The organism is Actinopolymorpha sp. B17G11 (assembly GCF_040196095.1).
Classification (GTDB): Bacteria; Actinomycetota; Actinomycetes; order Propionibacteriales; family Actinopolymorphaceae; genus Thermasporomyces.
Window position 1 is genome coordinate 57,672 of record NZ_JBEFTW010000017.1, and the last position, 55,900, is coordinate 113,571.

The 55,900-nt window shown below is 68.9% G+C and carries 58 protein-coding genes and 1 pseudogene (2 of these 59 only partly in view); 26 read left to right on the forward strand and 33 right to left on the reverse strand.

The features are described from left to right. A protein-coding gene (locus ABN028_RS18385) for a hypothetical protein (protein ID WP_349329797.1) crosses the window boundary here: on the forward strand, positions 1–416 show its 3' portion. The gene continues 190 nt to the left of window position 1, outside the view; 416 of the gene's 606 nt are visible here — the last part of the coding sequence; the start codon falls outside the window, past its left edge; its stop codon occupies positions 414–416. A gap of 165 nt (positions 417–581) precedes the next feature. Here ABN028_RS18385 and ABN028_RS18390 read toward each other — a convergent pair whose 3' ends face one another. After that, positions 582–1,217 carry a class I SAM-dependent methyltransferase gene (locus ABN028_RS18390; RefSeq protein ID WP_349329798.1) on the reverse strand — a complete coding sequence of 212 codons (636 nt, stop codon included), beginning with the start codon at positions 1,215–1,217 and terminating at the stop codon, positions 582–584. A 109-nt stretch (positions 1,218–1,326) separates the two neighbouring features. Between ABN028_RS18390 and ABN028_RS18395 the strand changes: the two genes are divergently transcribed. Next, positions 1,327–1,788 (forward strand): MarR family winged helix-turn-helix transcriptional regulator, encoded by a 462-nt coding sequence (locus tag ABN028_RS18395; RefSeq protein WP_349329799.1) that lies wholly within the window; start codon positions 1,327–1,329, stop codon positions 1,786–1,788. Between the two features lie 77 nt (positions 1,789–1,865). On the opposite strand, the gene ABN028_RS18400 is transcribed toward ABN028_RS18395, so the two are convergent. The 7 genes from ABN028_RS18400 to ABN028_RS18430 all read right to left on the reverse strand — a co-directional run bounded on the left by ABN028_RS18400 (position 1,866) and on the right by ABN028_RS18430 (position 10,829). After that, complete coding sequence (locus ABN028_RS18400) at positions 1,866–3,836, reverse strand: ABC transporter substrate-binding protein (RefSeq protein WP_349697404.1); 1,971 nt, start codon at positions 3,834–3,836, stop codon at positions 1,866–1,868. 134 nt (positions 3,837–3,970) lie between these two features. Continuing rightward, positions 3,971–5,593 carry an FAD-dependent oxidoreductase gene (locus ABN028_RS18405; RefSeq protein WP_349697405.1) on the reverse strand — a complete coding sequence of 541 codons (1,623 nt, stop codon included), beginning with the start codon at positions 5,591–5,593 and terminating at the stop codon, positions 3,971–3,973. 34 nt (positions 5,594–5,627) lie between these two features. Beyond that, complete coding sequence (locus tag ABN028_RS18410) at positions 5,628–6,746, reverse strand: LacI family DNA-binding transcriptional regulator (protein ID WP_349329803.1); 1,119 nt, start codon at positions 6,744–6,746, stop codon at positions 5,628–5,630. A gap of 247 nt (positions 6,747–6,993) precedes the next feature. Then, positions 6,994–7,812 (reverse strand): class I SAM-dependent methyltransferase, encoded by an 819-nt coding sequence (locus ABN028_RS18415; protein ID WP_349329804.1) that lies wholly within the window; start codon positions 7,810–7,812, stop codon positions 6,994–6,996. Positions 7,813–7,954: 142 nt separating this feature from the next. After that, on the reverse strand, positions 7,955–9,568 hold the full coding sequence (locus tag ABN028_RS18420; protein ID WP_349697406.1) for an ABC transporter permease: 1,614 nt from the start codon (positions 9,566–9,568) through the stop codon (positions 7,955–7,957). Next, entirely contained in the window at positions 9,565–10,485 is a 921-nt protein-coding gene (locus ABN028_RS18425; RefSeq protein WP_349329806.1) for an ABC transporter ATP-binding protein, read from the reverse strand. Before ABN028_RS18425 ends, ABN028_RS18420 begins: the two co-directional genes overlap by 4 nt. A gap of 164 nt (positions 10,486–10,649) precedes the next feature. Continuing rightward, on the reverse strand, positions 10,650–10,829 hold the full coding sequence (locus tag ABN028_RS18430; protein WP_349697407.1) for a hypothetical protein: 180 nt from the start codon (positions 10,827–10,829) through the stop codon (positions 10,650–10,652). Between the two features lie 174 nt (positions 10,830–11,003). Between ABN028_RS18430 and ABN028_RS18435 the strand changes: the two genes are divergently transcribed. After that, complete coding sequence (locus ABN028_RS18435) at positions 11,004–11,507, forward strand: GbsR/MarR family transcriptional regulator (protein WP_349697408.1); 504 nt, start codon at positions 11,004–11,006, stop codon at positions 11,505–11,507. Positions 11,508–11,603: 96 nt separating this feature from the next. Here the strand turns inward: ABN028_RS18435 and ABN028_RS18440 are convergent, their stop codons facing one another. From ABN028_RS18440 to ABN028_RS18450, 3 genes are all read right to left on the reverse strand, one after another. Further along, positions 11,604–11,909, reverse strand: a complete 306-nt coding sequence (locus ABN028_RS18440) for an MGMT family protein (RefSeq protein WP_349329809.1) — start codon at positions 11,907–11,909, stop codon at positions 11,604–11,606. A gap of 32 nt (positions 11,910–11,941) precedes the next feature. Next, a complete protein-coding gene (moeZ, locus tag ABN028_RS18445) occupies positions 11,942–13,114 on the reverse strand; it encodes an adenylyltransferase/sulfurtransferase MoeZ (RefSeq protein ID WP_349329810.1) in 1,173 nt (390 codons plus the stop codon). A gap of 440 nt (positions 13,115–13,554) precedes the next feature. Then, positions 13,555–13,719: a hypothetical protein gene (locus ABN028_RS18450; RefSeq protein WP_349697409.1), complete on the reverse strand. Its 165-nt coding sequence runs from the start codon at positions 13,717–13,719 to the stop codon at positions 13,555–13,557. A gap of 29 nt (positions 13,720–13,748) precedes the next feature. Here ABN028_RS18450 and ABN028_RS18455 point away from each other — a divergent pair, with 29 nt between their 5' ends. Continuing rightward, positions 13,749–14,921, forward strand: coding sequence for a DUF418 domain-containing protein (locus tag ABN028_RS18455; protein ID WP_349697410.1), 1,173 nt, complete (start codon positions 13,749–13,751; stop codon positions 14,919–14,921). Here ABN028_RS18455 and ABN028_RS18460 read toward each other — a convergent pair. The 3 genes from ABN028_RS18460 to ABN028_RS18470 all read right to left on the reverse strand — a co-directional run bounded on the left by ABN028_RS18460 (position 14,878) and on the right by ABN028_RS18470 (position 16,622). Continuing rightward, on the reverse strand, positions 14,878–15,339 hold the full coding sequence (locus ABN028_RS18460) for a YbaB/EbfC family nucleoid-associated protein (RefSeq protein WP_349329813.1): 462 nt from the start codon (positions 15,337–15,339) through the stop codon (positions 14,878–14,880). The genes ABN028_RS18455 and ABN028_RS18460 overlap by 44 nt on opposite strands. 72 nt (positions 15,340–15,411) lie before the next feature. Continuing rightward, positions 15,412–16,323, reverse strand: coding sequence for a hypothetical protein (locus tag ABN028_RS18465; protein ID WP_349329814.1), 912 nt, complete (start codon positions 16,321–16,323; stop codon positions 15,412–15,414). Further along, a complete protein-coding gene (locus tag ABN028_RS18470) occupies positions 16,320–16,622 on the reverse strand; it encodes a hypothetical protein (protein ID WP_349329815.1) in 303 nt (100 codons plus the stop codon). Before ABN028_RS18470 ends, ABN028_RS18465 begins: the two co-directional genes overlap by 4 nt. Before the next feature lie 155 nt (positions 16,623–16,777). Between ABN028_RS18470 and ABN028_RS18475 the strand changes: the two genes are divergently transcribed. Beyond that, complete coding sequence (locus ABN028_RS18475) at positions 16,778–17,509, forward strand: hypothetical protein (protein WP_349697411.1); 732 nt, start codon at positions 16,778–16,780, stop codon at positions 17,507–17,509. A gap of 121 nt (positions 17,510–17,630) precedes the next feature. On the opposite strand, the gene ABN028_RS18480 is transcribed toward ABN028_RS18475, so the two are convergent. Beyond that, the gene (locus ABN028_RS18480; RefSeq protein WP_349329817.1) at positions 17,631–18,572 is read right to left on the reverse strand and encodes an aldo/keto reductase; all 942 of its coding nucleotides are present in this window, start codon (positions 18,570–18,572) and stop codon (positions 17,631–17,633) included. A gap of 343 nt (positions 18,573–18,915) precedes the next feature. Here ABN028_RS18480 and ABN028_RS18485 point away from each other — a divergent pair, with 343 nt between their 5' ends. The 6 genes from ABN028_RS18485 (at position 18,916) to ABN028_RS18510 (ending at position 24,332) form a co-directional block, all read left to right on the forward strand. Next, entirely contained in the window at positions 18,916–21,201 is a 2,286-nt protein-coding gene (locus ABN028_RS18485; RefSeq protein ID WP_349697412.1) for an immune inhibitor A domain-containing protein, read from the forward strand. Positions 21,202–21,525: 324 nt separating this feature from the next. After that, positions 21,526–22,446: a non-homologous end-joining DNA ligase gene (gene ligD / locus ABN028_RS18490; RefSeq protein ID WP_349329819.1), complete on the forward strand. Its 921-nt coding sequence runs from the start codon at positions 21,526–21,528 to the stop codon at positions 22,444–22,446. 148 nt (positions 22,447–22,594) lie between these two features. Further along, the gene (locus ABN028_RS18495) at positions 22,595–22,762 is read left to right on the forward strand and encodes a hypothetical protein (RefSeq protein ID WP_349329820.1); all 168 of its coding nucleotides are present in this window, start codon (positions 22,595–22,597) and stop codon (positions 22,760–22,762) included. A 110-nt stretch (positions 22,763–22,872) separates the two neighbouring features. Further along, positions 22,873–23,484 carry a TetR/AcrR family transcriptional regulator gene (locus ABN028_RS18500; RefSeq protein ID WP_349329821.1) on the forward strand — a complete coding sequence of 204 codons (612 nt, stop codon included), beginning with the start codon at positions 22,873–22,875 and terminating at the stop codon, positions 23,482–23,484. A gap of 121 nt (positions 23,485–23,605) precedes the next feature. Beyond that, complete coding sequence (locus tag ABN028_RS18505; protein ID WP_349329822.1) at positions 23,606–23,833, forward strand: DUF3107 domain-containing protein; 228 nt, start codon at positions 23,606–23,608, stop codon at positions 23,831–23,833. 223 nt (positions 23,834–24,056) lie between these two features. Further along, the gene (locus tag ABN028_RS18510; protein ID WP_349697413.1) at positions 24,057–24,332 is read left to right on the forward strand and encodes a GlsB/YeaQ/YmgE family stress response membrane protein; all 276 of its coding nucleotides are present in this window, start codon (positions 24,057–24,059) and stop codon (positions 24,330–24,332) included. A gap of 22 nt (positions 24,333–24,354) precedes the next feature. Here the strand turns inward: ABN028_RS18510 and ABN028_RS18515 are convergent, their stop codons facing one another. Next, positions 24,355–25,098, reverse strand: a complete 744-nt coding sequence (locus tag ABN028_RS18515; protein WP_349329824.1) for a ferritin-like fold-containing protein — start codon at positions 25,096–25,098, stop codon at positions 24,355–24,357. 201 nt (positions 25,099–25,299) lie between these two features. Between ABN028_RS18515 and ABN028_RS18520 the strand changes: the two genes are divergently transcribed. Next, a complete protein-coding gene (locus tag ABN028_RS18520) occupies positions 25,300–27,108 on the forward strand; it encodes a DEAD/DEAH box helicase (RefSeq protein ID WP_502879190.1) in 1,809 nt (602 codons plus the stop codon). Between the two features lie 156 nt (positions 27,109–27,264). Here the strand turns inward: ABN028_RS18520 and ABN028_RS18525 are convergent, their stop codons facing one another. Further along, positions 27,265–27,963: a L,D-transpeptidase gene (locus tag ABN028_RS18525; protein ID WP_349697414.1), complete on the reverse strand. Its 699-nt coding sequence runs from the start codon at positions 27,961–27,963 to the stop codon at positions 27,265–27,267. A 420-nt stretch (positions 27,964–28,383) separates the two neighbouring features. Here ABN028_RS18525 and ABN028_RS18530 point away from each other — a divergent pair, with 420 nt between their 5' ends. Beyond that, entirely contained in the window at positions 28,384–29,100 is a 717-nt protein-coding gene (locus tag ABN028_RS18530) for a helix-turn-helix transcriptional regulator (RefSeq protein WP_349689980.1), read from the forward strand. On the opposite strand, the gene ABN028_RS18535 is transcribed toward ABN028_RS18530, so the two are convergent. From ABN028_RS18535 to ABN028_RS18550, 4 genes are all read right to left on the reverse strand, one after another. Continuing rightward, positions 29,069–29,323: a hypothetical protein gene (locus ABN028_RS18535; RefSeq protein WP_349697415.1), complete on the reverse strand. Its 255-nt coding sequence runs from the start codon at positions 29,321–29,323 to the stop codon at positions 29,069–29,071. The genes ABN028_RS18530 and ABN028_RS18535 overlap by 32 nt on opposite strands. 127 nt (positions 29,324–29,450) lie before the next feature. Beyond that, a complete protein-coding gene (locus ABN028_RS18540; protein ID WP_349697416.1) occupies positions 29,451–30,416 on the reverse strand; it encodes a RecB family exonuclease in 966 nt (321 codons plus the stop codon). A gap of 226 nt (positions 30,417–30,642) precedes the next feature. Continuing rightward, on the reverse strand, positions 30,643–31,521 hold the full coding sequence (locus ABN028_RS18545) for a PHP domain-containing protein (protein WP_349697417.1): 879 nt from the start codon (positions 31,519–31,521) through the stop codon (positions 30,643–30,645). Between the two features lie 62 nt (positions 31,522–31,583). Then, positions 31,584–32,435 carry a DUF6758 family protein gene (locus tag ABN028_RS18550; protein WP_349329830.1) on the reverse strand — a complete coding sequence of 284 codons (852 nt, stop codon included), beginning with the start codon at positions 32,433–32,435 and terminating at the stop codon, positions 31,584–31,586. Here ABN028_RS18550 and ABN028_RS18555 point away from each other — a divergent pair. Both ABN028_RS18555 and ABN028_RS18560 read left to right on the forward strand, forming a co-directional pair. After that, a complete protein-coding gene (locus ABN028_RS18555; protein WP_349329831.1) occupies positions 32,347–33,225 on the forward strand; it encodes an alpha/beta hydrolase in 879 nt (292 codons plus the stop codon). The two genes, ABN028_RS18550 and ABN028_RS18555, sit on opposite strands and share 89 nt — an antisense overlap. Positions 33,226–33,316: 91 nt before the next feature. Then, positions 33,317–34,222 (forward strand): annotated as a pseudogene (locus tag ABN028_RS18560) (helix-turn-helix transcriptional regulator); the annotation flags it as partial. 72 nt (positions 34,223–34,294) lie between these two features. Here the strand turns inward: ABN028_RS18560 and ABN028_RS18565 are convergent. Together ABN028_RS18565 and ABN028_RS18570 are read right to left on the reverse strand one after the other, a co-directional pair. Beyond that, on the reverse strand, positions 34,295–34,870 hold the full coding sequence (locus ABN028_RS18565; RefSeq protein WP_349329833.1) for a histidine phosphatase family protein: 576 nt from the start codon (positions 34,868–34,870) through the stop codon (positions 34,295–34,297). Positions 34,871–34,904: 34 nt separating this feature from the next. Then, a complete protein-coding gene (locus ABN028_RS18570) occupies positions 34,905–35,387 on the reverse strand; it encodes a YflT domain-containing protein (protein ID WP_349689973.1) in 483 nt (160 codons plus the stop codon). Between the two features lie 644 nt (positions 35,388–36,031). Between ABN028_RS18570 and ABN028_RS18575 the strand changes: the two genes are divergently transcribed. The 4 genes from ABN028_RS18575 (at position 36,032) to ABN028_RS18590 (ending at position 40,236) form a co-directional block, all read left to right on the forward strand. Continuing rightward, positions 36,032–37,138, forward strand: coding sequence for a magnesium and cobalt transport protein CorA (locus ABN028_RS18575; RefSeq protein ID WP_349697418.1), 1,107 nt, complete (start codon positions 36,032–36,034; stop codon positions 37,136–37,138). 289 nt (positions 37,139–37,427) lie between these two features. Then, on the forward strand, positions 37,428–38,174 hold the full coding sequence (locus tag ABN028_RS18580; RefSeq protein WP_349697419.1) for a PadR family transcriptional regulator: 747 nt from the start codon (positions 37,428–37,430) through the stop codon (positions 38,172–38,174). 218 nt (positions 38,175–38,392) lie between these two features. After that, positions 38,393–39,451 carry an ATP-binding cassette domain-containing protein gene (locus ABN028_RS18585; protein WP_349329837.1) on the forward strand — a complete coding sequence of 353 codons (1,059 nt, stop codon included), beginning with the start codon at positions 38,393–38,395 and terminating at the stop codon, positions 39,449–39,451. After that, on the forward strand, positions 39,448–40,236 hold the full coding sequence (locus ABN028_RS18590; RefSeq protein WP_349329838.1) for an ABC transporter permease: 789 nt from the start codon (positions 39,448–39,450) through the stop codon (positions 40,234–40,236). Before ABN028_RS18585 ends, ABN028_RS18590 begins: the two co-directional genes overlap by 4 nt. A gap of 67 nt (positions 40,237–40,303) precedes the next feature. Here the strand turns inward: ABN028_RS18590 and ABN028_RS18595 are convergent, their stop codons facing one another. Beyond that, complete coding sequence (locus ABN028_RS18595; RefSeq protein WP_349697420.1) at positions 40,304–41,326, reverse strand: hypothetical protein; 1,023 nt, start codon at positions 41,324–41,326, stop codon at positions 40,304–40,306. Positions 41,327–41,372: 46 nt separating this feature from the next. Between ABN028_RS18595 and ABN028_RS18600 the strand changes: the two genes are divergently transcribed. From ABN028_RS18600 to ABN028_RS18615, 4 genes are all read left to right on the forward strand, one after another. Then, positions 41,373–41,948 (forward strand): hypothetical protein, encoded by a 576-nt coding sequence (locus ABN028_RS18600; RefSeq protein ID WP_349697421.1) that lies wholly within the window; start codon positions 41,373–41,375, stop codon positions 41,946–41,948. A gap of 128 nt (positions 41,949–42,076) precedes the next feature. Then, positions 42,077–43,333, forward strand: coding sequence for a magnesium transporter MgtE N-terminal domain-containing protein (locus ABN028_RS18605; RefSeq protein ID WP_349329841.1), 1,257 nt, complete (start codon positions 42,077–42,079; stop codon positions 43,331–43,333). After that, positions 43,323–43,871 carry a DUF1003 domain-containing protein gene (locus ABN028_RS18610; protein WP_349697422.1) on the forward strand — a complete coding sequence of 183 codons (549 nt, stop codon included), beginning with the start codon at positions 43,323–43,325 and terminating at the stop codon, positions 43,869–43,871. Before ABN028_RS18605 ends, ABN028_RS18610 begins: the two co-directional genes overlap by 11 nt. A 9-nt stretch (positions 43,872–43,880) precedes the next feature. Next, complete coding sequence (locus ABN028_RS18615; RefSeq protein ID WP_349329843.1) at positions 43,881–45,032, forward strand: Mrp/NBP35 family ATP-binding protein; 1,152 nt, start codon at positions 43,881–43,883, stop codon at positions 45,030–45,032. 162 nt (positions 45,033–45,194) lie between these two features. On the opposite strand, the gene ABN028_RS18620 is transcribed toward ABN028_RS18615, so the two are convergent. The 5 genes from ABN028_RS18620 to sigE form a co-directional block, all read right to left on the reverse strand. Then, a complete protein-coding gene (locus ABN028_RS18620) occupies positions 45,195–45,746 on the reverse strand; it encodes a sec-independent translocase (protein ID WP_349329844.1) in 552 nt (183 codons plus the stop codon). Positions 45,747–45,855: 109 nt separating this feature from the next. Continuing rightward, entirely contained in the window at positions 45,856–47,250 is a 1,395-nt protein-coding gene (locus ABN028_RS18625) for a S1C family serine protease (protein WP_349697423.1), read from the reverse strand. 61 nt (positions 47,251–47,311) lie between these two features. Further along, complete coding sequence (locus ABN028_RS18630) at positions 47,312–48,742, reverse strand: sigma-E factor regulatory protein RseB domain-containing protein (RefSeq protein ID WP_349697424.1); 1,431 nt, start codon at positions 48,740–48,742, stop codon at positions 47,312–47,314. A 23-nt stretch (positions 48,743–48,765) separates the two neighbouring features. Further along, positions 48,766–49,551, reverse strand: a complete 786-nt coding sequence (locus tag ABN028_RS18635; RefSeq protein ID WP_349697425.1) for a zf-HC2 domain-containing protein — start codon at positions 49,549–49,551, stop codon at positions 48,766–48,768. Continuing rightward, complete coding sequence (gene sigE, locus ABN028_RS18640) at positions 49,548–50,270, reverse strand: RNA polymerase sigma factor SigE (protein ID WP_502877600.1); 723 nt, start codon at positions 50,268–50,270, stop codon at positions 49,548–49,550. The genes ABN028_RS18635 and sigE overlap by 4 nt, the downstream gene beginning before the upstream one ends. A 333-nt stretch (positions 50,271–50,603) precedes the next feature. Here sigE and ABN028_RS18645 point away from each other — a divergent pair, with 333 nt between their 5' ends. Beyond that, positions 50,604–51,239 carry an O-methyltransferase gene (locus tag ABN028_RS18645; protein ID WP_349329849.1) on the forward strand — a complete coding sequence of 212 codons (636 nt, stop codon included), beginning with the start codon at positions 50,604–50,606 and terminating at the stop codon, positions 51,237–51,239. Positions 51,240–51,391: 152 nt separating this feature from the next. Here ABN028_RS18645 and glgC read toward each other — a convergent pair whose 3' ends face one another. Continuing rightward, a complete protein-coding gene (gene glgC, locus ABN028_RS18650; RefSeq protein ID WP_349329850.1) occupies positions 51,392–52,615 on the reverse strand; it encodes a glucose-1-phosphate adenylyltransferase in 1,224 nt (407 codons plus the stop codon). 207 nt (positions 52,616–52,822) lie between these two features. Between glgC and ABN028_RS18655 the strand changes: the two genes are divergently transcribed. Beyond that, complete coding sequence (locus ABN028_RS18655) at positions 52,823–53,362, forward strand: GNAT family N-acetyltransferase (RefSeq protein WP_349697426.1); 540 nt, start codon at positions 52,823–52,825, stop codon at positions 53,360–53,362. A gap of 218 nt (positions 53,363–53,580) precedes the next feature. On the opposite strand, the gene ABN028_RS18660 is transcribed toward ABN028_RS18655, so the two are convergent. The 3 genes from ABN028_RS18660 to ABN028_RS18670 all read right to left on the reverse strand — a co-directional run bounded on the left by ABN028_RS18660 (position 53,581) and on the right by ABN028_RS18670 (position 55,557). After that, positions 53,581–53,976, reverse strand: a complete 396-nt coding sequence (locus tag ABN028_RS18660) for an MmcQ/YjbR family DNA-binding protein (RefSeq protein WP_349329852.1) — start codon at positions 53,974–53,976, stop codon at positions 53,581–53,583. 189 nt (positions 53,977–54,165) lie between these two features. Then, on the reverse strand, positions 54,166–54,522 hold the full coding sequence (locus ABN028_RS18665) for a VOC family protein (RefSeq protein ID WP_349329853.1): 357 nt from the start codon (positions 54,520–54,522) through the stop codon (positions 54,166–54,168). Between the two features lie 102 nt (positions 54,523–54,624). After that, entirely contained in the window at positions 54,625–55,557 is a 933-nt protein-coding gene (locus tag ABN028_RS18670) for a phosphotransferase family protein (protein WP_349697427.1), read from the reverse strand. Between the two features lie 238 nt (positions 55,558–55,795). On the opposite strand from ABN028_RS18670, the gene ABN028_RS18675 reads away from it, so the two are divergent. Next, positions 55,796–55,900 carry the start of an HNH endonuclease signature motif containing protein gene (locus tag ABN028_RS18675; RefSeq protein WP_349329856.1) on the forward strand. It continues 1,290 nt past the right edge of the window, so 105 of the gene's 1,395 nt are visible here — the first part of the coding sequence; its start codon is at positions 55,796–55,798; its stop codon lies beyond the right edge, outside the window.

Genomic DNA, 55,900 nt, shown 5'->3' on the forward strand with positions numbered 1-55,900 from the left:
ACTCGTCACGGGGCGATATTGTCGGGTGCAGCGCAGAAACCGATTCTGATGCATCGGGGTATGACGCACTCACGGTGCAGCTCAGCCGATCCGCGCCAATTGGTTCCAGGGCAGCGGAGGAAGTCGCCTCTCGGGGCATCGACGAAAGCTGCCAAGAGCTAGCCAAAACGAAGATGCCGCCGGGCGGCGCGAAGGTGCCGATGCCGGGTCTCGACACGGTAGGTGATAGGCGTTGCGCCTGGGCCGCCTACGGCGCATCCGAGAAGACAGGGAACCTGGAGATATACGCCGTGCGAGGGCCGGACATCCTGCATATCCGATACGACCCGTCCCAGACCGATGACACGACACCTCAGCGGCTGCTCGTGGCCTTCGCGCGCGACGTCCTTGCAAAGACCGATCCGGCCGGTCAGTAACCCTCCGACCTCCGGGCAGTACTCAACGACGCCGCCCTGGCGCATGAAGGCCACTGGCGTACGCACGATGCCGCCAACCAGCGCTGGATCGCGACCACGGCGGACCGGCGCAACTCCCCGGGCGTATCAGTCGGGAGGCGGCAGTCGCGGCCACGGTCGACACACTCACGGCGTAACCGGACTACTGCCCTTCATCGCGTCACCGGCGACCATGACGTGCCGGGTGCATCGCCGGAAGAACGGAATGCCGGTACGCATCGCGGTCTGCGTACTCGAACCGTCGTGGAAGAGGGACCGTTCACGCGCGCTGGACACCACCAGGTCGAACGGCGCGTGTGTGAAGTCGTAGAGGTAGAGCCTTCCGCCGGGACGCAGGACCCTGGCGAGCTCCGGCACCGCCACTTCCGGGTCGTCCCAGTGGTGCAGGCTGAAGGACGAGACGATCAGGTCGAAGGAGTCGTCCGGAAACTCGAGGCCGGTCACATCGCCGACCCGGGCGACGGCCCGGTCGCCGTAGTCCTGGAGATTGCGGTTGGCCGCCGTCACCATGTCGGCGGACAGGTCGATCCCGGTCAGCTCCACATCGGCGCGCCGCTTCGCGATCTCGACCAGGAGGACTCCGGGACCGGTGCCGACGTCGAGCACCGCGCCACCGTTCGGCATGGCGTCGGTGACGTCGTCGGCGATCCGGCGGTAGAGCCGCCGCAGCAACCGTCTGGCCACGACGTCGTAGATTCGGCTGTTCCGTCCATGGAACATCGCCGGCGTGTTCCCAGGATGGACGTGGCGGTGCGCCCGCATGGCGGCTCCTCTGAGTTGTGCGGTACAACTATAGAATCACGGTACGCCCAATAGTTGTAGAGAGCAACTCTTACCGTGCCAGGCTCCGCATCGAGGAGGTGGCCCGCCCATGACCGACGACGCATCGGTACGCCTCCACGAAGCCCTGATGGAGCTGATCCAGGTCGCCGGCCTGCTTCAGCCGGACCAGACGTTGCCGGGTGAGTCGGTGTCCATGTCTCAGGCGTTCGCCCTGCACGAACTCGACGTCGCCGCGCCTTTGTCCCAACGTGATCTCGTCGAACGCCTCCGACTCGAGAAGAGCACCGTCAGCCGGATGGTCGCCGACCTCGAACGCAAGGCACTCCTCGTGCGCGAACGCGATCCCGACAACCGCCGTCTCTACCGGCTCCGGCTCACCGACCAGGGGCGAGCGGTCCACGCGCGCATGGGCCGCCACTTTCACCAGCACTACGTCCGGTGGGTCGCCGCGATGAGCCCGGCAGAGCGGGACGCCCTGCTGACCGGACTTCCTGCACTGGTCCGCGCGATCCGGCAGGACCTCACGGCCGACGACGACGCTCACGCCTGACCGTTGGGCTCATCCCGCCTGCATCATCGTGCGGGTCGACGAACCCGACCTTGCGCGAGCCCCGCGGATGTGCCGCCTCAGGCGTCGAGGAAGTACTGCTCCGGATTCGTTACACCCGGGTACGGAAAGTTGGCGGCGAAGAACGTCTCGGCCACCATGTTCCGGAAGTCGTTCTTCACCACGCCGTATCCAGGTAAGGCCGTCGAGATGCCGATCATGTAGAACTCCCCCTTGGTGATGGCGAGGATCTCCTTCATCAGCGCCGCCCGCTGGTCCGCCGACGCCTCGGTCAACATCTCGTCGTACAACGCGAACTGCCGTCGCGTCGGCGCCGGAGGCCGCATGCCCGCCTCGCCTTTCGAGTGGTACCACTGTGCCCAACCCTCGGCGTATCCCGTGGTGTTTCCCCCGAGCGGTAGGTAGTACGCAGGCGTCCGCATGACGTCGAGGCCACCGTCACCGTCCCACACGGTGGCGTCGATCGCGTTGCTGGAAAGGCGTTCGTTGAACAACGTCAGGTCCTCGGGCTTGACGTTCGCCTCGATACCGACCTCTCGCCAGTGGCTGCGGACCATCTCCAGACTGTCGGCCAGGTGAGGCTTTCCGGCGCCGCTGCCGACCTGCACCGTGAACCTGATCGGCTCACCGTCCGGCCCGAGGCGCACGCCGTCGCCGTTGCGTTCGGCGAAGCCCGCCTTGTCGAGGTGCCGATTCGCCAGGTCGACGTCGTACTCGGTGTACTGCTTCGCCATCTCCTCGTCGTAGAACTCGCTCTCCGCCGTGGGCGCCACCTGCCACGGCTCACCCTGCCGCGCGTGCACGGCGCGGATGATCTCGTCGCGGTTGATGGCGTGCGAAAGTCCGATCCGAAAGTCCCTGCTCCCGAAGATCTTCCGCTTCACCGGATCGGGACAGGTGAGGTTCAGCATGATGGTCATCGTGTTGAGCTTGTCCGGTACGAGATCGAAGAAGCGGTATCCGGCGGACTCGCGGTCGCGCGCCAGTACCGGTTTGTTCTCCGTCGTCGTCACGTGCCGGTCGATCATGTCGATCTCGCCCTTGAGGACCTTGAGCAGCAGCACCTGCGCATCGCTCACGAGGTCGAACACCACCCCGTCGAGATACGGCAACTGGTTGCCTTCGTCGTCGGTCTTCCAGTAGTACGGGTTGCGGTCGAAGGTGATCCGGGTTCCCTTGCCCAGTGGGCCTTTCGGCAACCAGGCGTGCAGCCGCGGGACGTCGGGCGCCTGCCAGAGCCCACCGAAGGCGTCGCCTTCGGCCTGGACGAGGGCGAGCCAACTGTCGTAGCCCTTGGCCCTCGCGTCCGCGTCGGCGGTCGGGTTGTACTTCTTGTGGTACTTCTGGAAATAGTGTCGCGGAATCCGGGTCAGGGCGTTCGAGGTCTCCGAGGCCAGGCGGTCGAGAAAGAGCCCGTTGGTCTCGGCGAATACGAACGCGACCGTCCGCTCGTCCACCTTTTCCACCTGCGCCGGCTTGTCGCCCGAGACGAACAGCGGCGGCGGCTCCGGACTGATCTCCTTGTCCAGAAGGACATCCTCATACGCGAAGACGATGTCGTCGACGGTGAAGGGCTTCCCGTCGGACCATTTCATGCCCTCACGAAGCCGGAACTCGAAACGTGTGCCGTCCTCGTTGCTGGTGAACGACTCCGCGACATTGGGGATCACCTTCTTCCACGACAGATCCCACCGGACGAGATTTTCGTACGCCAGCGTGTAGCCCAGCCGGAAGGCGTCTCCCGGACCGATGAGGGCGTTGCGCCACTGGCCGCCGTAGGCGCCGATCCGCTCGACCGGCGCGACGACGAGTGGCTTGTCCGGCAGCCGCTCGCGCAGCGGCGGAAGCTTGCCCTGCTTGACGAGTTCGGCAAGCGAAGGAGCCTCTCCGGTGTTCTTGGCAGACGGCGGAGCCCCCTGATCCTCGCTTCCTGGGTCGAAGGAGAAGAAGCTGCATCCTGGTAGCGCGGCCGCGATCGAGAGCATGCCGCTGGTCATGAGTACCTGTCGTCGATCCATCCGTCGCGTCATCGCGGCGTCTCCCTCGCACAGCTCGGGACGAGTAGTGGGTAGGTGAGTCTGTGGTGCGGTGGTGCGGTCGGGCGGTTCCGGCTCGTTCAGCGGTTCGTCCTGAGCGACGGCACGCTGGCGGCCGACAGCGGGGTTCAGTAGCCGTGGACGTCGGGCCAGGCGATCTCGACACCGTGCTGCGCCAACACCCGCTGGTAGTCGGCCAGCCGTGTGTCGTCCCCGCGGACCTGGTGCGGTGTGACCCGATGCGTCAGGCAGTACGCGGCGAGCAGGCCGGCGGACTCGCCGATGTTCCACTCCGGCGGGTGCAACCGGTAGCAGCCGTTGGTGATGTGCGTCGTCCCGATGTTCTTGTTGGCGGGCAGCAGGTTGGTGACCCGCACGGGCAACAGCGCACCGAGCGGAATCTGGAACGGGCACGAGCCCACGTCGATGTAGTTGTCGCCGCCGGTCGACGGGTGCAGGTCGATCCGGTACGACCCGATGCCCACCGAGTCGGCGTACCGCTTGGCGCCCTGTTCACCACGCACGGCGAGGGAGACGTCCTGCTCGACGACGGTGTACTCCGCGACGATCCGGCGCGACTCCCGGATGTACGGCGCCATGGCCAGGCCATCGTGCGTCCCCATCACGTCCGGTCGCAGCCGCAGGCCCGGCAGCCCGGTCCCGCCGTCGAGCCGCGGCATCTCCGTCTGCAGCCAGTAGACGAACGATCGGCTCATCTCCCGGGCACCCTCGAGGTGACGGGCCGCCTCCGCCTCGTCGACCAGACCGTCCACCGGGAACACCGACCCGCGTTCGTAGTCGATCATCGGCCAGTTGACCAGGCAGATGTCGCTCGCGAACGCACCCGGCTCGAACTGGTGCCGGGCCAGGATCCGCCGGAACGTCCACAGGTCCTGGTCGCCGCGCCGTCCCTTGCCGGTCCCTGCGAGCGACGGATCGTCCTCTGGGTGCGGGATGACCGTGCGGTGCATCGGTTCCAGGGTCCGCGGGTTGGGGGCGACGAGCTCGAACATCCGGCCCGGCCAGTACGGCGGCTGGTAGTCCCGCCAGAACGCGTAGTTGTCGGGCTTGTCGATCGTGTGGTCAGCTCCCGCCTCGTGGTCGAGGGCGAAGCACCACGAGACCGCCTGCATGTTGGCGGGCTGGCGTTCGCTGGGCGCGCTCGGCTCCCCGGTGTCGGCCTGGGACTCGAAGCCGGTCACGTACTCCGTACCCGTCAGCGGCAGCAGGTCGCCGGTCTCGGTGGCGTCGAGGATGTACGGCGCGGTCACCACGACGTCCTCGCCCGAGGTGGCGTCGCGCAACGTGACGCTCGTGACCTGAGAGCCGTCAGCGGTGGCCGCGACCGGGCGGTGGTGCAGGCGTACGTCGAGGCGGCCGGCGCTACGCGCGGGGGCCAGCATCGCCTCGAGGACGGCATGGTCCACACGAGGCTCCGCGCAGATCCGGCTGACCCGACCGTCGCCTGGATTGAGGTGGCGAGCCGCCCGGGCGGTCGACGTGAGCGGATACCACTGGCGGTAGTAGTCGCGGATGCCGTCGCGGAGCTGGCGGTAGCTCGCAGTACACCCGAACTGCTCGATCCACGGGTGCTCGTCGGGAGGCACGCCCTGGGAGGTGAGCTGGCCACCGACCCAGGAGGTCTCCTCCGACAGCAGCACGCGGTGCCCCGCACGGCTGGCGGCGAGCGCGGCCGCGACACCGCCAAGTCCCCCACCGATCACGGCGATGTCGCTCTCGATCTGCCTCATGGCTTGACCCCTCTCGTAGTGCCGGACTGCTGGCTCACTTGCGGCTCGGGCGCGGCCTCGGTGGCGAACTCGGGCGGGGACTCGGTGGCGGACCTGTGGTGGTGCCGGCCGCGAAGTCGCAGGGAAGGACGAGGCGCCGCCCATCCGCACCATCCGCACCGGCGGCGCCCATCTCGGGCGAGTCGCTGAGCATCGCGCCGAGCATGCGTACGGCCGCGGCTCCCATTTCCAGCCGCGGGACGCGGAGTCCGCTCACGTCGGCGTCCGGTCGGAGCGGCGACGGGTCGACGAGCGTGACGAGCGAGAAGTCGTCGGGCGCGTGAAGTCCGACGGAGCTGGTGAGTTCGAGAAGCCGGCGCAGGATCGAGTCGTCCTCGGTGAGGAAGGCCGTGGCTCCGAGAGCACGCAGCCCATGCAGGTCGTCCACGCGAAGCGACCGCGCCGGGCTGACGTACAGCCGCGGATCGGGGTCGAGACCGTGCGCCGCAAGCGCCTGCCGGTAGCCCTCTTCCCGGTCCAGGACGTGCTCCGCGTCGAGCCCGGATCCGAGATACGCGATCGCATGGTGCCCCAGTGCGGCCAGCCGGCCGACCGCCTCGGCCGTGGGTGTGGTGTAGTCCGCGGCGACGTAGGCGACGTCACGTCCGGGAACGTCGCGCCGGCCGATGACGACGAAGGGGAAGTCCTCGCCCGCGAGCCGGTCGAGCTCGGAGCGGTCACGCTCGTAGCCGAGCAGGACACACCCGTCGGCCATCCGGAGCCGGTTGAAGTTGTCGCGATAGATGCGTCGGCGACCGTCAGGTCCGGCAGCACTCGTGAAGAGGATGAGGTCATACCCCTCCGCCTCGGCGGCGCGCTCGACCCCGACGAGGAACGGGTGGTAGAAGTCGGCGCTCTCCGCAGGAAAGACGGATTCGAACGTGAAGACGCCGAGTAGCCGGTTGCGCCCGCCCGCAAGGCTGCGGGCGGCGGGATTGCCGGCGTAGCCGAGCTCGGCCGCGGCGGCCAGTACGCGCTCCCGGGTCTCGGGCCGGATCGCGGCACCCCGTCCGGTCCGGCCGTTCAGGACCATCGAGACCGTGGCCTGCGAGACGCCGGCGGCGCGCGCGATGTCGCTCTGCCGGCGCCGTGGCGCGCCTCGGTCGTCCGCCACTGTCGAGCCTCCGCTTATGCGCATCAGCGTTCCTGCGTACAAGTACTTTTGCGCATAAGTACGGCGAGGGGAACCGGTCGCGGTCAAACAGTCCAGCCCCGGCCAACACCGTGCACCACCAGAAGCCGTGCACCACCAGAAGCCGTGCACCACCAGAAGCCGTGCACCACCAGAAGCCGTGCACCACCAGAAGCCGTGCACCACCAGAAGGCCGCGCAGAGATTGCAGGATCGGGGTTTGCGAAACCTCAGAAGCGGTAGGTCAGGATCAGCCCGAGGTCCCTCAGCACCCTGACGTGCCGCATCAGCCTGACGAGTGCCCGTGCGGGCAATGGCGCCCTCGTGAGCTCGGGCAGGCTCATGAAGTCCTGGGAGCCGACGAAGGACAGGCCCGGCACCCACCGCTCCAGTTCACGTGGGTCGTCGATTCCCCACCCGCCGGTCCTTGCGCCGGTCGCCTTGATCGCTCGCACATGTCCGCCGAACCGCGCGGCAAGGGAGTTCCACGAGTCGAAGACCAGATGCCCATGGGGAAAGCGTTCGACGATGCGCTGGACGAGCCGGATGAAGTCGTCCTTGTCGAGATACTGCATGAGCCCCTCGGCCACCACCAGAACCGCCTGATCGGCCGGGACCTCCTCCAGCCAGCCTTCGGCCGTCACCGAGGATCCGATCAGGTGATAGTGGTCGCGGTCGGGCACGAGCACACGGCGGAGCTCGACCACCTCGGGAAAGTCCACGTCGTACCACTCGAGGCGGGCGTCCGGGTCGAGCCGGAACGCCCGCGTGTCGAGCCCGCATGCCAGGTGCAGCACAGTCACACGGTCCTCGGTCGCGAGGGCTTGTGCCGCCACCCGGTCGACGTACTTGACCCGGACCGCGATGCTCATCGCGTCGTTGCGTGTCACGTTCAGCTTGCTGAAGTCGTAGTCGACCCGCCCGACGATCTCGTCGGCGAGCCGGTCCCCCAGGATCGGGTCCGCCGCGCGCGCATCGAGTGCACGGCCGTACAGCGTGGCGAGCATCGTCTCCGGCGCCCCGCTCAGTTCCACCTTGTGGCCCGCCATCGCACACTCTCCTCATCCGTTGTCGCCGGCGTACGAACGAAAGCGCCATCCCGCCGACCTGTCAGAGGTATCTCGCCATGGAGGACGAGATACCTCTGACAACTCACGCTCTCCCGGGCCGACGAGCGGCGCGCCGCCGGCGTCAGGTGATCGGGACGTCGCGCCGGCGGAAGCCGACCAGCCCGACCGCCACCAGCACGACCACGACACCTGCCAGCCACACGAAGGGTTCCGCCGTCACGTCACCCCCAGGCAGCTTGGGGAGGTGCGTGAACGGCGAGGCGTCGAGCAGCACCTGGTCGAGCTGCAGGAGCGCCCCCACCCAGCCCAGGAACAGGCACAGGCCGAACGCGGCCCAACTCGCGGCCGCGATCCTGGGCAGCAGGCCGAACAACGCGACGGCGACGGCTGCCAGCGTCCAGACCGCCGGCAACTGCACCATCGCGCCGGCGAACACCCGCGGCAGTTGACCACCGACATCGTCGGCGTTCAACCCGTGCACGAAGCCGGCGGCCAGTCCCGCCGCCGCGAGTGCGACAGTCGGCCCCAGGAGAGCGAAGACCAGATGGCTCGCCATCCACCTGACCCGGCCGACCGCCGTTCCGAGAACGGGTTCCAGCCGCAGGCTGGTCTCCTCCGCCCGCATCCGCAGGGTCGCCTGGATCGCGTAGGCCGAGGCGATCAGGCCGATGATGCCCAGCATCGCTGCGAGGGTCGCGTCGACGATGCCGGCCGAGCCGCCCATGCGGGCGAAGATCTCCTCCATCTCCCGGTTGCCCTTGAGCATGTCGCGGACGCCCCACGCCACGCCGCCGTAGACGAGGCCGAGCACCGTCAGCCCAGCTGTCCAGCTCACCAGTAGTCCGCGCTGCAGCCGCCAGGCGAGCCCGAGCGTGCCGCGCAGGCGCGGCGAAGCCGAGGCCGGACCGAGCCGCGGCGGAAGAACGCCGGCACCCACGTCCCGGCGGGCCGAGAGCAGGAACGCCGCAGTCACCAGGCCCAGCACGAGCACTCCGGCTGGAACGAGGATCCACCACCGCTCGTCGCCGTACGACCGGATCTGGTGCGCCCAGCCGATCGGCGAGAGACCGGACAGCCAGGAGGCGCCGTTGCCCTCACCGCCGATGTCGCCGGCCAGGCGCAGGACGAACGCCGCTCCGAGAACAGTCAGCGCGAGTCCTCTGGCAGCACCGGCCCCCTCGGTGAGCTGGGCGGCGACACCGCCGACGGCCGCGAACACCCAGCCGGCGAGCGCGAAGCTCAGACCGAAGGCGAACGACCCCGCCACCGGCAGGTCCTGGCCGATCATGCCGAGGGCGATCACCAGTGCCAGCACGAGGTTGGCGCCCAGCACGACGATCAGGGCCGCCGCGAGGTTGGCCTGTCGGCCGATCACGGTGGCGCCGAGCAGGTCCCGCCGCCCCGCCTCCTCCTCGGTTCGAGTGTGCCGGATCACCGTGAGCGCGCAGATCAGCGCGAGGATCACCGGGAACATCCCCATCCGTTGGGCGATCACCCCGCCGAGGCTCACGTCGTACAACGGCCCGTACAACGCGAGGAAGGCTGGATTGGTCCCGCTGGTGTCGGCGTACTGCTGGAGCTCGGCCTGCGTCGACACGAGCTCCCGAGTCGCCGCCACTCCGCTCACCGGGACCAGTGCCAGGACGAAGACCCAAAGCGGCAGCAGGACCCTGTCCCGCCGCAGGATCAGGCGGATCAGTCCGCCCGTCCCGACGAGGTTCTGGCCGACGGTCATCGGGTCACCTCCGACACCTGCGCGCCGTTCAGCTCGTCCTGGTAGTGGCGGAGGAACAGTGCTTCGAGGGTGGGCGGCTGGCTGGTGAGGCTGCGTACCCCCACGGCGGTGAGCTGGCGGAGCACGGCGTCGAGCTGCGCGGTGTCGACCTCGAACCGCACCCTCGTGCCGTCGACCTCCAGGTCGTGGACGCCGGCGAGGTCGCCGAGCCCGTTGGGCGTGCCCGCGAGGTCGGCGGCGATCGACGTACGAGTGAGGTGGCGCAGCTCGGACAGCGTGCCCGTCTCGACCGCGCGTCCCTGCCGGATGATCGTCACCCGGTCACACAGCGCCTCGACCTCGGCGAGGATGTGGCTGGACAGCAGGACGGTCCGGCCCCGCCGCTTCTCCTCCTCGATGCACTGCTGGAAGACCTCCTCCATCAGTGGGTCGAGGCCGGAGGTGGGCTCGTCCAACATGAGGAGCTCGACGTCGGAGGCGAGCGCCGCGACCAGCCCGACCTTCTGCCGGTTGCCTTTGGAGTACGTACGCCCCTTCTTGCGCGGGTCGAGGTCGAACCGCTCGAGCAGTTCACCCCGTCGCTTCTTGTCGAGCCCTCCGCGCAGCCGGCCGAGGAGGTCGATCACCTCGCCGCCGGTGAGGTTGGGCCAGAGGGTGACGTCGCCCGGCACGTACGCGAGGCGCCGGTGCAGCCTGGTCGCGTCCCGCCAGGGATCGCCGCCGAGCAGTTCGGCGCGGCCCGCGTCGGCCTGGAGCAGACCGAGCAGGACCCGGATGGTCGTGGTCTTGCCGGCGCCGTTGGGGCCGAGGAAGCCGTGAACCTCGCCGGTGCGTACGTTCAGCTCGAGGTCGTCGAGAGCGCGGGTACGGCCGAAGTTCTTGCACAGGCCGGACACCGCGATGGCCATGTCAGTCATCGAAGTCCTTGTTCGTGGTGGGCGCTTGTGGCGCGCGGAATGGCATCGGAAACAGCAGGCATGCCGAGCAGACTTCCTGCACGACAGGGGACGAGGACCACCTCTGCCGGGTGATCCGGGACTCCGCGACGGGAGTCCTCAGGGCGGCTCAGCCGAGCCGCGACTCACCGGGCCTGGTGTCGGGGCGGATCCGAGTCCGCCTTGCGCGCGGCCATCTCCGATGACCGCATCCGCCCGTCGACGCCGCACGTGGCATGGGCGGCGTCGTCCCGGATCGGATGCCGGACATGCGTGAGGGCATCGACAAACCACCGCTCTCGTGCGGCGACCTGGACTGCGCTCATCACGCCTCTCTCCATCACGTACCCGCGCCGGCCCTCGAGGATCTCTCGGGTGGACAATTCCGGACGCGAGCATCTTGAAGCTACACTAGATTCACAACTTCGTGAAGCTTGTTACGTCGGTGATCTCAGCTCGCGAACACGGTCAGACCAGCGGTCGGGTCCCCGGAGGTGGCGGTGACAGGAAAACACCCGAAACGGGACGAGGATGCCGTACGCCGCTTCGTCGAGCACCTGGCGATGACCCTGGCCGACATGGGCGTACCCCGCATGCCAGGCCGGGTGCTCGCGGCGATGATGGCCGCTGACGAACACTCCTTGACAGCCGCAGAACTCGCCGAACGCCTCGATGTGAGCCCGGCGGCGATCTCTGGCGCCGTCCGCTACCTCCTGCACCTCGGGTTGGCCGTTCGGGAACCGGTGCGTGGGACGCGTACGCACCACTACCGGCTGCCGAGCGATGTGTGGTACGAGTCCAGCATCAGCCGGAGAGGGATGGTCAAGACCGTCGCCGACCTGTCCGACGAGGGTGTCAAGGCACTCGGCGGTCCGGACACGCCGTCAGGGCGCCGGGTCGCGGAGATGGGGGCCTTCTACCGCTTCATCGAGTCGGAGATGGACAGCCTCTTCGAGAGGTGGCAGGCCGCCAAGGCCACCACACGCGACACCGCGTCCTCGTGACGGCGGCCAGCGCGGCACCAGATTCGCATGAGGGGACCCCTGCGCCAACAGGTACGCCAGACAAGGGACCCCTCACGCAATGCCAGGGCACCACGGTCAGGGCGAGCCGTCCCAGCGGGCGTTGGCCATGTCGACGCGATCGCTCCGCGGTCCACGAAACGGCGTACCTTCCGAACGCAACCGGCGTACCGACTCGCCGACGTGGCAGTCGGCGGGCCGGCCGTCGGCGCGGACCACCCGCCACCACGGCACGCCACCGCCGTAGTGCGACATCACCCAGCCGACCTGCCGCGGTCCGCCGGAACCGACGTACTCCGCGATGTCGCCGTACGCCATGACCCGGCCGGCCGGGATCCGCTCCACGACCGACAGCACCTGCTCGACGTACTCGTCGTCGCGCACGCCGCGCCCTGCCCCCTTCGTAGGAACGTGACTCAGTACGATGGCTTGTCCGGCTCGATCTGGTTGACCCACGCGGAGATCCCACCGGCGACGTGTACCGCGTCGGAGAAGCCCGCACCCTTCGCGGCCGCGAGCGCCTCGGCCGAACGCCCGCCGACCTTGCAGTGAAGGACGACCTGCTTGTCCTTCGGCAGCTTCTCGAACGCCTCGCCGGTCAGGAACTCGCCCTTGGGGATGAGCACGGCACCGTCGATGTTGACGATCTCGTACTCGTTGCGCTCACGGACGTCGACCAGCACGAAGTCGCGCTCACCTCGCGCCCGGGCGTCGAGCCAGTCCTTGAGTGTGCGTACGTCGATCGTGGAATCCACCGCAGCCTCCGCCGCCTCGTCTGAGATCACACCGCAGAACGCTTCGTAGTCAATCAGCTCGGTGACCGGCGCCGTCTCCGGATCGCGGTTGACCTTGAGCTCGCGCCAGGCCATCTCGAGCGCGTCGAAGATCAGCAGCCGGCCGACCAGCGGCTCGCCGATGCCGGTGATGAGCTTGATGGCTTCGTTGACCATGACCGAGCCGATCGATGCGCAGAGGACCCCGAGCACGCCGCCCTCGGCGCAGGACGGGACCATCCCCGGCGGCGGGGGCTCTGGGTAGAGGTCGCGGTAGTGCGGGCCATGCTCCGCCCAGAACACGCTGACCTGGCCCTCGAAGCGGAAGATCGAGCCCCAGACGTACGGCTTGGAAAGGATCACGGCCGCGTCGTTGACGAGGTAGCGGGTGGCGAAGTTGTCGGTGCCGTCGAGGATGAGGTCGTAGCCGGCGAAGATGTCGAGGGCGTTGTCGGAGTCAAGGCGTACCTCGTGCAGGTTGACCTTGACGAAGGGGTTGATCTCGGCGATCGACTCCTTCGCCGACACCGCCTTGGACTTGCCCACGTCGCTCTGGCCGTGGATCACCTGACGCTGGAGGTTCGACTCGTCCACGGTGTCGAAGTCGACGATGCCGAGTGTGCCCACACCGGCCGCCGCGAGGTACAGCAGGGCCGGGCTGCCGAGGCCGCCGGCGCCGATGACGAGGACCTTCGCGTTCTTCAGCCGCTTCTGACCGTCCATGCCGACGTCGGGGATGATGATGTGCCGCGAGTATCGGCGTACCTCGTCGACGCTGAGGTCGGAAGCGGGGGCTACGAGCGGCGGCAGGGACACGACTGTCTCCTCGGGTGGTCGGGATCCTCTTCTGGCACCAACCTGCGCGTGCTCCCCCATGTTCCCGCACGCGGGTTCTCCCACTGTTCCCGCATGCGGTTCCCGAACCGGAGGGCGCCGTCGGGGGTCGGAGCCCCGCACCTCGTCCCGTGGGCGTCCGGGACCCCGGCGAATGACCACGCTGGGCATGCGTTCGGTAGCCGGGACTGCTGTCGATGCCTGGTCGAGTACCTCAGGCATGCTCAGCGTGGTCATTTGCCGGGTTCGTCCAGGAGGCCCGCGTCGTGGCATCCCCGGGCCTTCGGCGGGGCGTGGGCGCAGTCGGTACTTTCGGCTGACCGTCGTACGCCGAAACTCGACCAAGGTCGAGCCGGCCGGTCCCGTTGACCGATATGCCGTCGATCGGAATTTCTGCGGTCAGGAGCATGCCCGAGCCCGCGTCAGCGCCACCGCCCAGCTCCGCGCCACCGCCCGCCTCCGCGCCACCGCCCGCCTCCCGCGCCACCGCCCGCCTCCCGCGCCACCGCCCGGCTCCGCGCCACCGCCAGCCTCCGCGCCACCGCCAGCACCTGACCCACCACTGCCCGCGTCTGATGCGCGTCCACCGGCCGTGCCTGAAGGGCCCCCGTCGTCCGTGCCGGCGAAGGCGGCGACGACCGTCGCCCGTGGCGGCGTCCGTCCCCACGAACGGGCGCTCGCGCCCGACCTCGCACGCGGCCTCATGCTGCTCATGATCGTGATGTCCAACACGGGCTTCTATCTGTGGGCGGCTCCCCACGGCCCCTCGGGATGGCACCCGGTGGACGGGACGCTCGCGGACCGCGTCGCCCAGTTCCTGATGATCACGATGCTGGACCTGCGGATCTATCCGCTGTTCGCGTTCCTGTTCGGCTACGGGATGATGCAGCTCTTCCTGCGCCAGACCGTGGCCGGCACGTCCGAGCGGGCGGCCGTGGCGCTGCTGCGCAGACGGAGCCTGCTGTTGATCGTGTTCGGCTTCGTCCATGCCGCCCTGCTGATGGCCGGCGACATCATCGGTTCGTACGGCGTGATGAGCCTCCTGCTGGGCTGGCTGTTCCTGCGCCGCCGGGACCGCACGCTGCTGGTGTGGAGCGCGATCGCCGGGCTCGTCATGGTGGTGGTGACGGTCCCGCGGATCTGGGCGCTCGTCACCGGGGATCTCGCTCAGCCTGGCGTGCCCCCCACGGAGCCTGCCACCGAGGTGTACGCATCGGGCGAGGAGGACCTGCTCGCCGCGGCCGGTACTCGGCTCACCACCTGGGTGTTCGTCACGCTCGGCGGCGGGCTGTTGTCGTTCGGAGGTATGAGCCTCGTCCTGCTCGCGTTCTGGGCGGCGCGGCGGCGCATCCTGGAAGAACCACTGACGCTGGTCCGGGACGGCACGGGTCTCGCCGGTGGACTCGGATACATCGCGGCCATCGCCCTGGTCGCGCACGAGCTGTCCGTCCGCCGTCGGCGGCCGCGTGCCGTTGTCGCGGTGGCGGCCGTCGGCAGCCGGTCACTGTCCTGCTACCTGACCCACTCGCTGATCTTCTCGCCGCTGCTCGCCGCGTGGGGCCTCGGACTCGGCGCGGTGATGGAGAGCGCGACCAGGGCGGGCTTCGCCTGCTGCGTCTGGCTGGTCACCGTCGTCGGGGCGTACGCCCTGGAGCGGTCCGGCCGGCGCGGACCCGCGGAGTGGCTCCTGCGCCGACTCCTCTACGGCGCGAACCGAGCAACCGCGCAATGCGGGACTCCGCGACTCACTCGCCAGCGAGCTTGCGCATCTGCTCGAGGACGCTGGTGAGCTCGCCGTCCATCCGCATCGTGTCGCCCATCATCTCGTCGAGTGACTGCTGCAACTCGGCAACCTGCTCGCCGATCTCCTCCGGGTCCGGCCGGCCGTCCCCACCGAAGGTCTCGTCGAGGACTACCTGAATCTGCCCCTGCGCATCGGCCCGCGCGGCATTCACCAGTCGCAGGATCTCCGCGGCCAGGTCCTCCGAGGGCATGCGCATCACCCGAGGATCCAGCTTCAGCTCTTCGACACCGGTCGCTTCGTTGAACGACACGGAGATCCGCTCGTCCTCACTCGTCGCCGAGCCCGTCACCTCGCCGATCCGGCGCTGCAGCTCCTCCGCCTTCGCCAACTGCTCGCGTTGCGTGGCCATGATCTCTTCCGGACTCCGCAGCAGATCCCTGAGATCGAAGCTCTCCGATGTCATGCACTTGCCCCTCTACGCCCATAGCCGAGAACGCGAAGCCAGCCCCTGCCACGAGGGCGTGTATCCCGCTCGTCAGACACCGCTGAAGTTGCTGAGTCCCTTGAGGCCGGCCCGCTTGTACTTCTCGAGCATGTTGCCGACGATGTCCACCGCGGAGTCGCCGAGGTTCTGCCAGCCACCGCCCTCGATCTCACCGATCTTGTAACCGTCCACGGCAGCGGCGTTCAGTCCCATGACACCGACGAGACCCGCATGGGCCCAGCCCACCTTGATCATGATCTCGTCCATCACCCGGATGATGGTCTGCACGGTCTTGATCAACGGCCTGCCGAAGTTGCGGATGGTCATCGCCGCACCCTGGCCGAAGGGGATGGCCATCAGGATCCAGAACGTGATCGCCATCGCGGCGAGGGCCACCATGATCGCCATGGCGATCGTGAGCTGGAGGAATCGCAGCATCGCGACGACCCCGGTCATCGCCGCCGTAACGTAGCCGAGCTGGGCGGTGGCGAGAATGCCGGCGCGGTGGACGGTGAGGAGTCTTGCGAACTCTTCCTGGTCCGCTGCCTTCCAGTTCTGCTCGGTGATGCTGTCGCCGTGCTGCTGCAGTTCGTCGTAGAGCTGGCTGCCCAACTTGGCGGACTCGTGGATCATCGAGCACGCCTCCATCATCTTGGCGGTGTCGGTGCGGATGAGGGCCAAGCGCATCGGCACGCTGGTGAGGGAGTCGCTCGGCATCCAGTCGCTGACGATGCTCTCCGCCTTGCCGAAGCGGATCACCCGAGTCGTCCGCGTCGCACGCTTCGAGACCTGGCCGGAGATCCTTTGCAGGGCGCCCAGGAGAATCCCACTCTTGGCCGCCGAGACGGGCAGCAGCAACTCGGGGAACGCCGAGCAGGCGGCGAGCGAGGAGTAGAAGGCGATCTCGCCGAATTCCTTGCCGGGACCCACCGCACCGGCCATCGAGTCATACGAGTTGCTCATCCGCCATCCCTGATCGTGGAGTTCACTTCGGTCGCTTCCCAGTTCCTGGACGTCTTCTGGGCAGCATCATTGATCTCGGCCGAGATCTCCTGCTTGATCTGGAACGACTGCTCGACGTATTCAGAGCCGAAGAAGAACGACGCGACGACGAACATCCCTCCGCCCTGGCCGGCCGCCATCATGGCGTCCTGGGCGTCGGCCGCCAGCCGGCTCGCCTGCGGCATGGTGTCGTTGGCCGACCGTTCGATTCGCTTACCCAACTGGCTGACGTAGTCCCAGTCCACTGCCCTCGGTCCCATGGGAGCAGCGTACGGGCACAGGACACTGCCGCGGGACGTGGTCGGTCCCCGTCTGTGGATAACTCGACGAACGCCACCACCGCCACGTCCGACGCGCTCATCAGAGGGCTCCGTCAGGTCACGCGCAACGGCGACCGGTCCTTTAGTGTGAACATGTGGACTACACGATTCTGCAGACGGCCGCGGACACCGACAGCGTGATCGACGCTCTCACCACGCTCGCGCCGGGCTGGTCGGATCGCACCGGCATCGAACACGCGCAGGGCTGGACGACGGTGCCAATGGAACCGCGTACTGCCAGCCAGTTCGCACCACTGCTCGCCAACCTGCTCGGGCGCGGCGTACTGGTCTGGACGGTCGACGCCGAGCACTGCCGGGTGTCCCTCCACCGGGCAAACGGCTCGGTGGTCGACGCGGTCGATCGCCCGGACCAGGTGGACGAAGTCGCGAGGGCGTTCCACGAGAGTCATCTCCTCGTTTCCACTGAGGGTGAGAAGGACAAGACCGCGCTCGCCGCGGCCGCCTCCGATCCGGCGCGGTCCCCGAACGACCGGCACCAGGCCTTCTCCGAGCTGCTCGGCGTACCGCATGTGGCGCCGACCCGGCCGCCTGCCCCGAACCCCACCGCGCCGTCGCTGACGAGCGCCAGCGCACCTCTGGGCACGGATCAGTTCCGGCGGCGTGAACGGATCAGGAGCACGCGGAGTTGGCTCCACCTCTTCTCGGGCCTGGGCGGTGTCGCCATCGTTCTGCTGGTGATTCAGGGACCGTGGCTGCTCATTCCCGTGTTCCTGGTCGTCATCGGCGTGCTGCAGGTGATCCGGTTCTGGATCGGCCGGTCCCTGCCTCCGGGTGACGCCAAGAGTCGCCCGGTCACGCTGGGATGAGGGACCCTGGCACAAGTCCGGTTGGATGAGGGGACCTCTGCGTCAACTCCACGTTGGATGAGGGACCCCTGCGCCAATAGGTTCGCGGCAGGGGACCCCTCATGCAAAAGGGACTCGAGCCTCAGCGGCCGGGCGGCGGGACGATCGCGTCGATCTCGGCCAGCTCCGCGGCCGTCGGCTCCCATTCACCGGCGGCGGCGTTGGCCTTGACCTGCTCGGCCGACATCGCCCCCGCGATCACCGAACCGCAGCCCGGCTGGGCGGCAAGCGCGCCGAATGCGATCTCCAGCAGCGACCGCCCTTCGTGTTCGGCGCCCCATGCGATCAGCGCCTCCACCCGGTCGAGCTTGTCATCGGTGACGTAGCCCTCGCGTGCGGCCAGGCGGGAGTTCGACGGCACCGGCTGCCCGCGTCGGACCTTGCCGGTCAGCAGACCGTTGGCGAGCGGAAAGTACGGAAGCACGCCGACGCCGTAGTGCCGAGTCGCCGGGACCACCTCGGCCTCGGCACCGCGTTCGAGCAGGGACCAGTGGTTCTGCGCCGAGACGAACGGTGCCACGCCCAGCTCCCGCGCCACGTGCGCCGCTTCGGCGATCTGCCAGCCGCGGAAGTTGGAGTGCCCGGCGTACCGGATCTTCCCTTCCTTCACCAGCTCGTCGAGTGCCGACAGCGTCTCCGCGATCGGGGTGTGCCAGTCGGGTACGTGGATCTGGTACAGGTCGATGTAGTCCGTACGCAGCCGGCGCAGCGACTCCTCGACCGCCCGCCGGATGTACGCCCGGCCGCCCCGCGCCCCGGCAGCCGCGCCGTAGCCCATGTCACCGCCGAACTTCGTCGCAAGCACCACCTGGTCACGGCGTCCGGTGAGCACCTGCCCGAGCAGGTCCTCCGAGCCGCCCTTGCCGTAGACGTCGGCGGTGTCGAAGAGGGTGATGCCGGCCTCGAGGGCCGCGTCGACGACCTCCTGTGTGCCGTCGAGGTCGAGCCGGCCGCCGAAGTTGTTGCAGCCGAGTCCGACGACCGATACCTGCAGTCCTGAATTTCCCAAGGGTCGATAGCGCATGTCCAGAGAGCCTACGGCCCACCTGACCAGCGACGTCGCCGGTGACCCGACCGGTCGCGGACCACCCGGGCACTGCCGGCGGCCACACCGCCCCGGACCGCTCATCTCGGCGCATCACGTGCAAAAGCTTCCACAACCGCCGCCAAACCGTCATGATGTGTCAGCTTTCTCGGATCACCAATTTCCATGTGAGTCATCGGCTTCCCACATGAGTCACGGGCCGGCCCTTCGCGTACGCAACCTGCGTCGCTCCCGGCCAACGGGGGCCACGACTCGCTCTGGCTTCGGACCCCGGTCCCGCTGTCCGGGCGCGCGGACGGCAGGACCGCCTGGAAGGAGTGCAGTGAGAGTTCGCCGATCCACCGCGGTCGCGACAGCCGCCACCGCAGCAGTCGCCGCCCTCGCCACGCTGGCCGCCACCGCGGCCGGTATCCCCGCGGTCGCCTCGCCGCCCGCGGGAGACCCGGCGCCCGCCCGTCAGCACGCGCCGGACGACCTGCCCAACCCGTACGCAGAGAAGCTCCGCGAAACCCGCAAGGCCGCGATCGAGAAGGTCTTGCGCGGCGAGGCGAAGGTCGAACGTCGCGGCCACTCCGACGTCGTACGCATGGCCAAGGGCGACTACGCCCAGGTCAGCATGGAGAAGACCGACAAGATCTTCACCATCCTCACGGCGTTCGGCGACCAGACCGATCCGCGCACGGGGGGCTCCCCTGGCCCGGTGGCCAACGAGATCGCCGAGCCCGACCGCCGGCGTGACAACACCACCTCGTGGGCGGCCGACTTCAGCCGCGACTACTACCTCGACCTCTTCTTCGGTCAGGACGGCGAGTCGATGTCGACCTTCTACCGCGCGCAGTCGCAGGGCCGCTACACCGTGGCCGGCGACGTGAGCGACTGGGTGCAGCTTCCGTACAACGAAGCGCGGTACGGCAGCAACGAGATCGCCCAGTCCGACGGCTACTGGAACTACGTCAAGGACACCGCGAAGGCGTGGTACGACGCCGAGGTCGCCGCTGGCAAGTCGGCTGCCGAGATCAAGGAGTACCTCGCGCAGTTCGACACGTGGGACCGCTACGACTTCGACGGTGACGGCAACTTCGACGAGGCCGACGGCTACGTCGACCACTTCCAGGCGGTCCACGCGGGCGAGGGTGAGGAGGCCGGCGGCGGCGCACAGGGCGGCGACGCGATCTGGTCGCACCGCTGGTACGCGTTCCAGGGCCTCAACGACGGCCCCGACGGAAACCCGCGCGGCGGCGTCCCGATCGGCGACACCGGCATGTGGATCGGCGACTACACCACCGAGCCGGAGAACGGCGGCCTCGGCGTCTTCGCCCACGAGTTCGGCCACGACCTCGGTCTGCCCGACCTCTACGACACCGCCGGCGGTGACAACAGCACCGGATTCTGGTCGCTGATGTCGTCCGGCTCGTGGCTCAACAAGGGCAAGGACGACATCGGCACCTCGCCCGGCTACATGGGCGCCTGGGAGAAGCTGCAACTCGGCTGGCTCGACTACGACGTCGTCTCACCCGACCGCGCGTCGACCACGGTGCTCGGCCCGGCCGCCCTGTCCACGGACAAACCGCAGGCGCTGGTGGTACCCCTGCCCAAGGAGTCGGTCACCACCGACTACAACGACCCGTTCTCCGGGTCCTTCGAGTGGTGGGGAGGCAGTGCCGACGACCTCAACCGGATGCTCCGGCGCACCATCGACCTGACCGGGAAGTCCAGCGCGTCGATCACCGCCAAGGCGTGGTACGACATCGAGGAGGGCTACGACTTCCTCCGCGCCGAGGTCTCGACGGACGGCACACACTGGGAGGGTGTCGGTGAGCCGGTCGACGGCACCTCCGACGGCGAGTGGGTCGACCTGACCTACGACCTGACGCCGTACGCCGGTCAGTCGATCCAGTTCCGGTTCCGCTACACGACCGACGGTGGCGTGCACCTGGCCGGGCCTATGCTGGACGACATCGCGGTCACCGCCGACGGTGCGCAGGTCTTCTTCGACGACGTGGAAGCGGGCACCAACGGCTGGACCGGCAACTGGACCAGGTTCGGCGGCAGTGTCACGGAGCTCAAGGGCACCTACTACCTCGCGGAGAACCGTCAGTACATCGGTTTCGACGCGAACCTGGAGACCGGCCCGTACAACTTCAACCGCGCGATCAGCAAGCCCGACTGGGTACAGCACTACCCGTACCAGAACGGCCTGCTCGTCACGTACTGGAACGAGAAGCAGGGCGACAACAACACCTCACGCCACCCGGGTGAGGGTCTGATCCTGCCCGTCGACGCGCGTCCCGGGCTGATCGCCTACGAGGACGGGTCGCTGGCCAACGGCCGGGCACACTCCTTCGACGCGACGTTCGGACTGGAGAAGACCCAGCCGATCACACTGAGCAAGGAGGTCATGGCGGGGAACCAGGTCCAGGTGCTCATCGCCGACGTCCCCGCGTCGAAGGCGATCCGTACCTTCGACGACTCCGACCCGAACGCCTACTGGAACGCCGCCAACCCCAGCAAGAGCGTCAAGGTGGCGGGCTACGGCGTCAGGATCGTGGTCACCAAGCAGTCGGCCAACGGCCGCCAGCTGACGGTCGCGGTCCGCCCGGCGGACTAGGCCCGTACCGACCAGGGAGCCGGGTGTGGGCGGGCGCATGCGTGAGTACGATGCCCGCCCACCCTGCGCGGAGCCGGCGTCCGACAATGACCACGCTGCCCATGCTGGTGGTGGCCGGGGTCCGACAAATGACCACGCTGCCCATGCTGCTGGTAGCTGGAACAGGAACCGACACCTGTCCGGACAGCACAAGCATGGGCAGCGTGGTCATTTGCAGGCGCGGCCGAAGCCCCGCCCAAGCCCAGGACACGACAACGGACCGTGATCGGGTCCCATTCCGCGGACAGGTGGCGCTTCGTCGGTGTGACGGCGAGGATGGCGGATATGGCACCCGCGAAGACGAGTTCGGTCCGTGTACGCGTCGACGGCCAGGTCCTCGCGCTGTCCAACCTCGACAAGGTGCTCTATCCGACGACGGGGTTCACCAAGGGCGAGGTCATCGACTACTACACCCGGATCGCCCCCGCCCTGCTCCCCCGCGTCGCCGACCGGCCGCTGACGCGCAAGCGCTGGCCCGATGGCGTACACAAGCAACCGTTCTTCGAGAAGAACGCACCACGCGGCACACCGGAGTGGGTCCGCACAGTGACGATTCCCTCACCGGGGAGCACCCGCGGTACCGAGGACGTGGAGTACGTCGTCGTCGACAAGCTCCCGACCCTCGTCTGGCTCGCCAACCTCGCCGCGCTCGAGCTGCACGTACCCCAGTGGAAGGTCGGCCCTCGCGGCGGGATCCGCAAGCCTGACCTGCTTGTCATCGACCTCGATCCGGGGCCGCCGGCCGACCTCGTGCAGTGCTGCGAGGTGGCGCTCCTGCTCCGCGACCTGTTCGAGGCCGACGACCTGCGGGCCTGGCCGAAGACGTCAGGGTCGAAGGGCATGCAGCTCTACGTCCCATTGGTCGAGACGCCGGGCGAGGCCACCTCCGGCTACGCCAAGCAGCTCGCCGAGCAACTCGCCGGCGAGCACCCGAAGCTGGTCGTCGCCACCATGACAAGGGCTGCCCGCCCGGGCAAGGTGTTCCTCGACTGGAGCCAGAACAATCCGGCAAAGACCACCGTCGCGGCGTACTCCCTGCGCGGCAACGAGACCCCGACCGTTTCCACGCCGCTCACCTGGGACGAGGTCGACGGCTGCCGCCGGGCGGCCGATCTGACGTTCAGTCCGGACGAGGTCCTGGACCGGGTGGAGAGCCTCGGCGACCTCTTCGCCGACCTCGGCTCGGCCCCCCAGCGCCTCCCCTGATCAGGGGTGACGGATCTGGGCAGATCCGCCCGGACTGTCGCGTTCTGCGTACCCACCCGCCCGGTTCGGAGTTAGTGTCGTTCGGAGAACCGCAACGTCAGGGATCCGATCAGCCACGATCTCAACCGCAAGAACGGAGGCGCGCACCATGACCGACGTCGAGGTCCCGTTCGAAGACGCAATCGAAGTCGAGGACGACGAGGCAACCGAGACTCCGCTCGATCACGAGGGCGAGGAACTCGACCTCGAAGCTCCCGAGGCCGATGCGGCCGACCAGCACCACGAGGTTGCTCTCGACGACGAGGACTACCGCTGACACCTCGCGGACCGAAGTGTCTGCCCAAAGCGCCGGTATGATCACCGACCGTTGACCTCAGCCGCCGGGGGAGCCGACGTCAGGTCGGCAGAGGAGGAGTCGAAGTGACGATGTCGGACATTCGCCCCCGGGGTGGCAGGCTCCCCCGCCAGGCACGTCGCGCCCAGCTTCTCGACGCAGCCCAGCAGGTCTTCGTCGCCGCCGGCTACCACGCCGCCGCCATGGACGACATCGCCGAGCGTGCCGGCGTCAGCAAACCCGTGCTCTACCAGCACTTTCCGGGCAAGCTGGAGCTTTACCTCGCGCTCCTGGACGCCTCCTGCGACGCACTCGTCGACGCCGTACGCACCGCCTTGGCCTCCACCCAGGACAACCAGGAACGCGTCGCGGCGACGATGGACGCCTATCTCGACTTCGTGGGCAACGACGGCGGTGCGTTCCGGCTGGTGTTCGAGTCCGACCTCACCAGCGAACCGGCCGTCCGTGAACGCGTCGACAAGGTGAGCCGCGCCTGTGCCGAGGCGATTTCGGCGGTCATCTCCGAAGACACCGGCCTCCCACGGGAGGAGGCCATGCTCCTCGCTGCCGGAATGGCCGGGCTCGCGCAGGTCACAGCCCGCTACTGGGTGTCGGCCGGCGGCACCATCGACCGTGACGAGGCCGCGAAGCTCCTCACCACGCTCGCCTGGCGCGGTATCCGCGGCTTCCCCCGCGCCGACTGACCGACGCCACGAACCTCACCCGCAAACCGTCGGCTAGCCTCGACTGTGCCGGCGCGGATTGCCGCAGTTTCCTGCGGTGCGCGATCCGAACGAAGTGCACGAAACGAAGAGAAGGTGGGCCGTGGAGGTCAAGATCGGCGTCCAGCACGCTCCGCGAGAGATCGTGCTCGAGAGCAACCAGGGTCCTGACGAAATCGAGGCCGCCCTGAGCAAGGCGCTCGAAAGCGACGACGGCCTGTTCAGCCTGGCCGACGAGCGTGGTCGCCGGGTCCTGGTACCCGCTGAGCGGATCGCCTACGTCGAGCTCGGGGCCCAGGAAGAGCGGCGGGTCGGCTTCGGCGCCATGTGACCCACAGGTCCGGCCCGGCGCAGGATCCGTCGTTGTCACAGCGGTTGTCACAGCATGGGTGACTGACGCCTTGCTGCGTACCTTCGCCCAGATGTCCCGCACCCCCCGCGGCCCGCTGGCGCACGGCGGATACCTCGCGTACCCCTCACCAGAACGGGACTTCCGGCACCACCGGGGGCACCACGGGCGGGAGTACGGTGAGTCACAAAGAGAGGGGGGCCATATGAGCATCATCGGCGTCATCATTGCCGGAATCATCATCGGCCTCTTGGGCAAGTGGATTGCTCCGAGCAACCGCGACAACATTCCGCTGTGGCTGACCGTGATCTGCGGTGTCGCGGGGGTGTTGGTCGGCTACTGGCTGGCCACGGTCTTCGGAGTCGCAGCCACGTCAGGAATCGACTGGCTCCGCTGGCTCATCAGCGTCGTCGTGGCTGTGATCTTCGTTGCCATCGCGTCTTCGGTCATGGCCCGTCGCGGGAGCAAGATCTCGCACTAGAGGCGCACCAGAGGACAGACAGTCAGGACTGCAGGCCCAGGGTGGCCATCCGGTGTGCGTGCTGCTCGGTGAGGCGGGCGAACATCCGGCCGATGGCGGCGAGGTCCATCCCGGGGCGGTCGACGCCGCCGACGAGCAGGGCCACGAGTGCGTCCCGCTCGGCGGCGACGCGTTGTGCCTGGGAGAGCGCTTCGCCGACGAGTCTGCGTCCCCAGAGCGCGAGCCGGCCACCGACGCGAGGGTCGTCGGCAATGGCCTTGCGTACCCGATCAACCACGAAGGTGACGTGTCCGGAGTTCTCGAGCACCTCCAGCACGAGGGCTCTGGTGTCGGCGTCGACGAAGGCCGCGACCTCGCGGTAGAAGTCCGTGGCGATCCCGTCGCCGACGTACGCCTTCACCAGTCCTTCCAGCCAGTCGGCCGGCGCGGTGTGCCGGTGGAACTCGTCGAGGGCCGCGCGGAAGGGTTCCATCGCCGACACGGGCTCGACCCCGAGTTCCTGGAGCCGGTCGCGGAGCCGCTCGAAGTGGTGGAACTCGGTCACCGCGAGCGCACCGAGGGCCGCCTTGTCGCCCAGGGTCGGCGCCATCGTGGCATCGTCGGCGAGCCGCTCGAATCCGGTGAGTTCGCCATAGGCGAGTACGCCCAGGAGGTCGATCACCGCCGGCCGGTAGACCGGATCCTCCTGGGCCGCCACCCCACCGCTCGCCCCTGCTCCCCCGGCTGGCGCGTCCCTACGGCTGGCCTCGCTGTCCTTCGCGCTCATGGGGCATGAGCTTAAGGGGTCACACGGGACGGAGTACGCGGTGCGACGACGCCTGCCAGGCCCCCGGGATCCGGCGGCGGTTAGACTCCGTGGCGAGGGCTTCCCGTGATCCGGGCATCCGGCGGGCGATTGCCGCTCCGGCCGCCCGAGGGCGGGCCCGATTCCGACACGCCACGGCGTACGAACAAGAGGCGAAAAGCTCTGACGACTTTCAAAGAACTTGGCGCGCTCCCCGACATCGTCGACGCGCTCGATCGCGTCGGGATCACGGAGCCGTTCCCCATCCAGGAGATGGCGATTCCGATCGCGCTCACTGGTGCTGACCTGATCGCGCAGGCGCGAACCGGCACCGGCAAGACGCTCGCATTCGGCGTGCCCCTACTGCAGCGCATCGTCAGCCCGCGGGACCGCGACTACGAGGACCTGGACGCCCCCGGCAAGCCGCAGGCGCTGGTCGTGGCACCGACGCGGGAGCTGGCGCTCCAGGTGACGGCCGACCTCACGGCTGCCGGCTCGATCCGAGGAGCGAGGGTTCTGACGGTTTATGGCGGGGTGGCCTACGAACCACAGCTCGACATGCTGAAGTCCGGCGTCGACGTCGTGGTCGGAACCCCTGGCCGGCTGCTCGACCTCGCCGACCGCCGGGCACTCGTCCTCTCCCATGTGAAGGTGCTGGTCCTCGACGAGGCCGACCGGATGCTCGACCTGGGCTTCCTGCCCGATGTCGAACGCCTGATCAAAATGACTCACGAGCTGCGCCAGACGATGCTGTTCTCGGCGACGATGCCGGGCGACGTGGTACAGCTGGCCCGGCGGCACATGCGGCACCCGGTCAACGTGCGCGCGGAGTCCGCCGACGAGAGTCAGGTGGTGCCCGCGACGGCGCAGTTCGTCTACCGCTGCCATGATCTCGACAAGGCCGAGATCCTGGCGCGACTCCTCCAGGCGGAGAGCCGCGGCCGGGTGATGATCTTCTGCACCACCAAGCGTGGCGCGCAGAAAGTCGCCGACGACCTCGCTGACCGTGGCTTCGTTGCGGCCGCGATCCATGGTGACCTCGGCCAGATCGCCCGGGAACGGGCGCTGGAGCGGTTCCGCTCGGGCAAGGTCGACGTCCTGGTGGCCACCGACGTCGCGGCCCGCGGGATCGACGTCGAGGGGGTCACCCACGTCGTCAACCACACGTGTCCCGACGACGAGAAGACCTATGTCCACCGAATCGGGCGTACGGGCCGAGCGAGGGCATCCGGCATTGCCGTGACGTTCGTCGACTGGCAGGACCTTGCTCGGTGGAAGGTCATCAACGCCACGCTCGGTCTCCCGTTCGAGGCGCCGGTGGAGACGTACTCCACCTCCGAGCACCTCTTCCACGACCTGGGCATCCCGAAGGACGCGACCGGCCGGGTAGGCGAGCCCCGCGGCCCCAGCCGCGACAAGGTCAGCCGCGACAGGGCCGGCAGGGACAAGGGCGAACGTGACCGGCAGGACGGGCCGGCGGGCCGGCGACGCTCGCGCGGGCGGCGCGGCGAGGCTTCTTCTGACCGGACGACCACCAGGGACGACAATCGGGAACAGGACGGCCGTGAGGGCCGGTCCAGCCGGGGCCGCCGGCGCCGCCGACTCCGTTCGGGCGTCGTCGTCGCGGAGAAGGATGCGGGACCCTCCGACCCCGCGGACGGCACCGAGGCAGCGGCCGGACCTACTGGTTCTCGGGGCAATGCCGACACCGACATCGCGAAGGACCGGGACCATGCGCCCGGCACCGCCGCGACCGGTGGGCACCATGCGACCGGCACCACGGCACCGTCGGGAACATCGACAGACACGGTGACCGACGCGCGGCAGCCCGCCGCTCCGGCCTCGTCATCGTCGACCGGAGAAGGCGGGGGCACCTCTCGCACCGCGCGGCGCCGGAGGTTCCGACTGCGGCGCCGACGTACCTCTTCTGATGCGGCGGGGGACGCTGAAGGCGCAGAGGGCGCTGGACACGGCGAGAAAGCGTCCGGCTGAGCCAGCCCGTTCTCCGGCGATGCGACCCTCATGATCGGTACGTCATGAGCATGCCCTGACAAGTGACGTCGTGTGCCGCTCCAACCTCATGTTCCGCACCGATGGCGGTGCCGAAGCTCAAGGCCTACGCGCAGGTTGATGCGGTCCGGCCGCCGCTCACGCCAGGACGACGACGGGAGTCCCCGTCGGCGCGAAGTCCCACAGGGCCTTGGCGTCGGGTCGTGCCTGGCGTACGCATCCATCGGACAGTGACTGCCCGAGTTGACGAAGGGTCTGTACCGGCTCGCCGGTCGCGATGCTGATCGGGATGTCATGAAACCCGATCGCCGCGTTCTCTCCGAAGGTGAACGTCACCATGTATTCCATCCGCTCGGTGCCGTGATAGCTGGTCGTGTTGCGGCGCTTGCGGATGACTTCGTACCTGCCGGGCCTGACCTGACCGTACTTCGTCCCTGACACGAGATAGCTGCGTAGGACGGTGTTGTCTCCCTTGACCAGCCAGACCCGGTTGGCCTTCAGGGCATAGACGACACGGGTGCCGGTACCGCTGCCGACGGGGAGGGCGTCTGGCCGTGGCGTCGTGGGTGCCGGTGAAGCTGTCCATGCCTTGGCCGTAGGACTCGTCCCGCTATGCGGTGTCGGGTCCGGGGCCTTTCGGAGGGGACCGCCTGCCCGATCCGCCAGATCGCGCTGACGGTCCTGCACGGTGTCGGCGGCGGGCTGCACGATGGTCGTGCCGACCGGGATGAGACCGGTTGCGCCGAGCAGAGCGACTGTGAGAGTGAGGACCGAGAGGCCCGCCGAGAGGATTCGGCGGTGTCCCAACCGGCGTGACCGGCGGGCGGCGTGCCTCATCGACGATCCTCCTCACGCTGCGTGCGAGCAGTCCAGCCGTGAGCTATCAACAGGCTAGGTCAGACGACCCCAGTGCGGGCCGCCCCCATCGTATTGGGGTAAATGACCAGCTTTCGACCCTGGGCCATCCGCACTGGCTTCGACGGGACCTGGCTTCGACTGCTGGGGATCACAGCGTAGTGGTACCTCCACTCGAGATCGATCGGGGACCGCGCTGGGGACGAGGACTGCGGGATCGAACCGACCGTCGCGTTGCATGCGGATACGCGGACCGCTGTTGCACCATCCGAGCAGCTACTCCTGGAGGACTCCCTCCCATGGGTGTGTCACGCGTACGCACAGTCCAACAGTTCCAAAACGGACCCCCGTGGCGCCCTGCAGGTCACCGGTTCTGTCGGCGCCTTGTGCCACTGTTGTCGGGTGAACCGGACAGATCGTCTCCACGCCCTGACCGAGGAACTGCGCCGCGCCGGGCCGAGAGGGTGCAGTTCGCAGCATCTCGCCGAGCGGTTCGCGGTGAGCGTCAGCACCATCAAGCGCGACGTCACCGCCATCCAGCAGGCAGGCACTCCGATCAGGGCACGAAACGGGCCCAGCGGTGGTTACGTCCTCGAAGCCGAGGACACGCTGCCTCCGGTGAAATTCACTCATGCACAGGCGATGGCGGTTGCCGCGGCGCTCGCGGCCAACTCCGAAGCCCTGATCGCCCCCGACGGTGCCGCCGCACTCAAGAAGATCGCCGCCGTGTTGGACATGGAGTCGCGCCACGAGGTGGTGAAACTACTCGGCCGGACGCAGCGCCCCGCCACCGAGTCCGCACCCGCACCACGTGTCATCGACGAGGCTCTGCGCCAGCAGCGCGTCGTGGTCCTGGACTACGTCGACGCGAAGGGCGAGTCGACCCGGCGCCGCGTCGAACCCCTGGAGCTGACGCACACCGGTGACCACTGGTACCTCGTCGGATGGTGCCTGCGTCGCGACGCCGTGCGGTGGTTCCGGCTGGATCGGGTCCGTTCCGCGCACCTGACTCCGGATCCGGTCGTCGGCCGGGATCTGCCCGCGATTGGCGCTCCACCGCCAGACGCGGGTCCCGTCGGCGTGGTCATCAACCTGGATACAGCGCGCCGTAGGCGATGAAGCCGCACGTCCACGCAGCCAGCAGATAGAGCCATCCCCGCAGTGCACGATCCTTCTGCCACGCGAGGACGCTCAGCACCACGATGGGTATCAGCAACGCGGTCGCCGCCGGCAGGCGTCCGTCGTATTGACCGAACACCCAGAGCATGGCGAGCGCCGTGAACGCGATGGTCAGCCCACCGAGCAGCTTGCGCGGCTCTGCCAGCAGGCGAAGCAGATCCATGGTTCCTACCGTAAGCCGCAAATCCCTAACCGGCGAGCCGTTGCCGACGCTGGGGGTTGCTGAAACGCTTGCCGCCGTTGCCGACGCTGGGAGTTGTTGAAAGCGCTGCGAGCCGTTGCAGACCCCGTCAACCCACGGCCGTGTCGAGGCCGTCCCACGGCCGGTTGCTCGGGTATGCCGAACGTCCCTCGGGACAGTGGGCCGAGAAGTCGCACCATGCGCACTGCGGCCCTGGCGCCGGCGGAAAGGTTCGCTCACACTCGGCCGGCGAAAGCCCTTGTGCGTAAGCGGCTTCGGCTTCGGCCGCTTCGGCCCCGATCCCGTCGGCCCGAGCGATGTGGCGGGTGAGCGACTCGGCGCTGTGCTCCCACCACACGACGGTGCCGGTCGGGAGATGATGCAGCTCGACGCGCCGGCAGCGGCGGTGGAGGGTGCGTGCAGTCGCGGCGGCGTAGACGGCGAGCGCGAGTGAACTCCGCGCGTCGGCCGTAGTGAGGCTGCGGCGACCGGTCTTGTAGTCGACGACGACGAGCTCGACCTCTCCGGGACCGCCGGGCGGTTCGCCAGCAGTGTCGCCTTGGTCGCCAGCAGCGTCGCCCTGGTCGCCGGCAGCGTCGCCCTGGTCGCCGGATCTGCTACTCACCGGGCGGGCGTCCACGCGGTCGATCCTGCCGGACAGCGCCAGGGACGGCGTGGTCACGGCAACCGTGCGTTCGACCCCGATCGGCTCGTCGCACGGGTCGAGGCCGGTGACATAGTGCTCCACCATCCGTCGGGCGTAGTCGCACCAACGGTCGCTCTGTGCCGAGTCTCGGAAGCCCTCGTCGATCCAGACCCGTTGCAGGATCTGGCCCGCCGCATCGGGGGTACGTCCATGCACCGGCAGCCGCCACCAGGAGGCCAACGCGGTGTGGACGCTTGCACCCACGCTGTTGTGCGCCCACGGCGGACCCTTCGGCGGGGTGGGTCGCTCCAGGTAGGTGAAGCGGTAACGCCGCGGACAGTCCAGCCAACCGAGCAACCTGGTCGGCGTCGCTCGGAAGAGCCGGCGCGGCATGGCCTCGAAGCCCAACTGCTGTTGTGGTGCCCCCATGCCGGCCATCCTGCCAACGACCACCCACAACCCGTCCTCGCCCCCTCGCAGATGCGATCTCGCTCCCGAGTGAGGGGCACCCTGCACCATTGCCGCCGCCCTCCGTGACCGCCGCCCTGCGTGAGGGCACCCTGCACCAACAGGTTGGGATGAGGGTGCCGCCCCCCACGCGACACATGCGACACACGCGACGAGGGCGATGACAGGTGGGACAGGAGAAGGGACGTCACGGCAGGTAGGGCTGCGGAACCACCCGTCCCGACCGCTCGGCGTTGACCCGCGCCCGGTCGAGCAGGCGCAGGAACTCACCCTCGCTGGTGGTGCAGCTGCCCAGTTCGTGGCCGTCCTTGCCGGTCCCGTGATGGTCGCTGGACCCGGTGACCACGAGGTCGAGGTCGCCCGCGAGCCCGCGCAAGGCCCTGCGTACGGCCTCGTCGTGGTCGTGATGGTCCACCTCGACACCGGCCAGGCCCGCGTCGGCGAGGGAGGCGATCACATCGTCGCTCAGCACCTTGCGGCTGGCCCGCCCGCGCGGATGCGCCAGCACGGGTGCTCCGCCGGCCGCGATGATCCGGGTGACCACGTCGGCCGGTTCCGGTGCGTACCTCGTGATGTATGCCGGCTTTCCCTCGCTCAGCCAGCGGTCGAACGCCTCCCGCCGATTCGCGACATGACCAGCCGCCACCAACGCGTCGGCCACGTGTGGCCGTCCGAGCGACGTCGCGTCCCGCGACTGGGCGGCCACGTCGGCGACGTCGAGTACGACCCCCACGGCACGCAGGCGTTCGAGGATCAGCGGAACCCGGGCGTTGCGCCCTTCGCGGACGCGTTCCAGCATGGCCTGCAGTTCCGGCTCGCCCGGATCGGGTAGGTACGCCAGCATGTGCACACTCGTGGCGGCCAGGCGGCACGACACCTCGGCACCCACGACGAGCCCGATCCGGAGGCGTTCGGCCTCCGCGCGCGCCTCGTCCCACCCGGCGAACGTGTCGTGATCGGTCAGCGCCAGGACATCGATCCCGGCCGCCGCCGCGTGGTCGACGAGGACGCCCGGCGAATCGGTACCGTCCGAGCAGCGTGAGTGCGTGTGCAGGTCGATGCGCACCGAGGGCTCCCGAGTGGCGTGCGAACAATCTGGCACACCTTAGGGCGTACCCGCCCAGGGATTCAGGAGCCGCCGAGGCGAGGCGTCAGCGCGCCGTAAGGAAGCAGATCGACCTCGCGCCCCAAGGTGCCCATGTCCGCGAGGCTGAACGGTTCGAGCAGCAGCGCCCCGGCGGTCTCGGGGTGGAAGACCAGCCACAACCAGAAGCCCTCCGCCTCACCCGCGTAGACAGCGCGATCAGCGGGTCCGCGGACGAACCACAGCGGCGTCGGCCGGCCGCCGGCCTGGACCTTCGCCTGCGGAGCGCCGTCACCGAACGCGTCACCCGGGTCCGCACCCGACAGTCCGGCATAGCTCGCGCCCAACCCGATGCCCATCTCCTCGGCCACCAGCAGCAGCTCCCCGGGCCCGCCGAGCGGGTTCGGCCCGCTGCACGCGACGACCGTGGCGCGGACGCCTTCGACCTCGCTGCCGGCGTGGCCGACGCCGGTGATGACCCATCCGTGGGGAATCGGCCACGGCAACCAGATCGGGAGCCGCGACCGCGAGGCCAACCAGCGTACGAAAGCCGCCGACGGTTGACTGAACGGACGCAACGGGGGTACCGGTCCGTGCGCCCCGCAGTTCCAGTTCGTGTCCCACGGCGACGGGGCGCGCAAGGATCCTTGACATCTCGGGCAAACTGGATCGCCCTTCATGCGTACGACGTTCCTCCCTGAGACGGCGCAGGTCAAGGGTGGACGCCGCAAGGTGTACAGATCACGTACAGATCCGGTCCTCACAGGCCTTGATCGCCGGCACGGTACGCATGCCACGATGGCCCGCATGCTTTCGAGTCGCCGCTCGTTCCTCACCGCCGGCGCCGGGTTCCTCGCGGCCGGCACCGCCGGTGTCGGGCTCGTCGAGGCCCGCATGCTCCCCGGCCGCGTCTACCTCCACACCGCGCTGGGACTCACCGGCGAGGACGGCGTCATCCCCCATGTCAGACCAGGTCCCCGGGTCGACAAGGAGTACGCCTCCCGCGCGTGCAAGGGCGACCTGGTGCGATGGTCGGTTGCGTACCCTCCCGGCGTACCCACCGACGCCCGGCTCCCCGTCGTCCTCGCCCTGCACGGCCGGGGTGGTGACCACCGGTTCGCGTTCGACGAACTCGGCCTCGACCGGTACCTCGCGGCCGCGGTCGCCGCGTGGCCCACGCCCTTCGTCGTCGTCTCGGTCGACGGCGGACCGGACAGCTTCTGGCATCGTCGCCGCGACGGCCGCGATTCGCAGGCGATGATCCTCACCGAACTCCTCCCCCAGCTTGCCGCCCGCGGCCTGCGTACCGAACGCATCGGCCTGATCGGCTGGTCGATGGGCGGCTACGGTGCCCTGCTCCTGGCCGAGCAGCACCCCGACCGGATCGCGACGGTCGTGGTGTCGAGTCCGGCGTTGTGGCAGGACTACGCCGAGGTGCCCGAAGGTGCGTTCGACGGCGAGACCGACTTCCGGGCCCATGACGTCTTCGCCGACCCGTCGGCGTTCGAGGACATCCGGATCCGGGTCGACTGCGGGCGCGACGATCCGTTCGTCGACGCGACGCAGGCGTTCGTCGACAGCCTGCCGACGCGGCCGGCGGGCGGGTTCCAGCCGGGGGCGCACACGGCCGGCTACTGGCGGCGGATGGTGCCTGAGCAGTTCGAGTTCCTCGCCTGGAACTTCTGACGGTTGCCGCGAGCGTGCACCTCCCCGGACCACCCGGGTGGTGGGCCGGCGGAGGTTCAGAGCGTCGGTGGCGTACTGCACACTGGGGCGCGTGCGGGCGAGCCGACTGATCTCCGTCGTCCTGCTGCTCCAGGCCAGGGGCCGGATGACGGCGGATGAGCTGGCGAAAACCCTCGAAGTGTCCGTACGCACGATCTACCGCGACGTCGAGTCGTTGAACGCCGCCGGTATCCCCCTGGTCGGCGAGCCCGGCAACGACGGCGGCTACCGCCTCCTCGACGGCTACCGCACCCGGCTGACCGGGCTCACGGCCGACGAGGCCGAGTCCCTGTTCCTCACCGGCGTGCCGGCCGCGGCGGCCGCACTGGGCCTCAGCGAGGTCGCGACCGCGACCCAACGCAAGCTGCTCGCGGCGATCCCGCAGACCGCTCGAGAACGTGCCGAGCACGCCCGGCAGCGGGTTCATGTCGACCTGGAGCCCTGGGGCCAGGAGGCGCTGGCCGAACCGCTTCTTCCCGAACTGCACCAGGCGATCTGGGCCGACCGGCTGATCCTCGTGCGATACGGCACGACCACATCGGCCGTCGAACTGGCGCCACTAGGCCTGGTCTGCAAGGGCACCCCCTGGTATCTGCTGGCTCTCCGTGGCACCGCCATCCGGACCTACCGCGTGTCCCGCCTGCACAGCCTCAGCGTGACCGAGAAGCGCTTCGTCCGTCCTGCCGACTTCGACCTTGTGCGGCACTGGCAGGACGCGGTGGCGGCGTACGCCGAGACGTTCGGCCGCATGGTGGTGAAGCTCCGCCTCCGCGGCAACGCACTCCTTCGGGCCCAGTGGGTGCAGGCCCGGTCCCGCACCATCGCCGAGCCCGACACCGAGGGCTGGTCCGACGTCGAACTGGTGGTGGAAGATCCCGACAACGCCCTCGACGTGATCCGTACCCTCGGCAATGACGTCATCGTCGTCGAACCAGCCGCGCTACGCACGGACGCGGTCGCGATGGCACAGACATTCGTCGCCGCCAACACCTGGGGCGTGTCTGATGGATCACGATCGGCTCGCGGCGGGTCAGGCGTTCCAGCTGAGGATGGCGGGAGTGTCGCGTTCCCAGCCGAGCACGCTCACAGTCGTGGTGTCGAGGACCAGGTGGGCGCCGGCCTCAGCGGACTGACCGATCCAGCGGGCTCCCAAGACCCGCAGGAGGTGGCCGTGCGCGAAGAGTAGGGCGCGCTCGCCGGCTTCCGTGCGTACCCGGTCGATGATCCGGTCCACCCGCTCGGCCACCTCCAGCGCCTTCTCCCCACCTGGCACCGGATGGGTCCAGATGGTCCAGCCAGGGCTGTCCCGCTGAATCTGCGCGGTGGTCAGGCCTTCGTACTCGCCGTACCTCCACTCGTGGGCGTCGGCATCGACCTCAGCACGGTCCCCGAAACCGGCCAGCCGGGCCGTGTCGCGGGCGCGTAGGAGCGGGCTGGTGAGGACCAGGTCGAACGACGTACCGGCCAACCGGGTCCGAAGCTCCCGTGCCGCGCGTTCGCCTTCGGCGGTGAGGGGCAGGTCGGTCACGCTGGTGTGCTTGCGCGTACGACTCCATTCGGTCTCGCCATGCCTGGCCACCCACAGGTCGGGCTGGCCGCGGGTCATCCGGCGCTCGCGGTGCGTACGGCTGGCTCCTTCGTCACAGGGTGCCTGTGTGCAAGGCCAGCTTGGCGAGAAGGTTGCGCGCTTCCTCCGCCTTCTGCGGTTGGCACAGGAGGTCGTAGGTCGACGCGACCACCTGCGTACGTGAGGTGAAGTCGCGGTGGCCGCCCGTCGCGCGGTAGCCGACCCAGCCGAAGATGACGCCGAAGATCGCGCCGATCACGACACCGGTGATCACAAGGGCGAGCGCACTGCCCCCGGTCCTGGCGAACAGGCTTATCAGGATGCCGACGAAGAGCCCCCACCACGCTCCTGCTCCGGCGCCGACGGCGATGGCGCGGCCCTGAGTGAGACGGCCCGTCACCCGCTCGACCAACCGCAGGTCGCTGCCCACGATCGTGACGTTCTCGACCGGGAACTTGTTGTCCGACAGGTAGTCGACCGCGCGTTGCGCGTCCGCGTAGTTGGGGTACGACCCGACCTTGAGGCCGCTGGGCGGCTCGGGAAGCGGAGCAGCCATCGTGGACACCTTCCTCTCGAAGGTCTCACCGGTCCGCGGGCCGTCTTTGCCCGTACGCGCAAGATCGACCAGTCGCGGTTCGTCGTCGGCAGCTGAAGTGTTCTCCTTCGAGGATGCCCCACCTGTTGCGGGCGATGCGCAAGATCGGCGGTTTTGCCGCTGGTAAACTGGGGGCGGTTCGCGTCGTCTTGTCGTGACATCTCACGGTTGTGATGACTCTCGAAACCAATCATCAGGCAAGGTTGGCAATTCCCCACGATGCACGGTGAATTCGCCACGTGTCGTGGGGAATGATCACCCAAGCGTGATCATTCCGGCCAAACCGCGGTCGCGGCTGGCTTTGCCCTTGCGAGGGCCCGGCGTCGAGGAGGTGGTCGCAGGTGAAACCTGCTTATCCCTGCAGTACCAGCGTCCTCCGACGCCGATCTGAGCTCGCGCGCTAGCAGGCGGTCGACGCCCTGACATCCGCGCGAGGCTGACCGCCGACACGAGCCCGGTTCGATCTCGTCTGGTCCAGAGCGGCCTCGGAGGACCTCCGCCGCCCACCTTCGCATCGTGGGCGCCTTCATTGCCGTTTCCGCCGACGAGGAGGTCAGTCGACCATGGCAGCATCGAGCACATCTGTCCGTCCTGGGAGAAACGCCGTGCTCGCAGGGCGCCGCGCCCGCGCGATGATGCGTGCGATCCGCCGCCGATCCCTGCCCGACCGGCTCGTCGTACCGTCCGCTGACGCAGGGGCGACGACGACCAGTCCCGAACAGGCGATCGTCGACTGGGCGTTCTACCGCGACGGCAAGCGCCAGGACGACGTCACGTCGTACGCCGAGGGGGTACGCCGGGCACGGCAGGGTGGCGGCTTCGTCTGGATCGGTCTCTTCGAGCCGACCGAGAGCCAGCTGGCCGGCCTCGCCGACGAGTTCGACCTGCATCCCCTGGCGGTCGAGGATGCGGTGACCGCGCACCAGCGACCGAAGCTCGAACGCTACGACGACTCCCTGTTCGCGGTGTTCAAGACCGTGCGCTACGCGCCACAGGGCCAGGTCGCCACGTCTGGCGAACTGGTGGAGACCGGTGAGGTGATGGCGTTCGTCGGTGCGGAGTTCGTGGTGACGGTCCGACACGGTGACCACAGTGAGCTGGGGCAGGTACGCCGCCAACTCCAGGACAACCCCGAGCACCTGGCGCACGGTCCGTCCACTGTGCTCCACGCCGTGGCCGACCGGGTGGTCGACGACTACCTGGCGGCGGTCGACCGGTTGCAGGACGACATCGACGAGCTGGAGATCTCGGTCTTCTCGGCGCGTGGCGCCCGTGACGTCGGCCGGGTCTACCAGCTCAAGCGGCAGGTCCTCGAGCTCAAGCGGGCCGTCGCGCCGTTGACGGTACCGTTGCGCCACCTTGCCGAGCGGCCGCTGCGGTTGGTGGCGCCGGACATCAGGGAGTACTTCCGCGACGTCGAGGACCACCTCACCCGGGTCCGCGAGCAGGTCGCCGCCTTCGACGAGTTGTTGACGTCGATCCTGCAGGCGAGCCTCGCTCAACTCACGGTCGCAGAGAACGAGGACATGCGGAAGATCTCGGCGTGGGTGGCGATCCTGGCGGTGCCGACCATGATCGCGGGGATCTACGGCATGAACTTCACCCACCTACCAGGGGCCGATTCGCGGTTCGGCTATCCGGCGGTCCTGCTGGTGACGCTCGTCATCTGTGTGACGTTGCACCGCTACTTCAAGCGCAACGGCTGGCTCTGAAGCCCTCGGGTCCGGCTGCCCGACGCTATCGCTCGGCCGTTTCATGATCAGGTGTCACGAATGGCTGGTTGCCGAGCCGAGAAGCTGCCATTCGTGACGCATGATCACGGCCGCGGCGTCGCCCAGCTGTCTTGACATCGAATGACCTCGCCCGAATACTCGATGCAGAGTATTCGGTGCAACAGGGCGATGAACCGGTCGGCCACCTCCACGGCCCACCGCGCGCCGCGACTGACCCACCACCGCACCGGCACGGCCCGAGGACCGGGCCCGAGGCAAGGAGGACCGGATGACGAGGCGCAAGGTGTCCAACCCCCTCGCCCTCGCCGTGCTGTCCCTGCTGCTCGAGCGCCCCATGCATCCGTACGAGATGTCGCGCACGCTCCGGGAACGCAACAAGGAAGGCAGCATCAAGCTCAACTACGGCTCGCTCTACTCGGTCGTCGACAAACTGGTGGCCCATGGCCTGATCGAGCCGCAGAAGACGGTCCGCGACGGCCGACGGCCCGAACGCACGGTCTACGGCGCGACCAGCGCCGGCCGGGCCGAGTTCGAGGACTGGCTGGCCGAGCTCCTGGCCATTCCCGTGAAGGAGTTCTCACAGTTCGAGGCCGGCCTCTCCCTTCTCCCGGGCCTCCCGCCCGAAGAGGTGGTCGACCTGCTCGACCAGCGCTGCGTCCAGCTCGAGCACTCCCTCGCTTCCTCCGAGGCCATCCTGAAGGCCAGCGCACCGTCGCTGCCGCGCTTGTTCTGGATCGAGTGGGACTACGTACGCACCCATCTCGAGACCGACCTGCACTGGACCAGGAAGCTCGTCGGCGAAATCCGCGACGGTTCGTTCGACGGCCTCGCAGATTGGCGTGCGTTCCACACCGACCACACCTCGCCCGACCTCGCCGATCCGGCCCGCGACGTACCGGCCGACGACACACGAGGCAGTGACACACGGGGTGGGGGCGGTGCAGACAAGGACACGACCGCCGACGTCCCACAACGGAAGGCCTCCGGCCGGAAAGGGAGGCTCAAGAGCGTCTGAGACCAGAGCAGCGCCAACACACGAAGGCCCTGACGCAGGTGCGGCAACACCTGGGCCAGGGCCGAGATCTCCACATCGTTCCGGTCCGTACGAACGAACCCTCGCGACCCGAAGACCGCACTTCCCACCTTAGGCCGTGTCTCACGTGCCCAGCCGCGAGGACCGCTCGCCGGACCGGACCGTCCCAGTAGGTAGTCCCATGGGAGGTTCACCGCCGCATGTCCAGCACGACCACCACCACGTCCCCGCCCGGCGGGGCGCCGCCGAGCCGAGACGGCTTCGCCATCGAGGCCCGCGACCTGTCCAAGACCTACGCCGGAAAGGTTCGCGCTCTGACCGGCCTGAGCGTCTCGGTCGGAGCCGGCACGGTCTTCGCGCTGCTCGGCCCGAACGGCGCCGGCAAGTCGACGACCGTCAAGATCCTCACCACGCTGACCCGACCGGACGCCGGAACCGCCACAGTCGCCGGTCACGACGTGCTTCGGCACCCCGACGCCGTACGCCGGTCGATCGGCTACGTCTCGCAGAAGCCGCAGTTCGATCCCGAGGCGACAGGGAGCGAGAACCTCTACCTGCAGGGGCGGTTGTACGGCGTACCACGCAAACAGCTCAGAACCCTGGCTCGTGCCCTTCTGGAACGGTTCGGGCTCGGTGACGCCGCACATCGGCCGGCGCGTACGTACTCAGGTGGGATGCAACGCAAGCTTGACGTCGCGCTCGCCCTCGTCCATACACCGAAGGTTCTGTTCCTCGACGAGCCGACGACCGGACTCGACCCGCACGCGCGCGCCGACATGTGGCAGGAGATCAGCCGATTGGCGAGCGACGACGGACTGACCATTCTGCTGACGACGCACTACCTGGACGAGGCCGACCAGCTCGCCCACGAGGTGGCGATCGTGGACCGCGGTGCGATCGTGGCCCAGGACAGCCCCGAACGACTGAAGAGTGAGCTGCGCGGCGACGCGATCCTCGTTGAGTTTGCGCAACCCGCGGTTGACAGCGAGATCGCCGCCGCCCTCGGCCGCCTCGACGGCATCCGCGAGATCAGCGTGGACGGTGCCAGCGTCCGCGCGCGGGCCGATCAAGGGGCACGGGCAGTGCCCGCCGTCCTCGCCACCCTCGAAGCGACCGGGGTCGGCGTCGCGTCGGTCACGGTCGCCCGACCGTCGCTCGACGACGTGTACCTGAGGTACGCAGGACGGCGGTTCGACGAGCGGGACGGCCAGCTGAGCAACGGATCCGCCACGCACCACACCGAGGAGGTCGGCCGATGAGTGTCCCGATGGCTGCCACGTTCGTCCAGGCTGGAAACCTCACCCTTCGGGAGATCCGGGCACTGCTGCGGCAGCCGCTGTACATCGCGGTGGCGCTGATCCAGCCCCTTGTGTGGCTGCTGCTGTTCGGCCAACTCTTCAAGCGGGTCGTGGAGATTCCAGGATTCGCCGGCGGTTCGTACATCACCTTCATGACGCCCGGGATCGTCGTCATGACGGCGCTTTTCACCAGTGCGTGGACGGGCATGGGCCTGATCGACGACATGGAACGCGGGGTCATGAACCGGTTCCTCGTCTCGCCGACCAGCAGGGGCGCGATCCTCGCCGGCAAGATGGCCCATCTCGCGGCCAGCCTTGCGATCCAGGTGCTCATCGTCGTCGGCATCGGCCTAGCGATGGGTGCGCGCTACCCGGGTGGGGTGGCCGGCGTGCTCGTGACCGTCTGCGTCGCGGTGTTGCTCGCCGTGGGCTTCGGTTCGTTCTCCAGCGCGGTCGCGTTGCTCGTACGCCGGCGCGAGTCGCTCATCGCGGCGTCGCAGTTCCTGGTGCTGCCGATGTCATTCCTGTCCTCGACGCTGATGGCGAAGGAGATCGCGCCGGAGTGGATCCAGCGGGCGGCCACCTTCAATCCCGTCGACTGGGCGGCCACAGCCAGTCGTGGGGCGTTGTCGGCCGATCCGGAGTGGGGTGCCGTGCTACTGCACTGTGGGTACCTGGCGGTGTTCGCGGGAGCGCTCGGATTCCTTGCCACGCGGGCGTTTCGTTCGTACCACCGCTCGGTGTAGGTGGCGCTCGGTGTAGGTGGCGCTCGGTGTAGGTCGCGCTCGGTTGTAGGTGGCGGCTCTTCCATGATCATGAAGGGAAACCGGCGTATACGCCGACAAAACATTCATGATCACGATCATGATCACGGGGTGGTGAGGGCCGTGGACATCGCGCAGTGACTCGGCCTCGTCGCGTAGTGCGTCGAGTGCGGCCCGCACGCCAGCTTCGGCAGTGCCCCGCGTCGCTCACGAGGTCGACCAGACCCTGGTAGTCACCGAGCGCGGCGATGGCGTCGCGGACCCGGTGATGGATCGTCTCGGACTGGACCGCGGCATCGACGGCGAGGAGCATCTGGTCGACCCGCTGCACCGCTTCGGCGTACCGGTGGACCGCCTGGATCCGGCGGGCGATGGCGGCCTCGGCCGTACGCACCGCCGCGGCGTGCTCGGGCAGGCCACCTCCGGTCTCGCCCAGCAGCCGCCTCGCCGCCGCCAACTGGACCAGCGCGTTCGCGATCCGCCACTGTTCACCGCCGAGCAGCGCGACACCGTCACCGAGTTGGCCGTCCCGTTGCGCACGGGAGCCGGCGACCAGGAGGACTGCGTCGACCACCTCGCGCATCGCCCGCCGATCCTTCTCGTGCAGGTCCTGGCCGGGGATGATCACCTGCGGGCGAACCTCGGCGTCGTCGCGTTGCCCGTTGACGTGCCGCCGAACCTGCCAGGCGACATGACCGACTGCCGGGGCGCCCAGCAGGAGCATCACGGCCCGCGCCACCAGATCGATGTTCGGCTGCAGGACGAGAAAGAGCCAGAGCAGCCCAAAGCACACGACGAAGACGACCCCGACGGCGTTGACCCGCTCGGTCGTATGAGTGAGCCACCGCTGCGCCGACCGCCAGACGCGGACCCGATCGGTATGAGTGATGTCAGGGGGAACAAGAATGTCGCGGCCCTCACGACGGATGACGCCTGCCGAGGACGGGATGGCGAGCCGAGTCCCGTCGGTCGGGTCCTCCGCCAGGAAACGCCGCCAGCGCGACCGGGCCGCATCTCCCCCACTTCCGGGTCCGGTCCTCGGCGTCGGCGGAGTGGTGCCGTACCCATCCATGGCGGCAGGGTAGCCGCCCGGATCACCATGTGGGAGCCTCGTGCACGTGGCAGCACAGCACCAGCCCTCGCCCGAGGTCCTTCGTGCACTCGTGGAAGAGTCGACCCGCAAGTCCTCGGTCATCTGGCTGCGCTACGGCGACGAGGTACGTGCGCGGCCGGCCTGGCACGTCTGGCACGACGGCGCCGCCTACGTCGTCACCGCCGGCCCGGAGGCAGACCGCCAGCAGGGGCGGCTGGGCGAGGTCGAGCAGCACCTTCCCGGACTCGCCGAAGCGGAGACCGCCACGGTGACCTGCCGGGCGAAGGACAGCCGTGCCCGCCTCGTCACCTGGCGGGCCCGCGTCGGACACCTCACTCCGCGTACGCCGGAATGGGAGGGCGCGGCGGCCGCGCTCGCGGGCGACCGGCTCAACGCGACCGACGCCGCCCACCTGCTCGAACGCTGGAGTGCGTCCGACACGATCCTTCGGCTCACCCCGACCGGCGAGGTCCTCGAAGGACCGGGCCGGATGCCCACCGACGACACGGCCGTTCCGCCACCGGACAGTCCCGCAACCACGACCGGGCGCCTCCCGTGGGTCGTGCACAAGCGGGCGCGGGGACGTCCGCGCCTGTCCTGAGCACGCCACGCCATCCCCTGTAGCCCCCGCTGGGCGCTTTCTTCGCGCGAGCAAGTACGCAGGTCAGCGACCGGGTTAGCCTGACCAGGGCGAGGTGGTACGCCGAAGCCGAAGGGGGCGCAGGTATCGTGAGCGGAACCCCGAGCAGAGTGTTCCTCGCGAGGCTGGCGTCAACGGCCGTCTTCGACCCGCGCGGCGACCAGGTGGGAAAACTCCGCGACGTCGTGGTGACGCTGCGCCCGCAGGGCCGAGCGCCGCGGGTGCTCGGCCTGGTCGTCGAGGTTCTCGGCCGGCGGCGCATCTTCGTCCCCATGACGCGGGTCCTGGGGATCGACGTCGGCCGCATCGTCACCACCGGGCTCATCAACATGCGGCGCTTCCAGCAGCGCCCGACCGAGACGCTGGCGCTCGGCGAGCTGCTCGACAAGACGGTGACGCTGCGCGAGACCGCCGAGGATGTCACCGTCTTCGACCTCGGCATGGAGCAGGCCAGGACACGGGACTGGCTGATCACCAAGGTGGCGATCCGTAAGCCGGCCAAGCGCTTCGGTCGGCGCGGGCAGACCCTGGTTGTCGACGTCGACGCCGTGACCGGGCTCAGCCTGCCCGAGGAGGACCAGGGCGCGACCCATCTGCTGGCGACGTTCGAGTCGATGCGGGCCGCCGACCTGGCGAGCGTTCTGCACGACCTGCCGCCGAAACGCCGCGCCGAGGTGGCCGCCGCACTCGCCGACGAACGCCTCGCCGACGTGCTGGAGGAGCTGCCGGAGGAGGACCAGGTGGAGATCCTCCGCGGCCTCGACGTCGAACGCGCCGCCGACGTCATCGAGGAGATGTCTCCCGACGACGCCGCCGACCTGGTGGCCGAACTGCCGCAGGAGACGGCGGAGCACCTGCTCACCCTGATGGAGCCCAAGGAGGCCGAGGACGTCCGCCGCCTCCTGACCTACGAAGAACACACCGCCGGCGGGCTCATGACCAGCGTGCCGGTCATCCTGCCGCCCGACGCCACGGTCGCCGAGGCACTCGCCCGGGTCCGCAACCCCGACCTCACCCCGGCCCTGGCCGCACAGGTGTACGTATGCCGGCCCCCGCTCGAGGTGCCCACCGGGCGGTGGCTCGGCGTCGGACACCTCCAGCGGCTGCTCCGGGAGCCACCGTCCGCACTCGTCTCCGGCGTCATCGACACCGAACTCGAGCCGCTGTCGCCGGAGGCCTCGCTGCAGGACGTGACCGGCTACCTCGCGACGTACAACCTGGTGGCTGCCCCGATCGTCGACGAGTCCGGCCGGCTTCTCGGCGCCGTCTCCGTCGACGACGTGCTCGACCACCTGCTGCCAGAGGACTGGCGGGAACGGTTCGCAGAGGTGAACCGTGGCTCATGACCCGTGGTCGGGCGACAGCCCTGGCACCGGCCCGCACTCGCGGCGGTTGGACATCCCGCGCCAGCCTGGCCGGACGTTCCGCCCGCGCTACGACCCGGAGATCTTCGGACGCTTCGCCGAAGGCTTCGCGCGGTTCATGGGCACCGCCCGCTTCCTTGCGTACATGACGGCGTTCGTCATCGTGTGGGTGACCGCCAACCTGGTGGGGATCTTCGGGCTGCACTGGGACCCGTATCCGTTCATCCTGCTGAACCTGTTCTTCTCCACCCAGGCGTCCTACGCCGCACCGCTCATCCTGCTCGCGCAGAACCGGCAGGAGGCCCGCGACCGCGTGCAGTACGACCAGGACCGCGACATGAACATCCGCACCCGCGCCGACATGGAGTTCCTGGCCCGCGAGGTGGCGTCCCTTCGCCTCGCGATGAACGAGGTCGCGACCCGTGACTACCTGCGTTCAGAGCTGCGTTCGCTCCTGGCCGAGCTCGACGAACGCGCCGTGCGCGGTGCCCGCCCGGAACAACGCGGCGACGGCCCGTAGCATCGGGGTATGACAAGCCTGCCCACCCAGGAGCAGATCCAGGCCGCCCTGGCCGGCGTGAACGACCCCGAGATCCGTCGGCCGATCACCGAGCTCGGCATGGTGCGGTCCGCCGAGGTACGCCCGGACGGCACGGCCGTCACCACGGTGCTCCTCACCGTCGCCGGCTGTCCCATGCGGGAGACCTTGACCCGGGACGTCACCAATGCGCTGTCCGCCCTGCCCGGGGTGAAGGACGTCCAGGTGACCCTCGACGTGATGTCGGACCAGCAGCGCCAGGAGCTGCAGGGGCGGCTCCGGGGGTCCGCTCAGGCGAAGGAGAACCCGTTCGCGCGGGCTGACTCGCTCACTCGGATCTACGCCGTGGCGTCGGGCAAGGGCGGCGTCGGCAAGTCGTCGCTCACGGTCAACCTCGCGGTATCGATGGCGAGCCAGGGGCTCAAGGTCGGCCTGCTCGACGCCGACGTCTACGGCCACTCCGTCCCGTCGATGCTGGGGATCGCCGACCTGCGGCCCACGCGGGTCGAGGACATGATCATGCCGGTCCCTGCGTACGACGTGAAGGTGATGAGCATCGGCATGCTCAAGCCGGGCCGCCAGCACGTCGTCGCCTGGCGTGGTCCGATGCTCGACCGCGCACTGGGGCAGATGCTCGCCGACGTGTTCTGGGGCGACCTCGACGTGCTGCTGCTCGACCTGCCGCCGGGCACCGGGGACATGGCGATTTCGGTGGGCCAGCAACTCACCAACGCGGACGTCGTGGTGGTGACCACGCCGCAGGAGGCCGCGGCCGAGGTTGCCGAACGCGCCGGCACGATCGCGTCGATGCTGCACCAGAAGGTGGTCGGCGTGGTGGAGAACATGTCGTGGCTGCCGTGCCCGCACTGCGGTCCGAACCACCGGATCGACGTCTTCGGCACGGGTGGCGGCACCCGCGTGGCCGCGACCTTGAGCGAACGCCTGGGCTACGACGTTCCACTGCTGGGTGAGGTGCCCCTCGACCCGCGGTTGCGGACGGGTGGTGACTCCGGCGTCCCTGTGGTGCTGGACCAGCCCGATGCCGCCGCCTCCGAGGTCCTGCACGGTCTGGCGAAGGAGCTCGCCGACCGTCGGCCAAGCCTGGTGGGGCGTTCCCTCACCATCACGCCGACTTCGCGGTAAGGCGGCTGCGGCGGCGCACCGGGCGCAAATGACCACGCTGAGCAGGCCGGTGGCAATCAAACAGGCACCGACACCTATTCCACGTGGCACTCACATGGGCAGCGTGGTCATTGCCCGGCACTCACATGGGCAGCGTGGTCATTGGCCGAGGCGGCCGGAAACTCAGGTGGCTTCGGTGTCGAACGGCGGGACGGTGACCGGCCTGTGATCGGCGCCCGTCTGGGACTCGACCTCGGCGTCCGCCTCGGGCGCGGGTGCCGTGTCGACGAGCGTGTCGGTGCCCTCGGCTCCGGCATCCACGCCTTCGGGGGTCGCCACCGTCACATCGCCGTCGCTCGTCCCGCTCTTGCTCGTCGTCCCTGAGCCGTTCGTCGACCCGTTGACCTTGGACGTGGTGGACTTCGCTGGCTTGTCGTCGACACGGAGGTCGTCGCGGATGTCGAGATCGCGGTCGATCCGCAGGTCGTCCTCGTCGAGATCGTCGAGCACATGCTTGCGAACGAAGTTCCGCGGGTTGAGATCGCGGATGTCCAGGTCCTCGAACTCCGGCCCCAGCTCGCGACTCAGCTCCCGCCGGGCGTTGGCCGCCATGTTGCGGACCTGGCGGAGGCCACGAGCGGCCTGCCGGGCAATGTCGGGCAGCCGGTCGGGCCCGAAGATGAACAGCGCGGCAACAGCCAGCACGACGAACTCCAGGGCACCGATGTCGAACACGGGCCCAGCGTAACCCTCCCGTCCAGGTGACGGCCGGGCACGGCAGGCCAGGTCCTCCCCCGGCCAGTCCAGGAGCCCGGCACCGGCTCAGGCGACGGCGCCCTGACCGCTAGCCGGTTTCCTTGCCGAGAGTGACGATCGCCTTACGTTCCTTGCCGCCGCGTTCGTACACCATCTCCACCCGCTGGCCTGGTACGTAGCTGCGGATCTGCACGATCAGGTCGTCCGCCCCGGTGACCTTGTGCCCGTTGATCACCGTCACCAGGTCGCCTCGCGCGAGACCGGCGTTCGCTGCGGCACTGTCCGGCTGGATGTCGCCGAGGCGGGCGCCGGGACCCTCATGGCGTACGTCGACCACGGCACCGACCACTGGGTAGACCGCGTGGCCGGTACGGATGATCTGGTCGGCGGTCCGCCGCGCCTGGTTCGTGGGAATGGAGAAGCCGAGGCCGATGCTGCCCTGCTGCTCCCCGCCGCTGAACGGTTCCTGGTCGCCGACGGTCGCGATTGCGGAGTTGACCCCGATCACCTCGGCCTTGAGGTTGACCAGCGGACCGCCCGAGTTGCCCGGGTTGACCGCGGCGTCGGTCTGCAGCGCGTTGATGAACGACATCTCCGACTCCGCCCCGCCAGCGGTCACCGGGCGGTTCCGGGCGCTCACGATCCCGGTGGTGACGGTGCCCGTGAGGCCCAGCGGCGAGCCGAGGGCGACGACAGGTTCACCGACCCGTACCCGGTCGGAGTCGCCGAGTGCCACGGGCTTGAGGTTCTCCACGTCCTTCACGCGGACCACCGCCAGGTCGTACGCCGGACTCCGCCCGACGATCTGGCCCGGGACCTCCTCGCCACCGTGCAGCGACACCTTGATCGTGCCGCCGCTCGCGGCCGGCGCGACCACGTGGTTGTTGGTGAGGATGTAGCCGTCCTTGCGGATCACGAAGCCCGACCCGCTGGCGCTGCCCGGTCCGCCGGTGGCCTTGATCTGAACCACACTCGGGAGCAGGGCCTGCGCGACGGTGGCGACGTTCTCCGGCTTCGGAAACGCCTTGCCCTCCGCGCCGAGGTCGTCCTCGCTCGCCGGCGCGTCGGTCGAGATGAGCGCCGGGCCGAACTGCAGGGTCGCGAGGACACCCGCCGTCCCACCGAGAGCGGCGGCGACCAGGGCGATCGTGACCGCCAGCGCGACCAGGACCGCACGCCGCGGATAGCGCCCGAACCACGGCTCCTTCGCCTGGACTGGACTGGCGGCAGGCACCCCGAAGGCCCGGTTGGCCGGTCCCGCACCGTTGTGGCTGCCGCCCGGGACAGGTCGTGCCCACGGCGGCGGCGGCTCGAAGTCGGGACGCTCAGCCGGGAAGTGCTGCACCCATCCGGCCCGCTGCGCGGGGACCTGCTGGGTGGTGGAAGCCGATCCGCTCGGCGGAGTAGCGACCGCCTCCCCGTTGCCCGGGGCGGCGGAGGCCTCGTCGCGAGGACCTTCCGGACGATCACGTCGCTCGGTCATCTAGCCCCGCCCTTTCCCCTTGTCACACCCCGATGTGGCACCGGACCGCAGGCGTCAACCGTTATTCGAAGGGATTCAACCAGGAGACCATCCGGGACATCCCCCGGTCCAGCCGTTGTGCAAGGCCGGTCCCATCTCGCGTGGGATCACTGTGCGGAAACGCCCCAACCACGGCATCCACGGCATCAGGCGTATCGCACACCGCGGTGTAAACCAGGTCGTCATGCGCCCAGACCGCGTACGACGACAGACCGTATCGCACGTAGATCTTCGCCCGGTCCACCCGGATCTCCGCAAAGCCGTCGAGCGCGGACCCGTCAAGCCGACCCCGCTGTTGGAACACCGAGGCGCCGCTGAGGCCGTCGGAGTACGAAAGATGCAGGGTGGCGCCGGCGTCGGTCGTACGTACGTCATAGAGCCCGAGCCCACCGGGAAGGCGCCGGTCGCAGCAGTCCCAGCCCCGGTCTGCGAGGACGGCGTAGGAGCGTGGAGGGACCACGTCGGCCGGCTCGCTGGCGAGTGCCGGCGGCAGGCCTGAGCGGGTCACGCGTGCGCCGATCCTCGCCGTGACGAACCCACTGGCGCGGGTGATGACGCCGTGGCGGGTGAACACCTCGCGGCGGAGCAGCAAGCCGGTTGCCTCGTCGATCCAGAACTTCGCGGCAATCGAACCGTCGTGCCGGCGGGCGGCCACCACGGTCGCCTCGCGGTGCGCCGCGGTCGCCGCACCGGCGAGCTGGACGGAGTACGCACGGGCGAGTGCGACGACGCTGACCGCCTGCGCGTCGACCGCCGCAGGCGCCGGGCTCGGCTCGATCCCGCGCGTCGCCGACCCTGTGGGGGCCGGCGAGCGACCCGCCGGGGTGGCGGTGGACGAGGGCTCGGCGCTGCCGGGTCGACCGCGGGCCACGAGAGCCGCGTCCGCGCCACGGTCGTCCGCCGCGTGGCCCCGGTCCGGTGCGCCGCGCTTGCCGCCCACGGTGTCGCGGTGGATCCGGACGACGGTGCCACGCCCCGGAATGTTGGTGACGTCGACGAGCTCGGACATGCTGCCCTTCGCCGTAGCGCCCGCGGCCTCGGTCCATACCGCGATGAACTTCGTGCCGGTGTAGGCGGTCGTCCACTCGGCTCGCGTGGCCCGGCGAAGCGCCGCCAGGGCTTCGGGGTGGTCCCGGGCCGCTGGGACCGTATCGCCTTCGCCGGCGACTGACCTGCCTCCTGGCCCGCGATTGTTCGTACCTTCCGTCGCCGGAGGCACGGCCAGGCCGGTCGCAGCTCCGCTGGTGAGAAGGACTCCGGCCAAGACGACGAACGCCACGAACCTCACAGGTGCCGCGCGTCGAGGACCGCGCCGCGGCGACTGGTCAGTGCTGTCGACATCGCTGTCGACATCGCTGTCGACATCGCTGCCGGCTCTCAGGCCGCTTTCACTGCCGATGCCGCCTTCAGAGGTCAGGCCGCCATCACCGTCCACGCCGCTTTCACTGTCCACGCCGCCCCCAGCGTCCCGGGCGTTCAGCGACCGGACGAGCGGCCGCGGAGCCCACGTTCCAGGACCGCGGTCACGGCACCCGGATCGGACAACGGTAGGTCGGACACAGTGTCGGCGTGCTCGACGGAGTACTGCTGGATGGGGGGTACGACGGTCACCTCTGGATGAGCGTCCCCGCCTGCGGCGAACGCGGCGACCGCCGCCATGCCCGCCATGGCCGCGAGGCCGGCCATACCGGCGGCCATCCGGCGCGGGAAGCGGCCGGCAGCCATCGCCATGGCCGAAGCGTCACCCGGGCGACGTGTGCCCGGCTGCGCTGGCGGCCGAGCTGGCCACGGACCGGTCCGCCTTCGCCAGGCGCGCAGGGAAGACCGCTCGCGCATGCGTAGAGGTCCGACGGCATGAGCCGCTCCGACCACCCTCGGCTCACGGCCGACAGCACCAGCCGTCCGGCCCGCGCCGGTCGTCGGGTCGGTGCCGGTCGTCGGGTCGGTGCCAGTCGTCCGGTCTATGCCGGTGGTCGGGTCGGTACCGGTCGTCGGGTCGGTGCCAGTCGTCGGGTTAGTGCCAGTCGTCCGGTCGGCGGCACCCACCGAGGTGAGCGCACCCAGCCCGAACAGGGCGGCCTGGAAATCCTCCGTAGGAGCCGGATCAGGTGTGCCGACGAGGATGGCCTTGACCTGGCGTTCGGCGTCGACGGCGGCGCGGCATTCGGCACAGTGCGCGAGGTGAGCGAGAACGCGGTCGCGGCTCTCGTGGTCGAGCTCACCGTCGACCAGTGCGGACAGACGGGCGTGGGCGTGGTTCACCACACCGATCCTCCTCCGCCACCGGCCGGCTGACCGGCCGGGTGAGGTTCGGGGCGTTCCACCCCTTCCGAACCTTCTGGGCGGGTGTGCTCCGCGGATTCGAGGCGAGCGGGCTCTGCGCACTCAGGGGCAGCGGCCTCAGCGACGGCGGACTCAGCGACGGCCTGCTTGACGGGCATCCGGTGCCTGAGGGCCTCCCGCAACTGGGAGCGGCCGCGGTGGATCCGACTGCGGACGGTGCCGAGCTTGACGCCGAGCGTCGCAGCGATTTCTTCGTACGACAGTCCCTCGATGTCGCAGAGCACGACGGCTGCCCGGAACTCCGGCGGCAGCGCTTCGAGCGCGGCCTGGATGTCGGCGTCGAGGTGGCGGTCGTCGTACGCCTCCGCGGGGCTCGGTTCGGACCCGGGCAGGCGTTCGGGGGCGTCGTCAGGCAGCGAGTCGAACCGGATCCGCTGCCGGCGGCGGGCAAGGTCGAGGAACAGATTCGTCGTGATCCGGTGCAGCCAGCCCTGGAACGTGCCGGGCGTATAGGTCGAAAGGGAACGAAAGACGCGGACGAACACCTCCTGGGTCAGGTCCTCCGCATCGTGCCGGTTACCCGTCAACCGATAGGCGAGCCGGTAGACCCGAGATGAATGCGTACGGACGATCTCCTCCCAGGACGGAGGCGTCCAGACGTCGACGGGTGCTGTGCCCGCGAGATCCTCTGCCACCAGACCCACCTCCCCACATCGCCCAGCCGGCGGATGCCGGCTTCCGTGGCGTCGGACGCCACGGTTCACCGCTGCCGGCCGGCCGCACACAACCGACCGCTTCCGCCGGCAGGTGTTCCATTGTTGCCACTGTCCACCCAAAATGGCTCCGGCCGAACCCTGGTCTTAGCCCCTTCTTAGGAATGCCAGAGGTCAGGGTTCGCCCGGACCGGCCCTAAAGCCCGATTCTGGTGGTAAAGGGCACTAGGCTTCGGTGACGCAACGTGTCCGGAGAAGCCGGACAGAACGGCCCGCGGCTCGAGCCCAGGGCAAGACTCACAGGAGGTAGTCGTCTCCATGGAGATGAAGCCCGCGACCTGGGCCTACGCCGAGAACTTCATCGCCGAGGACGACGTGCTGGTGCAGGCCCGCAACCGCGCGGCCGAGGTCGGTGCGACGCCGATCGGCCAGGGCGGGGGCGCCACGCTGCGTTTCCTCGCCGCGACCGTCAGCGCCAAGACGGTGGTGGAGATCGGCACCGGTTGCGGCGTCTCCGGGATCTGGATGATCCGAGGCATGCGGCCCGACGGCACCCTCACCAGTGTCGACGTCGAAGCCGAGCACCAGCGGCTTGCCCGGGAGTCCTTCGCCGACGCGGGCATCCCACCGCAGCGCACCAGGCTGATCACCGGACGCGCGCTCGACGTGCTCCCGCGGCTCACCGACAACGCCTATGACCTGGTGTTCTGTGACGGTGACAAGGAGGAGTACCCCGACTACTACGAAGCGGCGTTGCGACTCCTGCGACCTGGTGGCGTGGTGGCGATCGACAACACCCTGTGGCACGACCGGGTGGCCGATCCGGCTCAGCGCGACCCTGCGACGGTGACGATTCGTGAGCTGGGCAAGCGGATTCTCGACGACGAACGCGTCGTTCCCGTCCTGCTCCCCGTCGGCGACGGCCTGCTCTGCGCCGCCAAGCGCGGTTCCTGAAGGGCCCGACCGTTCCGCAAATGACCACGCTGCCCATGCGTCCGGTAGCCCGAACAGGCACCGACACCTGTCCCAGGTTCCCCTGGCCCGGCTGACCAGGCCACGTCACCGACCGGGGCAGGCCCGCTGGGTCGCCGCGTGCCGTCGGAACGTCAGTCGAGGATGCGCTGGCCCTTGCCGAGCACGGTGATGCCGCCTTCGCTGACGGTGAATCCGCGCGCCCGGTCGGCCTGCTTGTCGACGCCGACCTCGGCACCTTCGGGCACCACGATGTTCTTGTCGAGGATCGCATCGCGTACGACCGCTCCATGCCCCACGACCGTCCCGTCGAGGATCACGGAGTTGGTGACCTCCGCCCCGACCTGGATGCGTACGCCTGGCGAGAGGACCGAATGGTCGACCGACCCGGAGACGATCGACCCCATCGACAGGATCGAGTCGCTCGCCCTGCCCCCCGCCACCAGCTTCGCGCCGGGATCCTGCGGGAAGCTCGTGTAGATCGGCCACTCCCGGTTGTAGAGATTGAAGACCGGATCGACCGAGACGAGGTCGGTGTGTGCTTCGTGGTAGGAGTCGAGCGTCCCGACGTCCCGCCAGTAGTTGCGGTCACGCGCTGTCGTGCCGGGCACCTCGTTGTTGGCGAAGTCGTAGACGTGCGCGTCACCCTTGTCGGTCATCATCGGGATGATGCTGCCGCCCATGTCGTGGACCGAGCCCTCGTCATCGGCGTCCATGCGTAGGGCGTCGAGCAGGGCGTCGGTGGTGAAGACGTAGTTGCCCATGGACACGAACGTCTCGTCAGCGTTGTCGGGCAGGCCTGGTGGGTCCGCCGGCTTCTCGAGGAAGGCCCGGATCGTGCGTCCGTCCGCGCCGGTCTGGATGACGCCGAACGACGACGCCTGCGTACGCGGCATGCGGATCCCGGCGACGGTCACTCCAGCCTCGCTGGCGATGTGGCTCTCGACCATCTGCGAGACGTCCATCCGGTAGACGTGGTCGGCGCCGAACACGATCACGTAGTCGGGCTGGTCGTCGTGGATGAGGTTCAGCGACTGGTAGATCGCGTCGGCACTCCCCTGGAACCACCGCGGGCCAAGGCGCTGCTGCGCCGGCACCGGCGTGACGTAGTTGCCGAGCAGCGTCGACATTCGCCAGGTCAGCGAGATGTGCCGGTCCAGCGAATGCGATTTGTACTGCGTGAGTACGCAGATCCGACGTATCCCGCCATTGGCGAAGTTCGAGAGGACGAAGTCGATGAGCCGGTAGGTGCCGCCGAACGGCACGGCCGGCTTGGCCCGGTCGGCTGTCAACGGCATGAGTCGTTTGCCCTCGCCGCCGGCCAGAACGATCCCGAGCACGCGCGGATCCTTGCCCATGTGCGCACCCTAGTAGGCGAGCGTTGCGGATGGGTGACGGCAGGCTGTCCTGGCTGTACCTGGCCGTCGCGGCCCATCCCCCATCCCACGACAGCGCAATCCCCACGACAGCGCCATCCGGGCTGTGGCACCTGCGGGACGGCCCATCCCCCGGACAGCGCGGGGCAGCCCGGCCCCACCACTGCCCATCCCCGGGACAATGGACCCATGCCCGTCCTGGTTGCGCCCACGACCCGCGTCCACGCATCGTTTCTCCAGGCCATGACGGAGTTCCACGCCGAGGGTCGCGGCCGCGGCTCGGACAACTCGATGATCGGGCGCGAGACCAGGGCGTACGCAGCGACCTGGGAGACCCCGGAGGGTTTCGCGGCGTACGTCGAGACCCTGGTCGCGGCCGCTCGTGAGGACACCCCGAGACCCGACGGCCTCGTCCCCGCGACCAGCCTCTGGTGGGTCGACGGCTCCACCTATCTGGGACGCCTCGCGATCCGGCACCGGCTCACGCCGTTCCTGCTCGAGCAGGGCGGTCACATCGGCTATGACGTACGACCGACTGCACGAAGGCGCGGGCATGCGACCGCGATGCTGCGTGCGGCGTTGCCCATCGCGAACGGGCTCGGTCTCGCTTCGGTCCTCGTCACCTGCGACACCGACAACGTGGCGTCGCGGAAGGTCATCGAGTCGGCCGGTGGGGTCTTGGAGGATCAGCGCCTGGACAAGCTGCGCTTCTGGGTGCCTACCAGCTGACGCCTCATCGCCCTCCGCCCGCGATTGGCCCGGTACAGCTCAACTCGCGTCCGGCTCACCCGCAGCCGTCTGACCGTCCGCCTTCGACCCACGAGCAGGCACCTCGCCGCCTGACGTCCGTTCTGCGAGGAATGTGCCTCGCTGCGGGACGCCTGGAACGCGGGAGATCTGTCCCGCTCTGGGCGGTCCAACCTCCGACAACTCGCAGGACTTGCCGCCTAGTGTCCTGCTCCCGGATCACGGTCGAGCTGGGCGAGGAGGCGCTTGGGCGCGACCTGGCGATAGGCGTCCTCGACGATCTCCGCGATCCGGTCCCAGTCGACGTCGACGTCGAGGTAGACGCCGAGCCACCCCCGATGTCCGACGTACGGCGGGCGGTAGAAAAGCTCCGGCTCACCCTCGACCAGCATGGTCTGGACGCCTTCGGGCGCGGCGCACCAGAACCCGAGCCTGTCATCGTGGTGATGATCGGCGTAGCTCACGAAGACCTTCTTGTCCCGCACGAACCAGGTCGGCTCGCCGTGGCTCGGGCGTTCGGTGACCTCGGGCATCGCGAGGCACAGCGCTCGCAGCCGCGTCAGCGGATCGGTCCGCGCCGGATCGCTCTCCACCATCCGCCGATCCTCACACAGCCCACCGACACCTCACACCGACCCTACGACCACCCTGGCGCCACGCACACGCCCTGGCGCCACGCACACGCCCTGGCGCCACGCACACGCCCTGGCGCCACGCACACGCCCTGGCGCGACGCACACGCCCTGGCGCCACGCACACGCCCTGGCCTCACGCGCACCCCCGCCTCACGGAGACCCTGGCGGCACGAAGACACAGAACTCGTTACCCTCCGGGTCAGCCAGAACCGCCCACCGATAACGGTGTTCGGTCAGGTCGGTCTCGACCGTTCGCGCACCGAGACCGACGATCCGGTCGACCTCGGCCTCCAGGTGTTCGACACCCAAATCGAGGTGCATGCGATTCTTGGTGGACTTCGGTTCCGGAACTTCCTGCAGGAGCAGGGTCGGTCCCCCGTCCGAGACGAGGCTCAAGTACGGCGGCGCATCGAAAGCCGGTCGGTAGCCCATCGGCGACAACGCAGCCTCCCAGAAACGTGCGAGCGCCCCAGGATCCTTGCAGTCCAGCGTCACGACGATCTCCATGGGCCGACGCTATCCGTTGCGTACATCTGCGTACGACCGAATAACGTCAGCAACACCGCTCGGGCGATCCCGTGCCGTGTGGGGCACAAGGGACCAGCATGATCACTCGCGCGCGACGTCGAAAAGTCGCATCGCCTCCACGCACAGGTCGCCCGTCCACGAATCGACCCCTTCGGCGATGCTCCAGCACGCGTTCGCGAGATGGTTGAGCATCTGGTACAACGCCACGAGGCGCTCGGGGCGGCCCGCGATCATCGGATCGTGCGCGCAGTACGCATCGAACAGGCGCGGCTGAAGCAGCGGGGGCAGCGGGTGGCCGGCCGGCCCGCCGAACGCGAACGTGGCAAGGTCGTAGAGCGGATCGCCGATGGCCGCGGCCGCCCAGTCGAGGATTCCGGTGACCGCACCTGTCTCCGGATCGACGAAGATCTCCGACAGGCCGAGGTCCGCGTTGAGGAGGGCCGGTCGTACGTCGTCAGGGACGACCGCGCGGATCACCCGGTCGACCTCGGCGGGAAAGCTGGCGGGCAGGTCGTCGTGCGCGACAAGGACTTTCGCCGACTCCGCCGCCTCCGAGCGCATCCATGCACGCCAGGTCGGCGACGTACCGCGCCCGCCGTTGTCCAGCCAGCCGTATCCGGGCAGGCGCACCCCGTGGAGCCGGGACAGGTACTCTGCCAGGTCGTTGATCGTGACGGTCGTCGCCGGCTCCGGCAGCGTGCGTGTATCCCATTGCTGGCCGGGAACTCGACCCATCAGGATCCAACTTCCGCCCGGCAGCCGCGTATCGTCGCCAAGGTCGAGAATCTCCGGGACTGGCACTCCCGCGTCACGAGCGGTGCGGGCGACGAACGCTTCGGCTCGCACGCTCCGGTCCCCGTTGGCCTTCAGGAAAAAGCCACCATCCGGAGTCTGCGCCTCCACGACGACGGACGAACCCCACGTCTCATGCGGGCGAACGTCGACAGTCCCGAACCGTTCCCGCAGGAGTTCCGCGGCAAGTTCCTGGTGCGGTGTCAGGACGTACGCCGTCATGGCTCCACCCACCCTCTCGTACGGACGAACGTGAGCACACCAGCCGATGCGGACAGGGCGCAATCGGTTTACGACCGACAGCGGCCGAAGGCGGGCGGCGCTGACCCCCGTGATCATGATCGTGATCATGAAGGCTTTCGGGCGTACAGCACCACTTGCCCTTCATGATCATGGAACAGCCTTTGTTTTACAGGGCTTTCGCGGTTCGGTTGTCGGTGGTCGCATCTATGGTTGGATCATGGACACGGCCGCCACCCGACGCGGCAACGCCAGCGGTGGCGCCAGCGGCGACGGAGATGCCGGCAGCGCAACCGTCACCGGCGGCACTGGCGTGGGTCTTGGC

What these genes read in the sequence shown, in the direction of transcription:
- ABN028_RS18390 (WP_349329798.1), bottom strand. Translation starts at nt 1,217, where the DNA reads ATGCGGGCGCACCGCCACGTCCATCCTGGGAACACGCCGGCGATGTTC.
- ABN028_RS18395 (WP_349329799.1), top strand. Translation starts at nt 1,327, where the DNA reads ATGACCGACGACGCATCGGTACGCCTCCACGAAGCCCTGATGGAGCTG.
- ABN028_RS18400 (WP_349697404.1), bottom strand. Translation starts at nt 3,836, where the DNA reads ATGACGCGACGGATGGATCGACGACAGGTACTCATGACCAGCGGCATG.
- ABN028_RS18405 (WP_349697405.1), bottom strand. Translation starts at nt 5,593, where the DNA reads ATGAGGCAGATCGAGAGCGACATCGCCGTGATCGGTGGGGGACTTGGC.
- ABN028_RS18415 (WP_349329804.1), bottom strand. Translation starts at nt 7,812, where the DNA reads ATGGCGGGCCACAAGGTGGAACTGAGCGGGGCGCCGGAGACGATGCTC.
- ABN028_RS18420 (WP_349697406.1), bottom strand. Translation starts at nt 9,568, where the DNA reads ATGACCGTCGGCCAGAACCTCGTCGGGACGGGCGGACTGATCCGCCTG.
- ABN028_RS18425 (WP_349329806.1), bottom strand. Translation starts at nt 10,485, where the DNA reads ATGACTGACATGGCCATCGCGGTGTCCGGCCTGTGCAAGAACTTCGGC.
- ABN028_RS18430 (WP_349697407.1), bottom strand. Translation starts at nt 10,829, where the DNA reads ATGAGCGCAGTCCAGGTCGCCGCACGAGAGCGGTGGTTTGTCGATGCC.
- ABN028_RS18460 (WP_349329813.1), bottom strand. Translation starts at nt 15,339, where the DNA reads ATGACATCGGAGAGCTTCGATCTCAGGGATCTGCTGCGGAGTCCGGAA.
- ABN028_RS18465 (WP_349329814.1), bottom strand. Translation starts at nt 16,323, where the DNA reads ATGAGCAACTCGTATGACTCGATGGCCGGTGCGGTGGGTCCCGGCAAG.
- ABN028_RS18470 (WP_349329815.1), bottom strand. Translation starts at nt 16,622, where the DNA reads ATGGGACCGAGGGCAGTGGACTGGGACTACGTCAGCCAGTTGGGTAAG.
- ABN028_RS18480 (WP_349329817.1), bottom strand. Translation starts at nt 18,572, where the DNA reads ATGCGCTATCGACCCTTGGGAAATTCAGGACTGCAGGTATCGGTCGTC.
- ligD (WP_349329819.1), top strand. Translation starts at nt 21,526, where the DNA reads ATGGCACCCGCGAAGACGAGTTCGGTCCGTGTACGCGTCGACGGCCAG.
- ABN028_RS18495 (WP_349329820.1), top strand. Translation starts at nt 22,595, where the DNA reads ATGACCGACGTCGAGGTCCCGTTCGAAGACGCAATCGAAGTCGAGGAC.
- ABN028_RS18500 (WP_349329821.1), top strand. Translation starts at nt 22,873, where the DNA reads ATGTCGGACATTCGCCCCCGGGGTGGCAGGCTCCCCCGCCAGGCACGT.
- ABN028_RS18510 (WP_349697413.1), top strand. Translation starts at nt 24,057, where the DNA reads ATGAGCATCATCGGCGTCATCATTGCCGGAATCATCATCGGCCTCTTG.
- ABN028_RS18515 (WP_349329824.1), bottom strand. Translation starts at nt 25,098, where the DNA reads ATGAGCGCGAAGGACAGCGAGGCCAGCCGTAGGGACGCGCCAGCCGGG.
- ABN028_RS18525 (WP_349697414.1), bottom strand. Translation starts at nt 27,963, where the DNA reads ATGAGGCACGCCGCCCGCCGGTCACGCCGGTTGGGACACCGCCGAATC.
- ABN028_RS18535 (WP_349697415.1), bottom strand. Translation starts at nt 29,323, where the DNA reads ATGGATCTGCTTCGCCTGCTGGCAGAGCCGCGCAAGCTGCTCGGTGGG.
- ABN028_RS18540 (WP_349697416.1), bottom strand. Translation starts at nt 30,416, where the DNA reads ATGGGGGCACCACAACAGCAGTTGGGCTTCGAGGCCATGCCGCGCCGG.
- ABN028_RS18555 (WP_349329831.1), top strand. Translation starts at nt 32,347, where the DNA reads ATGCTTTCGAGTCGCCGCTCGTTCCTCACCGCCGGCGCCGGGTTCCTC.
- ABN028_RS18550 (WP_349329830.1), bottom strand. Translation starts at nt 32,435, where the DNA reads ATGCGGGCCTCGACGAGCCCGACACCGGCGGTGCCGGCCGCGAGGAAC.
- ABN028_RS18565 (WP_349329833.1), bottom strand. Translation starts at nt 34,870, where the DNA reads ATGACCCGCGGCCAGCCCGACCTGTGGGTGGCCAGGCATGGCGAGACC.
- ABN028_RS18570 (WP_349689973.1), bottom strand. Translation starts at nt 35,387, where the DNA reads ATGGCTGCTCCGCTTCCCGAGCCGCCCAGCGGCCTCAAGGTCGGGTCG.
- ABN028_RS18580 (WP_349697419.1), top strand. Translation starts at nt 37,428, where the DNA reads ATGACGAGGCGCAAGGTGTCCAACCCCCTCGCCCTCGCCGTGCTGTCC.
- ABN028_RS18585 (WP_349329837.1), top strand. Translation starts at nt 38,393, where the DNA reads ATGTCCAGCACGACCACCACCACGTCCCCGCCCGGCGGGGCGCCGCCG.
- ABN028_RS18590 (WP_349329838.1), top strand. Translation starts at nt 39,448, where the DNA reads ATGAGTGTCCCGATGGCTGCCACGTTCGTCCAGGCTGGAAACCTCACC.
- ABN028_RS18595 (WP_349697420.1), bottom strand. Translation starts at nt 41,326, where the DNA reads ATGGATGGGTACGGCACCACTCCGCCGACGCCGAGGACCGGACCCGGA.
- ABN028_RS18615 (WP_349329843.1), top strand. Translation starts at nt 43,881, where the DNA reads ATGACAAGCCTGCCCACCCAGGAGCAGATCCAGGCCGCCCTGGCCGGC.
- ABN028_RS18625 (WP_349697423.1), bottom strand. Translation starts at nt 47,250, where the DNA reads ATGACCGAGCGACGTGATCGTCCGGAAGGTCCTCGCGACGAGGCCTCC.
- ABN028_RS18645 (WP_349329849.1), top strand. Translation starts at nt 50,604, where the DNA reads ATGGAGATGAAGCCCGCGACCTGGGCCTACGCCGAGAACTTCATCGCC.
- glgC (WP_349329850.1), bottom strand. Translation starts at nt 52,615, where the DNA reads ATGGGCAAGGATCCGCGCGTGCTCGGGATCGTTCTGGCCGGCGGCGAG.
- ABN028_RS18655 (WP_349697426.1), top strand. Translation starts at nt 52,823, where the DNA reads ATGCCCGTCCTGGTTGCGCCCACGACCCGCGTCCACGCATCGTTTCTC.
- ABN028_RS18660 (WP_349329852.1), bottom strand. Translation starts at nt 53,976, where the DNA reads ATGGTGGAGAGCGATCCGGCGCGGACCGATCCGCTGACGCGGCTGCGA.
- ABN028_RS18665 (WP_349329853.1), bottom strand. Translation starts at nt 54,522, where the DNA reads ATGGAGATCGTCGTGACGCTGGACTGCAAGGATCCTGGGGCGCTCGCA.
- ABN028_RS18670 (WP_349697427.1), bottom strand. Translation starts at nt 55,557, where the DNA reads ATGACGGCGTACGTCCTGACACCGCACCAGGAACTTGCCGCGGAACTC.